The following is a 57,671-nucleotide window of genomic DNA, read 5'->3' on the forward strand; positions in this document are numbered from 1 at the left end:
GGCGTCGGACCAGAACAAGCCCGACGGCGTTTGCGTGGTGCGGCCAAGTGAGGGGCCGGCCTTCATCGCGGCGATGCCGGTGCGGCGCATCCATGGCGTGGGACCGGTGACGGCCAAGCGGATGCAGGCGCTGGGGATCGAAACGGGCGCGGACCTGCGGGCGCGGGACATGCGATTTCTGCAGACGCATTTCGGCAGCGCAGCCGACTATTATTATCGCGCGGCGCGGGCGCAAGACGACCGGCCGGTGCGCGAGCGGGAGGGCCGCAAGTCGGTGAGCGTGGAGGACACTTTCTTCGACGATCTGGTCGAGGAGGCGGCGCTGGTGGCGGAGATCGAGCGGATCGCGGCGAGCCTGTGGACCCGGATCGAAAAGGCGCAGGCCTGGGGCCGGACCGTGGTGTTGAAGGTGAAGTTCGCCGATTTCCGCATCATCACCCGGTCACGGAGTTTTTCGACGCCGGTGCGGTCGCCGGACGTGCTGGCGCAGGCCGGGCGGGAATTGCTGGTCGCGCAACTGCCGCTGCGCATGGGCGCGCGGCTGCTGGGGTTGGGGGTGCATAATCTGGAGGGGGAAGAAGGGGGCGAGGCGCAGGGCGGGCAGTTGGCGCTGGGCTTATAAGGGGTGAGCGGGTGGCGCGCCCCCTGCGCCACCACCTGCGGCGGCGGTCCCCCTCCCCGTACCGGGGAGGATTAGAAGGGTAGCCAAGTGCGCTTTTCGCTGAACTTCATATAGCCCGCATTGACGCCCAAGCGGTAGCCGACGCCCAGGCGGATGGGGATCAGCACGACATTGCCCCAGCGCAGATAGGAGGCGGTGAAGCCGCCGACCAGATAGGCGGTGCCCTCCGCCGCGGGGAAGCGGTGGTAGAGATCCTGGGTATCGTAGAGATTATAGACGAGGACGAAGGTGTTGGCCGCATTGCCGCCGACGTCAAAGCCGATCGACGGGCCGGTCCAATAGACTTCGCGCTTGCCCTCCACCTTATGGTTGAGCGTGCCCGAACCGTAGCGCAGGCCCACGACAAAGGCGCCCGACGCTTCGCGACCGGCGATATAGGCGTTGGGGCGGCCCTGATCCTTCAGCACTTTTTCGATGAGGCCCGCGAGGCCCTCGGCGCCCTTGCCGAACACGCCTTCGGCCGCACCGATCAGGTCGTCTTCCTGATAGGATTCGGCGGGCGAAAGGGCGGCAGGCGGCGAATTGCTCGTCACCGGCGCGCCGGTGGCGGTATTGCCGGCGGCGCTGCCGGCTGGCGCTTCATAGGGGGTGACGCCGGGACTGATGCCCTGATTGACGCTGCTGTCGACGCCGGGATCGGTCGGCACGCTATTGACCGGCGGCGGCGGCGCGAGGTCGGAATCGATCGCCGTATTGGGATCGATCGTCTTGACCTGCGCCGAGGCGGCGATCGGCGTCAGCGCCATGCCCGCGAGCGCCGCGACCAGCGCCGTGGCGCGCGCGATACGGCCCCCTATCTGCCCGTTGATGCCGATCATGCCCGATACTCCCCGAAAAGCCCGCTTAAATGTCATATCATGGCATTGCGACCAGCAAGCTGAAACGACAATGAACGAACGGCGACCTGAGTCGATTCCGCGCCGGAACGAAAGAGGAAAGACGGCGAAAAATTCCGCAAACAGCCCGTTGCCATGCTGCAAAGCCCTCGCTATAGCCCCTGCCAGCCATTGCTCTCCTGTCTGGGTGGGCAAATTTCGTGCGGAGACGTGGGTGAGTGGCTGAAACCAGCGGTTTGCTAAACCGTCGTGGCCTTAAGGGGCCACCGAGGGTTCGAATCCCTCCGTCTCCGCCATTTTTTGTTGATTTTGCTAGATAATTTCCGCTTCGGCGGAGCTATGCCCATTTTTATGCCCACTTTTGGTTTGGCTTTGGGCGATCACTGACGGACGTAGACGCTGATCTGGCTTTCGATCGCTCGAAATTTTAATTCTGCATTGCCAATCTAGAATCTTCTCATATTGACTTCAGCCAGGAGCTTTTGCCTGGAGGGAACTCATGTCGGACGGCGGAGAAAGCAATTCAGTTTGCTTCGACGAAAGTTGGGTTCCTGCATCTAAAGCCCTCAAACTCGTCGAGCGCCAGCTTGGTGGTTCTGTCCAAGCCAAAGATATTCTGGCGGACCAATTGCGAGATGGGCATGTCAGGTCCGCTGCTCGACGAGGCTGGATCTCCGATGAACATACTATCGTTGCTGCATGGAAGGGCCAGCCTGCTGTAGATGACGAAACTTTAGAACATGATGTCGAACTTCCAGCGCTCACATGGCGGTCAAGCAAAAGGTGGGCGAGCGACCAAATGGAATGGCGATGGCCGGTCGACAAATTCTCCATCACTGAAACTTTGAAGCCTCGCTGGATTCATCTTTACGAGGGCGTTCATTTTTTTCTGAATGATGTCATGGCGCTGATCGCGTCCAACGATGATGATTCCCAAATTGCCAGCCGCCGGGGCGCGAAACGGGATGAGTTAAAATGGCGAAGCTTTTGGCATGCGGTGATTGATCTGGAGCGTGAAGATAGGCTGAATCGAGATATATTTTCGAGTCAGGCTGAGCTGTCATTAGAAATTAGAGAAAACATGGGTTTTGCTTTTGGCGAACGGGCTATTCGTACCGATGTTCGCATGATCTGGGACAAATATGTGAAAGACCAACGTCAGCGTTCGAGTGGTTGATCGGATCACCTTCAAAGCCTGAACTGGCAGTGCCAATAACCCCTGCCGTTCACGCGGTGTCCTCCTACTGTAACCATCATATTGGTCTGTGCTTACTGAATTAGTGCCAATTCGTGCCAGAATGGGGTCGTTCTAGGGTCAGCCGAATTCGCTGCGTGTCGCGCACTACCTACCTCGTCCGCAGGGCATTCCGGCCATGCGGGATGGAGGAAAGTATGGAACTGCTACTCAGCAACATAGATGCCCGATCTGCGCTTGGCGGGATTGGCAATACGAGTTTTTTTGCTCTTATAAATCAGGGCAAGCTGAAGCGCGTCAAGATTGGCCGGCGCACATTCGTCACGGTCGAAAGTGTGCGCGAGGTTGCGCAAGGTGCTGCTGATCCTGCTGCGCGGAAGAGCTAATCCTTGACCGGCGGCTAGGCTCTCCTAGCCACCCGTTCCGGCGCGCAACCCGCGCTATTCCCTCACCTTCAATATGCGCCGCTCCGATCCCTCGCCGGGTTCAGGAGATACATTTTTGCGCCCTACGAATGGGTGTGGAGCGGCGACAGGAGCATCTCATGTCTCGAAAATTTGGAAAAATGCGTCGCAGCCTGATGGATGCGCTCGCCGATTATACCCGAGAGTATCAGCACCGGATCGACAATCCGAAAGACCCCCGCTTTCGCGCCCCACAGGAGAAGGCAAACGGATACGCCGATAGGATGATCAACCGCGTCGGGAGGCGAGCAATTCGTCGCCCGGTCGAACTGCAATCCTTCATCACAGATGCCAGCGGAAGAGGCTGGTCGCCGGGGCCTGAGCTTCAAGCAATGGCCTTCGCTTGGTTAGCGACAGCCTTCTTCGGAATGCTGGGCGAGATCACCAAGACGCGTCGCAACCAGATCAGGCACATCGCGCACAAGCTCCAATATTCCTACGACGCCGGTGTGCCCAGTCGCTTCGTGGGTGGCTTTCTCCATCAGATCGGCGGGAGCCAGGAGGTCCAGCGACGCCGTGCTCTCGAGAAGGGACCGCGCGCGTCAGTGCCGGTTGCCAGACCTAAGCCGAAGCTGAGCGATAAGGCACTGGCCGCACGCCGCAGGAAAGTGCGTCGGAACATATCGGTTGCCGCGCGTCGTAAACGGTCACCGGGTGCCCGGATCGGCAAACGCGGCCTGTAAATCAGCATGTGCGCGTCCATGCTCATAGCATCGATGCGTCTATGCCCGCCTGCTTATCCAAGCTGGGTAAGCTCACCATGCACTATCATACCCCCACTAATATATATCCATATACCTACCTTATGATGGGTGTTGGTGGGGTAGATCGAGGAATCTGCCTCATGGGAAAATACGCACCACAGCATGAACGTAGCCATGCTGATACCCCTATCTGTGAATTTGAACCTACCAAGAAGGAGTCATCGCCCGAGCGTAAGCGCAAGCCGCCTGCCATCAAGTATCACCGGCCTCCCCGTGACCGTGCCGAGAGACAGCAGCGGATAGAGGCACTGCAACAATATAGCCAAGAGGCGGGGTTGCCATGGAATGCCCTCACCCCTACCGAGCGGGAGAAGAAAATTCAGTTCGGCACATGCGCCCGTGCTCGCAATCCCGGGAGGGCGAAGCACCTGTGTTCCATCACCGGCAAGATACTGGAGGAGCGGATTGCACGCTACCGGCATGGATTGTCCGCGCAAGCTGCCCGGCAGTTGGATATCCAACCGGGTTTGAGGACCGGCAATTTACGGGGCTGTGACCTGGATGCGCGGGCAACCCTGATGTTTGCTCTCGCCTCGGTGATGCGGCGGTTTTTCCGGCGCAACAAGCACCTCAACTTCTACTTTCTGACCTTCATCCACGATGACTGGCACCGCCTTAGCAGCCACCCTGTCCTGCCCCTAGATGATATCCGATCCCGGTTGCGAAACCTGATGCAGGGCAAAGGCCTGGAGTGGATCGCAACAATCGAAGTCGACGCGCTGAAAAACGTGCCTCGGACGGGTAAGGATCGTTGGCTGATACCCCATGTCCATATGATTGCGTGGACCGAGCAGGATTGGAGGCCATCAGACTTGGCGGATGATCTGGCGGCTTCGGGGCGGTTAGTATGTGCAACAGGCGCAGAGACCGTGGTGGGTCGGCGGATACAGCACCGCCATACGCTCAGCCACCTCTGCTACTACCTCCTGAAGCCGCCATACCAGTGCAAATCCCGTGGCTTCGACACTAAAAAGGGCCGGCACCGCCTCTATCATGTCTTGAAATATGTCCCGGCGCATCTCTCGATCGCCATGTGCCGGATGCTGTCGTCGGTGCATATCAAGCAGTTGATGATGGTCAGCGGACAGGAGGCAAAGGCCGTCCGGCGGCACGTGATGGTGCAGATGAAGCAAATCCCAGCCCGACAAAGACGGTGATCCTCAACACAAACGAGGGCAGCCCAGCGCGCGAATTCGCGCTCAAAGCGGTCGTCTGGTACGAGGATACGCACCCATATTACGCGTTTCGTTTGAGTCATCCGCGGCGCTTGCCGCGCTTTCGATGGTGAGCGGCCAGACCCAGCACAATCTCATGGTCATCGTCTTTGGCGTGGCGGGTGGTGAGGATCGATAAAAGCCGAAAAGTCGCCTCTTCTAACAGCTGCCGTTCAACCTCTCGCTATGGAGACGGCAGGAATGTCCCAAAGTTCGTCGCTCAGCGGACGTTTGCGGCCGAACGCGACATATGGCGAATGTGCAAATTTGCCATATGTCGTTACAGCGGAAACCTGCTTACATTGTCAGCGACAATCGTACTGAATTTCCGGGCCAGGCGGTCCTGCAGTGTAAGCGGGGCCTGGAGACCGCAGATCAGGCGGCTGCGGCGATCGGTTGCTGATCGGGCCGCCAGTTCCACGGCATGAGTTCATCCCAGCGGGTAGCAGGCCAGTTGCCAGCGATCCTGGCGATGACGTCGGCGATATAGGCCTGTGGTTCGATTGAGTTTGGCGCTCTCGATGACGGAATAGATGGCAGCGGCGCGATCGCCGCCTGCTTTTGAACCTGCGAACAACCAGTTTTTGCGACCCAGGGCCACGCAGCGCATGGCGCGCTCGGCTATGTTGTTATCGATTTCCAGACGTCCATCATCGAGAAAGCGCGTCAGAGCGACCCAGCGCTTGCGACCATAGGCAATGGCCTTGGCCATCTCGGATTTGGGCGAAAGGCGGCGCAGGGCATCGTCGAGCGCCTGGCGCAGTTCGTCGATCAGCGGCTTGGTGCGGTCCTGTCGGCTTCGTCGTCGGATATCGGGCTGGTGGCCGCGAACCTCCGCCTCGATCTCATAGAGCTGACCGATGCGTTCAAGCAGATCAGTGGTGAGCGGTGTCGGCTTGGTCGCATGAATGTCGAATATCTTGCGCCGGAAATGCGCCCAGCAGGCGACCTCGGTGACGCGGTTGGTGTCGTAGAGCTTGTCGTATCCGGCATAGCCTTCCGCCTGAAGATAGCCGGTGAAACTGGCCAGCTGCCGTTGGGGATGTGCGCCTGTCCGGTCGGTGGTGAACTCATACCAGACCAGCGGCGGGGTCATGGCACCGCAGCCCCGATCGTCGACGGCATAGGCCCAGAGCCTGCCGGTTGCCGCCTTGCCAAGTCCCGGATCGAGCATAGGGACCGGTGTATCGTCGGTGTGGATCTTTGAAGCGGTCAGTCCGGCCTCGCGGATGCGGTTGATGATCGGATCGAGCAGGACAGATGCCTGGCCGACCCAGCCAGCCAGCGTCGAGCGGTCGATCTCGATGCCCTGCGCGGCCATGATCTCGGCCTGGCGGTATAACGGAAGGTGATGGTCGAACTTGGAGACGACGACATGGGCCAGGGTACCGAAGGTCGCCTTGCCCCGCGCTATCGCCTTCACCGGCGCGGGCGCCTGCACGATCTTCTCGCACGCCCGGCAGCTATATTTGGGGCGGATGGTCCGAACGACGCGCCACTGCACCGGCACGGCATCGAGCATCTCGTCGCTATCCTGCCCTAGCGGCCGCAGCGCGCCGCCGCAGTCGGGACAGGTGCAGTTACCCTGCTCGGGCTCGATCCGCTGCTCCTCGCGCGGCAGATGAGCTGGTAGCGTCCGAACCGGTGGTGGCCGATCGACGGCTACTGGATCGCCTCGACGCGCGGCGGCGACGATGGCCTCGCCTTCGAGTTCTTCGAGCGCCAGCTCAAGCTGAGCAATCTGGGTATCGAGCTTCTCGGACGACTTGCCGAACTGCATCCGCTTGAGGCGCGCAATCTGCACGCGCAGCGTATCGATCAGGATGTCGCGGGCGGAAATATCGGCGTGGGCAGCTGCCAATGCAGCTTCAAGCTCGGCGATCCGAGCGTCTTTATCAGGGGTGGAAAGGCCTGCGTCCGACACCACGATCATATAGCAGATCGATGGTCGAAACGCTAATAAAGCACCAGAAAATGGGCGTTTTACCCCGCCAATGAAGGAGTGAAAGTGCGTTCAGGTCGCCGCCAGTCGATGCCTTCCAAGAGCATCGAAAGCTGCGCCGCCGTCATCACCACCGACCCCGTCTTGGTCGACGGCCACACGAAGCGCCCCCGGTCCATCCGCTTGGAAAACAGACACATGCCCTGGCCGTCGTACCAAAGCAGCTTCACCAGATCGCCGCGCTTGCCCCGGAAAGCGAACAGCGCACCGGAATGGGGGCTCTGCTCCAGAACCTGCTGCGTCATCACCGCCAGGCCGTCGAAACCCTTACCCAGGAAGATCCGCGTCGATGGCGGCAGCGGGATCATCGCGTCAGGATACCGATCACCCGTGACAGGGCATCGGCATCGACCGTGGCATCCACGCTCACCCTGATACCAGACGGCAGTTCGATGCCAATCACGCCGCCGCTGCTCGCTGCAACTGTCGGGACAGGCAAGGCTGGCTGGTGTCAACGGGCACCGAAGATTCCGCAAAAGTGGGCATCTAAAATTCCCTAGTTTGGCGGGAGGGTTTGTGTCGGTGATCAGCCGTGATGGAGATCGGGCTTTTCCTTTGCTGGCGGGCGGCCGCGCCGCTTTGGCAAGGGCGGCGGGTTGTTGGACGGTGCCATGCGCGCATGCTCGGGCAGCAGGTCGGCGTGCTGTCGCATGCGATAGCTGGAGCCCTCGATCTGGATGACCACAGCGTGGTGAAGAAGGCGGTCGAGCAGCGCGGTGGCCACCACCGGATCGCCAAAGACATCACCCCATTCGGCGAAGCCGCGGTTTGACGTCAGGATCATGGCACCCTTTTCATATCGGGCGTTGACGAGCTGGAAGAAGAGATTGCCGCCGCCGGGCGTGACGGGAAGATACCCGATCTCGTCGACGACGAGCAGGGAGGATCGGCATAGGAAGCGGATCTTCTCGCGCAACGTGCCCTCGCGTTCAGCCTTGGTCAGTGAAGCGATCAGATCGGCGAGCGGGATGAAGTAGACGCTCTTGCCCGCCTTCACGGCCTCGACGGCAAGGGCCGTGGCGATATGGCTTTTCCCGGTACCGGGCGGGCCCAGCAGATGCACCACCTCGGCCCGGTTGATGAAGTCCAGGCCAGCGAGCGCCAGGATGCGGTTCCGGTCGAGCGATGGCTGGAAGGAGAAGTCATATCCGTCCAGCGTCTTGATGATCGGCAGCCTTGCCATGCGCAGGGCTGCCTTGATCCTGCGGTTCTCCCGGAGCGACAGTTCTTCGTTCAGCAATATGTCGATGGCCTCGATGCCATCGATTTTGCCCTGCTCTATGCCGCGCAGGGTGGCGTCGAGCATCTCCAGGGCGCGTGGCATTTTGAGATGGGCCAGGCTGCGGCGGATATTATCGACGCGGGATGCGGCACCCCCATGGTTCATGGCCGTTCTCCCCGCGCCAGTTGGCTGCCGATCGCTTGATAGATGGCCAGGGAGCGCACGGTGACATGCTCGCCTACACGACCGATGGCGATTACCTCTTTACCATGGATACGGCGCTTGGCGCCGCTGCTGCCTGTCCGGTGCGCAGGATCGATCCTGCACTGCCGGCGCCCCTCAAGAACCGGGTGCTCGGCAATGACCTGGCCCCGGTCTACGATCCGGATCTTGTCGGGCAACTGCTGGATTTCGACGACGCGCCGGGTGCGATCGGGAACGCTGTAGTAATTGCCGCCGACCGAGACCATCCCATCGTGGCTGACGCGGCGCTCCAGCTTCAGAACAGCGTCAAAGCGGCCCGCCGGAAGCAGCTGCAACTCAGGCTGCTCGGCGGCGAAGGCTTCAGCAATAATCCGCTGCGTCGTGCCGTGGACACGGACGTTGGCGACGGTATCGAGCCAGTCGATCAGCTGGACATTGAGATCGTCCAGATTGCGGAAGCTCCGGCCCAGGAAGAAGTCCTTGCGGATATAGCTGAATGGCCGCTCGACCTTTCCCTTGGTCTTGGCCCGATAGGGACGGCAGGCGCGCGGCACGAAGCGATAATGCCCGGCCAGAGCCAGCAATGATCGATTGTAGATGATGTGGCCCTGATCATCTTCCCCGGTCACAGCGGTTTTCATGCGATCGTAGAGGATCTCGATCGGGACGCCGCCGAGCGCTTCAAAGGCCTGCATATGACAGCGCAATAGGCTTTGGAGATCCTGATGCATGACGTAGCGCGCAAACAGGAAGCGCGAATGTCCCAGCACCAGGCTGAACAGCCAGACGATCCGGCTGACGCCGGGCTCATCGGTAAATTCGACGACGAACCGGGCAAAGTCGACCTGTGCCTGCACGCCAGGCGGCGTCTCGAACCGAACCTCAAAGGGCTTAGGGCCGTTTTCCGCGGCCGGATTGCTGCCAGGAACCGCTTTACTGCGGTATAGGCGCCCATATATCCCAGCTCACGGATTTCCCGCGTCAGGCGCGCCGCCGTCAGATCGGGAAAGGCCGTCACTCGCTCACGCAAAAATTCCAGATAGGGTGCCAGTTTGTTCGGTCGACCCAGCATGCGAGGGCCGTAAACCGGGGCCTCGATGCCCCGTTCGATATATTTTCGGATGGTCTTGGGATCGCGACCAGTGCGTCGGGCAATGGCGGATATCGATACACCCTGCCGATGTAGTTCGAGGATCATCATCAATTCTCCAAGTCGGATCATCGGCCCCGTCTCCGCGTCTGCAAAGGAGATGAGGACAATGTCGGCTCATCTCATTCTGCCGGGGCTAGCCCCGGCAGAATGAGATGAAGGGGCCACCAACTAGGGAATTTTCAAAGCCCACTTTTGCGGAGAATTGCACGACCGATGACAGCTGCTCGCTAATCTGCACCTCCGCAAATGCCGGCTCGGCCAACTTGCGAACCCCGGCAAGCTCACCGGACATCGCCTGGCGCCGCCAAGTGTAGATCGAGCCGCTGCCGACATCATGGCGTTCACAGGCCGTACGCACGCAGCCCTCCGGGCCGAATGCATCCCGCAGCACGGATAGCTTCTGCTCTACCGTCCACCGCCGCGTACGCCTCCGGTAGCGGCCGCATTGTCGGTCGGATGTAGCCGGCGCATTGCGCGGGCATGGATGAGATAATCAGCGATGTGTTTCCGGGCGTTCGTCGCCTGGATGTATTGGAGACGGGCCGGCGTAGGCGTTGGACCGATGACGCAAAGCAACGGATCGTAGAGGAGGCGTTTCAGCGCGGCGTTTCAGTTTTGACGGTAGCGCGGCGCCATGATGTTGATCCATCCCAGATCTATGATTGGCGCAGACGGCTATTTCCGCAGATTTCCAGAGGGATATCCGGCTTTGCGCCGGTGGTTGTGACCCCTGATTGCCCAGTTCCGTCGTCACGCGGCCAGATGGAGATTGTTTGCGGCAATGGCCGCCGGATCATCGTCGACCGCGACGTCGATGTCGCCGCGCTGCTTCGGGTGCTGGCGGGGCTTGAAGGATGATCCCCGTGCCGAGCGATGCGAAGATCTGGATCGCGCTGGGTCACACAGACATGCGACGTGGCATGCGCGGTCTGGCGCTGCAGGTTCAGGAAAGTCTGAAGCGTGATCCTCATCAAGGGGATCTGTACATTTTCCGGGGGCGCAGCGGATCATTGATCAAGATTTTGTGGCACGACGATTTCGGCATGTCGTTATATGCAAAACGGCTCGAGAAGGGGCGTTTTGTTTGGCCTTCTGCGAAGGACGGTACGGTGCCGATTTCGGCCTCGGCACTGGCCTGCCTGCTAAGTCCTGTGGACATTTATCGCATGGCGATCTTCAAAGCTGCGAGGTTGATCATAGCTCGGTAGCTTTGATCGGTTTTCTCGTATCGGGTGGCGATCCGCCGGAATGTTTTGAGGCTGCAGAAGAAGTTCTCGACGAGGTGCCTCCAGCGATAAGCGTGAAAGTCGCATTCGATCTTTTGCTTTCGGTTCGATTTGGGAGGGATCACCGCTACAGCGCCTCGTTCGTTCAACTCGGTTCGCAACCAGTCTGCGTCGAAAGCCTTGTCTCCGAGGAACATATCGAATTCGACGTCCTGGATTAGCGGTTTCACTCCGACGAGGTCGTGGCTCTGGCCAGGCACCAGTACGAAACGGGCTAGGTTTCCCAGCGCATCTACCAACGCCACGATCTTTGTGGTCAGCCCTCCGCGCGACCGTCCGATCGCCTGACGATGAGTCCCCCCCTTGCGCCGGTGCCCTGCTGATGGACCCGGACGATCGTGCCGTCGATCATGGCATATTCAAAGTCGCGGTCGCCGGATAGCTGCTCAAATAGAAGGTCGAAGATCCCTTTCACCGCCCATCTGCGGAAGCGACGGAAATTGGAGTTCCAGTTGCCGAAGCTCTCCGGCAAGTCCCGCCACGGCGCTCCTGTCGCAGCGATCCATAAGACCGCATCGACAAATCTCCGATTGTCTGCGGCAGAACGGCCTCGGTCCCCGATTTTACCGGGAAGCGCAGGACGAACCCGTTCCCACTGCTCGTCGCTTATTCCGTGTCGATCCAAAATGACGCTCCCTTCGCCAGTCTTGAATCCGATCCACGCGAAAAAGGGAATCCCCTAAATGTCCACAGGCCTTAGAGGGCATTGACTGGCGCAACCCGCAGAAAGCCTGGCGTCCGAGCAAAGTTGGGTAGCATTTTTCTGGCGATTTTCCTTCGGGCTCAGGGCCGATTCTGCTAGGGATTCCGGCGATGGAGACGCTCTCGGCCCGCGATATGCAAGACCTGCGCGAGGCCGTTGCCCGCGCGGATCTGCGCGCCGTCGAGGCAGAGGCCAATGCCGCCCGCGTCCTGGCAATCAACGCTGATCTGATCGCCCGCAACGCCCATCTTGAGCTGCAAAACGAGAAGATGCGTCGCGCGCTGCACGGACCATCTTCGGAGCGTTCGCGCCGCCTGATCGACCAGATGGAACTCGAGTTCGAAGAGCTAGAGGCCACTGCAACCGAAGATGAGATCGCTGCGCAGCAGGCAGCTGCAAAAACGACCACTGTCGAAGCCTTCACACGCAAGCGTCAAACGCGCCGGGAGTTTCCGCCAGGTCTTCCCGTCGAGCGGGTCGTTATTCCCGCCGAGAAGAACTGTCCTTGCTGCGGTTCGGATAACCTGAGCAAGCTTGGCGAGAGCGTCATTCGTGCGCTTGAGACTGTGCCTGCCCAGCACAAGATCATCGAGACCGTGCGCGAGCGCTTTTCCTGCAGATCGTGCCAGACCATCACGCAGCCGCCAGCGCCGTTTCACGTCACGCCGCGCGCCATGTTTGGCCCGCATTTCCTCGCATGCCTTGCGTTCAACAAGTTCGGGCTGCACCAGCCACTCAATAGCCAGCGCGATCGCCTCGAGAGCCAGGGCATCCCGCTCAGCCTTTCGACGCTTGCCGATCAGATCGGTGCGATCGCTGCCGCTGTGAAGCCGGTTTTTCTGCTGCTCGAAGCGCACACGCTCGGTGCCGGGCGCCTCCACGGCGACGACACCACCGTGCCGCGCCTGGCAAAGTACAAGACCGACATCGCCCGGATGTGGACTTATGTCTGCGATGATGCGCCGTTTGCAGGTGGGCGGGCACCGGCGGCACTGTTCTACTATTCTAGGGACTGTGGATCGGCGTGCAAAAAGGACCCCGTTAGCGGGGTGATCGGCGTCTAAAAGGGACCCCTCATTTCGATGGTTTAAGCAGCCGGCTGGATTTTCAGGCGGCGAGATCGGGATGTTGGTTTTGGAGACAGTTTTACGGATCCGGCGCGAGTATGCCGGAGGCAAGGCGATCAAGGCGATCGCACGGGATCTGCATGTGTCGCGGAAGGTCATCCGCAAAGCGGTCCGAGCGCCGGAGGGCGCCTTTGATTATCAGCGCAAGGTTCAGCCGCTGCCCAGGATCGGTCCGTTTCAGGAGCGCCTGAACACGCTGCTGGAAGAGAACGAGCTGCGCGGCAGGCGTGACCGGCTGCGGATGACGCGGATCCATGACCTGCTGGTGCGCGAAGGCTTTGAGGGTTCTTACGATGCGGTGCGGCGCTATACGACGCGCTGGAAGATCGAGCGGCGCAAAGATGCCGGCGATGGTGTCACGGCCTTCATCCCGCTGATGTTCAGGCCAGGCGAGGCCTACCAGTTCGACTGGAGCCATGAAGATGTTGAGATCGCCGGGGCACCGATGCGGGTGAAGGTCGCGCATATGCGACTGTGTGCCTCACGCGCGGTCTATGTCCGGGCTTATCCTCGTGAGAGCCAGGAGATGCTGTTCGACGCGCATGCGCGCGGCTTTGCTTTCTTCGGCGGCGTGCCAGGGCGCGGCATCTACGATAATATGAAGACGGCTGTGACGAGCGTGTTCACCGGCAAGGAACGCGTCTTCAACCGGCGGTTCCTGATCATGACCGACCATTATATGGTCGAGCCCACGGCCTGCTCGCCTGCGGCGGGATGGGAGAAGGGTCAGGTCGAGAACCAGGTGCAGACGATCCGGGGTCGCTTCTTCCAGCCCCGGTTGCGGTTCGCCAGTCTCGAAGAGCTCAATGGCTGGCTGGAGGCCGAGTGTCGGCGCTGGGCGGAACGGCAGCCCCATCCCGAACAGGGAGAGCTGACCGTGGCGCAGATGCTGGAGATCGAACGATCTGCGCTGCAGCCGATGCTGGGACCGTTCGACGGCTTCAATGAGAGCGAGCATGCTGTGACCGGCACCTGCCTGATCAGCTTCGACCGCAATCGCTACTCGGTGCTATCGACGGTGGCACGACGCACGGTGCAGGTCCGCGCCTATGCCGATCGCATCGTCGTTCGCTGCGGCGAAGAGGTTGTCGCTGAACATCCTCGCTACTTTGGGCGCAACCGCACGATCTATGACCCCTGGCATTATCTGCCAGTGCTGGCCCGCAAGCCTGGCGCGCTGCGGAACGGTGCCCCCTTCCAGGACTGGGATCTGCCACCGGCGCTTGCCCGCCTGCGCCGCAAGCTGGGTAATGGCGACGATGCCGATCGCCGGTTCGTCCGTGTGTTGTCGGCCGTACTGACCGATGGCCTGGAGCCTGTCGAAGCCGCTGTGCGTGAGGCACTGGCGACGGGCACGGCAAGCGACGACCTGATCCTCAACATCCTGGCACGACGCCGGGAACCGCCGCGTCCTCTGACGATCATCACCTCCGAGGATAGCGCTCTGCGCCATCCCCCGATCGCCGACTGTGCCCGTTACGACCAGCTGAGGACCTTCGATGCAGCGGCATGATATGATCGAGGCCATGCGCGGGCTTGGACTCAAGGGCATGGCGGGCGCGTTCGACGATGCCGTCACCACCGGCCTTCAGCGCCAGCGCACCACCATGGAGATACTGACCGATCTCCTGCGAGCGGAGGCGACGCATCGTCATGCCGCGTCGATCCGATACCGGATGGCCGCTGCCAGGCTGCCAGTCGTAAAGGACATCGATGCCTTCCGGTTCGAGGGTACCCCGATCAACGAGGGGCTTGTGCGTTCATTGCACAGCGGCGCGTTCCTGCCCGCACGGCGCAATATCGTCCTGGTCGGCGGCACAGGCACAGGAAAGACCCATCTGGCCATCGCCATCACCGCCAATGTAGTGCGCTCCGGCGCCCGAGGCCGCTACTTCAACACGGTCGATCTGGTGACCCGCCTCGAAGAGGAGGCCAGGATCGGCAAGAGTGGCGCTCTCGCCGCCCAGCTATCCCGCCTCGATCTGATCGTGCTCGATGAACTGGGCTATCTGCCGTTCGCCCGATCAGGCGGCCAGCTGCTGTTCCACCTGATCAGCAAACTCTATGAGCAGACCAGCGTCATCATCACCACCAACCTCGCCTTTGGCGAGTGGCCCACCGTGTTCGGCGATCCCAAGATGACCACCGCGCTCCTCGACCGCGTCACCCATCATTGCGACATCGTCGAGACCGGCAATGACAGCTGGCGCTTCAAAAACCGCAGCTGATCCCCCCCAGCACCGATCAATTAGAAGATGTTTTGCGCTGCGCGCGCCTCCGGTCGGGCTACGCCCTCCCTACGCCGCGCGCAGCGCAAGGAAGCCCGTCACATCAACGCTCCGCCATCCTGACAGGGGGTCCCTTTTGCGCGCCGATAAGGGGTCCCGTTTGCACGCCGATTGACATTCTAGGGACCGCAAGGGCGAGCACAGCCGGGGGCATCTCACTGGCTATCGGGGCATCCTTCAAGCCGACAATTATGCCGGCTATAACGCGCTTTATGACCCCGGTCGGGCCGAAGGGACGATTACCCACGCTGCCTGTTGGGCCCATGCGAGGCGATACTTCTTCGAACTTGCCGACATCGCCACCCAGTTGAAGCGTAAACCTGGCAAGCGTGTCGTCATCTCGCCACTTGCGATTGAGGCCGTACAGCGCATCGACCGCATCTTCGCTATCGAGCGCGATATCAACGGCAGTCCTGCCGCCGAACGGCATGCCGTGCGCCAAATCCTGTCAGCCCCGCTGGTCGCGGAGCTGGGTGACTGGATGCGTGAACAGCGCGGGCTGCTCTCCTCTAAGGACGCAGTCGGCAAAAAGATGGATTACATGCTCAACGCATGGCCCGCTTTTACCGCATTCCTCGAAGATGGCCGGATATGTCTCACGAACAACGCCGCCGAACGCGCCCTGAGAGCCATTGCAAGAGGAAGAAAAGCTTGGTTGTTCGTCGGTTCTGACCGTGGCGGTGAGCGCGCCGCAATGATGTACACCCTCATCGCCACTTGCAAACTCAACGATGTCGATCCCCTCGTCTGGCTAACCGACGTGCTCACGCGGATCGCTGACATATCCCAGAACCGCCTCCATGAGTTGCTGCCATGGACCTGGAAACACCTGCGCGAAAAGATCGATACCGCTCAGGCGGCCTGATTTGCCAGCAGCGTAAACCCGATCTCACAGGAATATCGGTAGCGATACTCCTATGAGGTCTTACCTCAAAAATGCTGCGCGCCTGCGGTCCACACCGGATGCGTACACCGCCGCCGCCCCGACACCCGGCTAACGACCTCGATCCGACTACTCATACGATTACTCATATGACTACTCGCCCGTTCGCTTGCTGAATCCTCGATCTCGTCCGACACCCGCCACCTCGCTAAAAGAGCGGCAATCATCCCGGCGAATGGGCACCGCGCAAGGCGGCCCTCAGGCCCCGCTTACCTGCAGTGAGCCAGCAAGAACAAGGTCGAGGACATTATATCGACACCGGGAAGCCCCAGCAGAATGGCTTCACCGAGAGCATCAACGCGATGAGCTGCTTAAGAGGAACTGTTCAACAGCTTGGCGGAAGCACGTCGACGCCGGCCATCTGGCGCTACGACTACAACCATGTCCGGCCCCACTCATCTTTGGAAAATGAACGCCTGCGCAAGCGCGCCGGAATATTCAACTGCAAGATCCTCATAATGACCGAGGGGCCACCGGAGGGCGGCTGATAGTCTAACAATTCTCAATATTAAATTGTGAAAATAAATAAAAATGAATTTATGAATTTTCCAAAACAATTAGCTTTAACTTTTTAGAAAAATACCTTTTTTTATCAATCGAATTAACCCTAGAAGCGTGCATTATTACATTATCACACGTTAAAGAATAACCCCTAACTTTTCCGCCAGTTATTTCATTAATGCCGATAACTGCATGAAATGCACAATCATATATTGATCGCAGTTCACGATAAAGATTCAGCGCCTCTTGAGCGAATCGCGAAACAGACAAACTGAACAGCGCATTGCATTCGCGATATATTGCGAGCGCCATTTCATGCTCACTTTTAATCTGGCAGATAAAGCCGAGCAGAAGCATTCCGCGGATGGCGTTGTAAGTCGCCAGCGGCGCAATAGAGAGATCGGAAGCCTGCTCGCGGATTTGCGAAAGGGTGTTAAGCAGCGGCCCTAACTGACCTGCATCCAGTTGATGGTGCCAACAAGCCGTCAGATAAGAAATAAAGCTTTCCTTATCGAGTTCATGCCTGAACGACTCCCGAGCCTCATTCAGCATGATCAGCGCCGTTGCCTTTGTGGAAGCGTCCTCCCGCTCTAGAGACTGATAAGCGACAGGAAGAAGACAGTGCAGTTTCAGCCTACTATCTCTTTGGATGCCAAAACTCTGAATAGCCGAAAACATCAAAGTTTCGTAATCGGCTATTTTGCCGGTCCAGCGGATATTCCGGCGAATTTCCCGCTCGTTAACACATACCAATCGATCGAGAAAATAGGTATCGGTCGTGAAGCGGATGCGATACGTGGCAGCTCCATCCTGCAGCAGCAAATGGACCTTTTCGATGCAGACATCGGGCGTGATAGGCGCCGATATCGTTAAGATATTTCCTTCCTTTTCAATGGAAGCGCGAATATTATTCGATTTACCGTCGACATAGCGCTCAAGAAAAATAAATTCTCCATCCACATGTCTTTTTTGAATTAATTCAACGATATAGCGCCCGCCGCGAACAACGCCATATTTAATTTCCATAGCAGAAGATGGCAGTTTTTTGGTGCCTAATAGCGAAGTCACTTCGAACGTCATGCGAATTCTCTCAGATAATTTGATAGATCGGATGCAATATCAATCCACCCCGGTTCAAATTTGACAATACTGTTCTGGGCTATACGATCCTCGAGCCCGTCCAGAAAATCGCTCACGCTGTTCATGGGCAAATCGCCAAAGTCGGCAAAATTATACTCCCACCATCGACTAGCTTTTATTCGTTCGCACAGTTCCGCGTTGAAGCGCATTCGAATGATTTTAGCAGGAGCTCCTCCGACAATAGCGAAGTCTGGCACAGACTTCGTGACGACAGAACCAGCTGCTACGATCGCACCGCTCCCAATGCGGATGCCGTCGCGGAGAAGAACGCCTTGGCCAATCCAAACGTCATTTCCGATTTCCACGGGGCGAGGCTGCGCTGGAAATGGCGGCAGTACGACCCGCTTTCCAAATTCCGCCATTGCAAATTCCCTTGCATAGGGCCGGAACGCGCACACATTCGACGTAATCCAATCTGTCGGATGATTCAGGCCCATCACGCGCAATCCTTCGGCGAGACTGCAAAAACGACCGATCTTCGTAGCCTGAGGCAAGCCATTGGAACGAGAATATGAATAGGCACCCATACTAATAAATTGCTTGCCAGGCATCGTGGCATAACGCTCAACAACTACGCCGTTCTCTACGCTAAAACGCTGCCCATATTCGTAGACCCCTTCAACTTTATAGGGATGCGCCAAGAATATTTTATTCATGCGAAAATATTCTTCAACAATTTTAGAATATTTAAATCTAGTTGACGCCATCGCTCAATTTTCGCTCCAAAAACATTTATCATGCTCGCTCGACACTAAAACATTGCCTTCGGAGCCGAGAATAAACTCAACCTCTAGAGCGCTAGCAACGTACTCAGCGACAGGATGCAAAGCGTCAGCATCACCCCGTGCGCATTTCTCGCCTTCTGCGGCGGCACAGGTCAAGGAAGCCAAACGAAGCTGCGGAATTTGATCTCCCGGATAGAAGTCCACAGCAGTAATGGAGCTCCCAACCGACTTCCAGATGGCATCGAACCGAGTTTCCTCGGTGTCCGGCAGGAAACGCACGATGAGATGGTGCGCATCAGACAGGATGCTGAATTTGCTAGTCATCTGGCTTCTGATAAGATGATGATTAGGAGTGATGTCAGCAGAATAGCCCTCATGCAAGCTTCTTTGCGCAAAAGTCAGGATGGGCGGTTTACGGCTTATGCCCAGCGCATCCCCCGGCGGGAAACCCTTTACGTTGATCAATCTCTAACCCTCGATCAACCTAAATTTTTCGTTCAGTCGTCAAATGAGGACAGACCATGCACAAATTTCTCACGAAGTATCTGCCGACCTGTGGCGTCGCCCTGGGTCTTTTCATGAGTAGCAATGCGTCGGCCCAGTCGCTGGTGTCTGAGGCACCAATGTGTCGCGGACGTGTATCGCTGAGAAAAAGTTGCGCCAATGGACTATGCTCCGAAGGAGCATCGATCGTCAGCCAGGGTGGGTGGCATGGCTTGGGATTATGTATACGGGATCTACGCGATCTATTGTCTCGAAAGGGGCCGCAGAGCGTTGCGCTAGTCGGCGGGAAATACAAGGTGAGAGCCGATCAGTTAGCGCTCAATGCGATGCTGTCAGGCATTATGGAGGCGAAAATCGGACGATGGTCCGACCGCGAGAAGCGCTACCTGCCACTCGCCAATGGCGATCGCATAAGCGCCGAAGACAAGGTGGCGATACTCAATAGCAAGCGGCACGCTTTCAACGGCATGAGTCAGACCGAATTAGCCGCGTCTCTAGATGGCTTGGCACGGGTATCTGCTCGTGGCGGTGCGGGCGCACGGAAAGCGACGGAATTTTACAAAGCCGTCTCCCAGGCCGCACTAAATGTTGTTATAACTCCCGTGGACAGAGGCGGTCTTGCGACCTTCATCACCTGCACCGACGGAGCGCGCAGATGCGCGTGGTATCATTCTGTGACCAGCCAAGGTGCCAACGTCGCTCGGCGAGGAGCGTTGAACCAGCACCTGCATGTCGTGCGGGATCTGCTAAGGCTAGCAAACGGCAACAAAGATTTCGGGTATCTTACGGACTATGCCTCATACGGCCTCAACCAGCTGTTCATCGGACCGGATGGCGAGCAAGTGTCAAACATTCCCACCTTTGCCACTTTCTTGGGACCTAAGGGGCCGCAGGGCAGAGGGGCTTTTCTGACTTATGGATTCGACGCCAAGCCGAATGGACTGACAACATATTTCCTGAGTCAGGCGCAGAAAAATTGTCATTACGCTATCCATGATCTCGATCTTCTGGCTGCAATTTTAAAGCAGCCCACTATGGCAAGGACCATTGCTGCAGCGAAAGCACTTTCAACTGGATCGGCCGTTTTCAAGGCGGACCAAGCATTGCGGGCGATTGACGATACAGGAAATTCGGGTTCAAGCGAATTTGTTTGCAACCCTAGTTTCAACTATGGAAAATCAGCAACAGGCAGATTTTTTGCAAAACATTTTTAAATTTCGTCCACAAGAATTGCGTTGCTTGAAATCCAGAGCAGACAGTCAATGCTTCGCGTGACGTTGACCCAAATTATGACACATCGGCAGATTTTTCGTTATTTTGACTTAATGATGGACGTAGAATGCTGCGACTACTACTGCGCGGAAAAATTCACAAAATGACGCGGTGTTCCCGGTGATGTATAAATTTATACCTCGCCGGGAACAATCAAACAAATCAAACCGAAAGTGAAAAATTATGGTGGCCGGTGAAGTATGAATTTAGCTCTCCAATGGACTTATCATTATTTCCACCTTTATTGTAATTTAGATAAAGGCTGCTTTCATACTCATTTTCTTCAAGCGCGTTTCGATAATCTGTATTAATAAGGTAAACGGGAATTTGGTTGCGCGCCAGATGCCAACGGAACCAAAGGTCGTCCGCGGTAGGAGCCAAGCGCAGAGCAGCTTCTACGTTCAGTACTTCGATCGGGAAATAGGCCGTATCGTACAACACGCCGTCTTTGCCCGTTGGCAGGATAAGGACGCTGGGGTTTTGCTCGACTTTGCTCTTCATCCATGTGCGATAGGGAGCAATTTCTCCATCGTTCAGGACAATCCGATGCCCGCGGAACGCGACCTGGCACCTGTATTTGTCATGAGCATCCAGCAGGCTGGCAAGCCAATTTGGCGGGTAGACAGTATCGTCATCTACCGTCACGACGGTGCGTGACTGCCCCCAAAATTCGCGCAAATATGGTAACAGCTTACGATACGGGCCGATATTGGGACAATAAGAATAAGAAAAACGACCATCGCTTTCGCGCGCCAACTCAGCGATCGGCGCCGGCACTTCAGGAAATCCTAGATCGAGTAGGAAGGGTTCGCGGGAAATATACAGCCGAATCCTAACATTGTCGTAACTCTGACGCAAAAGCGACTTGATCGTCTGGACAACCGAATCAACACGCGAACTAATAGTCGTGAGGGTGATATCTACGCAGTCCTTCTTCACAGAACTTGCTCCTTGACTGGCATGGCGGCCCGCAGCCGCTTGGGGACCAGAATCTGGTTCGCTGCGCTGAGCGCCTCCTCCTTACGTCGGAACGTGCCCAGAGGGCTCCGGCGCGAAATGTTCGTCCGAAACAACTGCAGATACTCCAGATTGTTCGCTTTCGTCTGTTGTGACAAGGTAGATGTGTCGGCAAAGCAGAGGAGCAGGGGTAGAGGCAGGGTTACAATAGCATGATGGCCATAATAGCTTCTAATCCGCTCACGCATTTCCACGTCGCCTCGCGAACGAACATATGCAAACGGCCCAACCTCGTTGAACACGTCTCGTTTGAACATGGAGGTCATCGGACCGTCGCCAAAGATAGAAAAATCGGCTTCAAACTGCACTTTGCCAGCTCGGTCGATACGAATATGATAGGCTGTTAACAAGCGCGCGTGCGGGTCCTCTTCAAACATAGCCAGCTGCGCCCTCAAACGGTCGGGATGCGCCCAATCATCCGCGTCATGGATCGCGATGTAGTCGCCTGTCGCTTGCTCGATCGCCAAATTGCGACCGATATAGGGACCCGCATTGGTTTCGAGCCGGATCAGCGAGCAGTTATCGAAACGGCCCGCGATGGTGGAAATCTCTGCCGCCAGTTCCGGTGCGCTGGCATCGTCGATGATTATCAACTCCACATTGCGATGCGACTGATTCATGACAGACGCGACGGCCTGCTCCATTAATGGAATGTCCGGGTTAAATGCGGACATGATCACGGTCACTTTTTTGGAACTATCGCCTACCCCCGACACGTTCACTCGGCTTGCCGCCGCGAACACATCGGGCACACTGTCGCCCTCAATTTCGTATGCGGCAACATCATGACCGTCAAAGGCGGTTGCTACAATCCCATTGAGCATGGCGTTATCGCCGGCGATGTTACGGGCAACTGCGTTGATGTCGTTTATCTGATCGACTAAGCCGAGTTCACAAAGGTACCGGATTACTTCAGTATCCGAGAAGACGGCGGCCGCGAGTAATTGCTTAGGCTGGTGGTCAAGTCCATCACAAGCGATGGCGGAGATTGGAATCGCGATCTCGCGTAATTCGTTCGACAATGCCCTCAAGTGATCAAGCAACTTGAAGAAATCGAGTCGAGCGATGCTCAGAGAACTGCCAAGCAATTCCATGGCACCTTGCCGATCCCGAGTCCGCACACGCCTATCGATCCGATCAGATACTTCCACTGTTGCTTCAATGCGTTCGATTAGGGCTGAGCCCAATTGTCTCTCAATAGACGCTCTCAGATCGGATCGGAGCAAAGGCTCGAAGCTTCTAAGCAGTTCCCGCTTTTGCAGCTCAACCTGATCTGCATTGTATAGGTCGACAAGCAGCAGCGCCAGCGCTGTGGAGTCGCCATAGCGACGGAGGCCTTCCGCAACGCGGAAAGTATAACGATCTGATGAGCGAACGCAGCGCGAAGCACAGAAGGCGAGCACAGCCGAAAGCTGGGCTTGATCCAAGCAGGACGCCAATAGTTCGAACAGCGGGAATATCAGATTTACGTCTCGCAGGCAGATCTTGTCTGCATACGTAGACATGTTGATGGCGATTTCGTCCGCATCGGGCGAGCGTCTCGCGTAGCTAATATAAGTTACGAGATGCTCGGGTTTCATCGATAGAGTGAGTGTAGAAGCTGAGCTGGTTTCTCGAATGAAACCGAACAAATCCGATAATATGTAGGCGATATCGACACCTTTGCGGGTTAACGCTGCAAAAAGAGCATTTACGTTGACTTCGGTCGGGTTGCGTCGCGCGATCCGGATCAAATCCTTGAGGTCCCGATGAGCAATCCTGAAATTCAAGACGATCTTGCTGAGCGGCCAATGTACGTTCAGGTCGATCGTGTCCAAATATGCGCCGTCCACGCTGCTGCGCAGCGTCAGCCGCTCAAAATCGCTGCTTGAAATCGACTTCGGTCGATATTCGCGCTCAAGCTTGGCTACGTCGGCGATCGTCAGATTAGCATCTGCATAAGCTATGCAGATACCGTCTTTTGGAAACAGCAGTTGAGAATGTGGATTTAAATCACAAATTTGCGAGGCGGGCAACGATGTCACCGCCCCCGTCAACGTGAAGCGACAAATCATGTCATTTTCAACCAATTCAATCTTTATATCTCCGGTTTCGACCACATAGGAGAAATGAGCAGGCGCAAGGATATAACGGCCACCATAGGACCAATGACGCGCGACCGAGCGCGGAATATAGGTTTCATCATCATGAAGCCCAGGGTGAAGAATTATGACAGGCTTTGCCAACTGCGCAGGCGTCGCTTCAATGAGGGTGGAGCGTAATTCTTCAATATCGTCAAAGACTAGACAATTTTCAATATTGTCCAGCGAAGCGTAATTTTTATCTTTTGCATCTAACTTAAGCACATAAGCATAGCAATTTTCAAACGCAACTTTACTAGCGACACCCGCTGCCGCACTCGAATCTTCCTTCAAATCGGCTATAGGGTCAGTTGGAATGAACCTAGCACCCTTTATCACGCTGGAGACAGTCCCAACGTGGACCTGTTTCCCTTCCTCAGGAAAGCCTACGATTTTTCCGGTCCAGCGCCGTCCAACTGCTTCGCTCGCGCGCGCTTGGATATCGAATCCAGCGGCAGCTTTGTTAATCGTTCGGATAGCTGCGATGGCTAGCGGAGATATGCGCGCGCGCGCCATAATCTCTAGCACCTGCCCGTCGGGCACCTCAACGGCATCCGCGCCTATCAAAAGACCGCTAGACAGATATTCCGTCCAATACGCGTTGTCTGCTTCGGTCGGATTTGCACCCCAAAGTTGCAAGTGAAGCGGCCTGGGTTCGATTAGAGCAAGGACGCCCTTTTCATCAGCCAAGCTGGTGAATAACTTCAGCGCGAGATGATCCCGCTCGATTAAACTCGCACCTGCCCGGCTGCCCATGTGTAAACGCAGTATAGCGCCCAGTAATGCGGCATCAGGCGAATAAGCTCGGGATATGTTGGCGCCAGCGATGGCTACGTTGTAACCCGCCCAGTGCAGATAGGCTTCGATAAGAAGATTCACCCCTGGCTGAGCATTCATAAGTAGCAGTTCAGCCCCGAGTTTAGTCACGTCATGGCTACAAGCCGCCAACGTGTCCGCCAGCCTGGATACGAGCCGATCTGAGCCAGCGGTAATGGCGGTGGGGATACGGCGTGCGGGCAAATCGGTAATATGCAATGAAAAAGGATAAAGTACTTGGGGGCTACCAGTCTTTTCTTGATCACCAGATGTTTCCAGAATGTCGATGTCAACGCGAGAAATGCGCGCCTTGCATCCAGCTGGAAGGTGCAGCAGGAAATCGTAAGCGACGTCCTCAGCCGGAGCAGGCATCAAAAATAAACCACTGACTAGCACCCAACTGCCGATAGGAACAGGCAATCGAGCGCGCGTGTTTTCAAGCCCCTCCTTTCGAGTACCGTTCATTCGACGCGCCATCAACGGCTCTATCCAGCAAGAATCCGGATTCTCGCACCCATCAATCAGAACAAGAGCCTGGACAGCGATCGCGATTTCTCTGCCGTGTACGCCCGTCTTTACAGACAGCCGACTCCACTTCGCGTCCACAGGGGTTTGGATAGAAAGCGCCGACATACCGTCGAGCGAAACAACCTCGGCATTGACGCCGCCTTCCTCATGTTGGTCGGGCAAGCGCCATTCCACGTCCAACGTGGGACTGAAGGATAATTTGTTACGTCCTTTCGAAGGCTGCTCGAACCAAATGGCCTCAGGCTGCTCCCTTTCTGGAACGTTGAAAGATGCGGCGCCTACAACTGCATGCTCGGAGTGGATGACGGAAATCCTTTCAGTCGAATATGTTTCGGAAGCACCATTTTCAGTAGCCGAGAGAGCAATATCGTCGGATGAGGCTTCTTCAAAATCTTGCTCTTGCAAAATATCTGAGACGGAATCTGGACCTGCATCCGCCTCGGTATCAGCCAACACAGGCAGGACGGCTATCGCAGCTGCGATATCGTTTTCATGCTCTGCGCTATCTCGCTGCTTGTCATCCGCCATGGAACCTGACTACCCCCTGAACTCAAATCTAGACACATAACTGCAACATCATGCCTCTGTCTCTTTCAGTGAGGCGCACCTTCGCCCGCAGACTCGATGTTACCGCACCTGCACAGCACAGGAGGGAAGATAGTGCCACTTTTTTTTGGTGACAAAATTCATTTCTCCGCCATCCGGTAATCAATTTAACCCACTTCCGCGGCGAGTTTTTAACGAATAAAAATTTCCACAATGTAATTAATACAACATCTATACATACAAAATGTAATTTTAATTATAGGAATTTTATATACTATAAAGATAATTATCTTTAATATAATGGCACCTCACCCAAATATTGTAATTAAAATATTAACTGCGTGAAATTAGTTCAATTTGAAAATTCGAAATTCACAATTTATTGCAATAAAAATCAAATAAAAATACAAATCCGTAACCCATTACCTACTTAATTATAATATAGTGATAGTATTTTACTTCGATTTTTTTAAACGCGGGACCGGCACTCTCGCAATCGGCTCGACAAAAACAGTCGAATCCACCTTTTTCTTCCGCCCTAATCCAATCTTGACAGCCAACTCCTTACGATGTTGTGCGTAATTGGGCGCGGTCATGGGATAGTCTGCGGAAAGGCCCCACTTGGTTCGGTAATCGTCCGGCGTCATATTGTAGGTAATCGTTAGATGCCGCTTCAACATCTTCACTTTCTTTCCGTCTTCCAAACAGATGATGTAGTCTGGCTTGACCGATGCGCGGATAGACACGGCCGGCACCTGCTTCGGCGCTTCAGGCTTAATGGGCACCCCTAATTTAGATAACGCAACGTGTACGCTAGTGATGAGTTCTCCGATGCTATTGATACTCACAGAGTTGTTGGACACATGTGCGGCAACAATATCTGCGGTAAAGGCAATGATTGCATCTTTTCCTAAAGTTTCTAAAGGCATGTGATATACCTTTCTGTTTTTCTGACGTTTTTATCAATTTTGATTTACTAAGAGCCTTCTCTGATTGGGGCTTCCTAGGTCAAGCTGCTTCCTCGATTTCTTGATCGTTCCCATGGATCACTCGCTTCTCTCCGCGGTCGGCGCGTGGCCGCCGCATAATGGGGTCAGGAGAGCGGGACGCCTCAAGCTGTTTCGCGACCTTCAGGGTATCTGAGGATCCGGACTCTCAACGAGGTCATTCCGCCCATCGTCCCCATGGGAACGATCGCTACCCGTCTTTTCAGACGGGAACTGGTTCGCGTCTCCTCATACTGCGGCGAGCGCTGGCGACTTGCCCCAGCGGAACTCGGCTTGGTCGCTCCGCATACGGTGCAGGATGACGGCAAGCTTGCGAGCCACGGCGACGCGGGCTTTGGCCATGCCGCGCCGCTGGGCAACGCGCATGCCCCACGCTTTTAGCGTTGACCATTTCTGGCAGCGCGTCAGCAGAGTATGCGCCGCCTCGTACAATGCGGTACGGGCAAGCTCGTCGCCACATCGGCTGATGCGGCCCTGGACGTCGGTTTCGCCAGACTGGTAGCGGCGGGGCGTGAGCCCAAGATGAGCGCCGACGTCGCGGGATCGTCGAAAGCGCTCGGGCTGATCAATCGTCGCCCTGAAGGTGAGCGCGGTCAGCGGCCCCACACCTGGCACCGTCATCAGCCGCCGGCATATCGGCTCAACTCTGACCGCTTCCAGTACGCGCTTCGTCAAATGGTCGATCTGGCGCACCATCGCGTCGAGCACTGCTAGCAGCGGTTCGACGATATCGGAGATGGCATCATCGACTGACGCAAGTTCGCGGACCCGGCCGGGGAAGAGCTTGCGCGGTGGTGTTCCCAGCTTGAGCCCGACCTCACGGAGCACGGCCCGCACCGCGTTCTCGATGTCGCGCTGCTTGTTCAACATAGTGCGGCGTGCGCCGAGCAGCGCGCGGGCCGATCGGCACGGCATGCTCTTCACGTGGACCGCTCTATACCACCCTGTCCGGATAATCTGAGCCAGGCCACGAGCGTCGTTACGGTCAGTTTTGTTTGGCATCGCGCCCATTGCCGCCTTGGCTGCTCGCGTTTCGATGCACAGTGCTGGCAAGCCAGCGCGCGTCAGACCCTGATGCAGCCACGACGACAGCGAGCATGCCTCCAGCCCAACGCGCTCGAAGCTCAGGCCGGTAGCGGCCAGCGTCTCGACCACCGCATCGGGCTCACTGGTAGCACGAAGCTCGCGGATCACTTTGCCCGCGTTATCGACAATGCAGATCGCCGTCTCTTCCAACGATACATCCAATCCGGCATAATAGCTCATGGTTGCTTCTCCTCATGGTTGTGGCCGCACACACGGACCACGTTCTACCATTTGCGAGGAGCAGCCACCTCACCGACTCGGTGAGGTGCCCCAATCACCCCATCTGTCTTGAATCTCATGCGTAACGAGCGATACGCCTGATGAGGATGATTGCAGCGGCGGCATAAAGCAGGGCATTTGCGGATTTGATGGTTCGCTCGAAGTCCTTGGCCAAGCGGCGGTTCCGGTTGAGCCATGCGAAGGTGCGTTCGACCACCCATCGTCTGGGATGGACGACGAACCCGGTCTGATCGGCGAATTTGCGGACGATCTCTATAGTGATGGCGGTAGCATCCCGGACGCGATCGCTGTTGTAGGCGCTGTCTGCATAGGCGTGCTCGACCAAGGGGTGTCGCTGGCGTGACTGCCTGAGCAAAGGCACTGCGCCGTCACGGTCCTGCACATCTGCGCCATGGACCAGCAGTTCAAGCGCGCGGCCATCGGTATCGACCATGGCATGGCGCTTGCGGCCCATGATTTTCTTGCCTGCGTCATAGCCGCGCGGTCCACCTGCTTCGGTGGTCTTCACGCTCTGGCTGTCGATGGCCGCCGCCGATGGCATCGGTTCTCGCCCTGATCGGACGCGGTCCATCTGAACGAGATGGTGGTTGAGACTTTCGAATATCCCATCGTCACGTAGAGTGCAGAACCACCGGTAAACTGTGCGCCATGGCGGAAAGCTGTCAGGCAAAAGCCGCCACGGACATCCTGCCCGCAGCAAATAGAAAATGGCCTCGATGATCTCCCGCATCGGCCAACGCCGTCGCCGCCCACGTTGGCATGGTGCTGGCAAATACGGCTCGATCAAATGCCATTCCGCGTCTGTAAGATCGCTTCCATAACGAAGCTGCGCGCGACTATGATGCGCGCGGGCGGTCGGGTTCCACATGATGGCTTCCAAGGTTGGTGTCGCAACCCCTCGGAATCATATCGAAACTCGGCCGTCCACCGTTGCGTTAGCGTTCCGACACAGCCTCTAAGCACAATTTGCAGAACATACCTGATTCGGAATTGTTTGTCATCGGCGTCTGATGGCTGTTCCGGCGACATGAAAGCGCGCCGTACATCGCTAAAGCTCCAGCAGGGCTACAGGTCGCCCGTATCTGGTTCATTCGTTATGGCCGCCGGCATGTAGTGGAAGGAACTTGCGCAGCAGGCTGTTCGTGTTCGCAGTCGGGGAAGTCGCCCCGATGCTCGCCACTTCTTTGCCGCCGACCTTGATCTGCGACAATATCAGCGCGGGGTCTGCTGGGTAGTTGCGCACGAATTCCAGCGTCATGGCCGTCCAGCCATTCCACCGCCCTGCCGGGTCTTTCACCTCCAACGATGCACCGCCGCTATCGTCGGCATAGATTTGATAGGATGCGCCGTTGGCAGAAAAATAGCGCATGATGTCGGCAAGGCGGAGGCAGCAGGCATAGCTGCTGCCGTCGTCGGTGATGACGATGGGCTGCCGGGCGACGATATCAGCCTGTTCGGCATAATATTTTCCTTCGGCCTCTGCTTCTGCATCCTCATCGTTCAGTTCGCCAACTGGCTCCATCTGTGTGGTTTCGTTGGGAATGGCCTGCGCCGGGCTGCCCACTGGCCGCTTTCTGGCGCGTTGCTCGGCCCCCTCCTTACTGTCGGACGCGGCATAGGCTTCGCAGTTAAAGCCCTCTTCGGTCGGCCAGAAATTGTCGAAATGCCAACTCTGCGATTTGAAGATGTACCAGGCGCTGACCCGCGTGATCGGCATCGGCTCACCCCATTGATTATAGTCGGTGACAGTCAGGCAGGCCATGCGCGCATCATTCTTGTCACGGTAGATAAGGGCGTCGCTGATCTCGACTTTTGCGGGATTCACTGCCCGAGCGCGAATGATATTTTCCAGGGCCCGCTGATCGCCGGAAGAGCAGGCCGTCGCTGCTAACAAAAGAATATGCGGAATCCGAGCCACGCAATCACGAAAGGCACCACCAACCGAAAGCAGCGTAAGCCGCTGGCGAAAGATGGAAAGCATGAGGATGTCCTCTCAATAATGAAAGCTGGATCAAAGACGGGACGCAGGGCGCGCTACAGCTTCGGTTCGCTCTTGATAGGATCGCTAGAGAACAGCCGGATCAGCGCTTGATTGATCAACTGGCTGGACTCGGTGTTGCGGGTGGCGCCGTCGCCGGCGATCGGCGGAGGGCCAAATTCATTGGCTGCGGGGTCGCCTTCGCGGCAGAGGTGCAGGAGCAACCAGATAACGAAACCGATCGTCAAAAAGGCATTGGCGTAGCCGAGTAGCGCCAGGAGCGTATCCGCTGCGGTGCCAAGCGCACTCTGGCGCAAATTTTGGAGGGTGTAGCCAACCCCGTTCAATACCCAGATCGCCGCCAGCCACAGGGCTGAAATGCCACGATCATGGAGGCGCCGGATGGTCGCGCAGTAAAGCGGCGGCGTGAAGAACAACATGGTGAAGATGAGGCTTGGCGGCAGCAGCCCGACCTGCATGTAGGCGATGCCGTTCCCGACGATAATGCTCACCGCATAGGCGACGGCCACGATGCCGATGAACTGCCAATATTCCTTGCGGTCGGCGCGGCCGAGGAATTGGATATAGCGTTTGAGTGCAAGAAGCCCCTGCATGGAAAATCCTTTACGATGATGTGGAGGATTGCACGCCCGGTCGTTGCCGGACGCGCGCAGTGTATCGGTGCGCGGTGAAGCGCTGCGACCCGATGGGCTGTTATGCTGTTGGAAGGACCGGGCGATGCCGCCAAGGGATCGCCATTATCGAGCATGTTCGTCATCCACCCCGGCGCCGCCCCCTCTTGCGATTGGGGCGACGGCCGAAGCCGGTTGTGATTTAGCTGAGGTCTTTTCTCTCCTGCAAACGGGCGCACGATAATGCTGCGATGGAAGGGAGATGACACGATGACGAAGAAGATCACGAACCCCGAGATTCTGGCGATCCGGGCGGCGGCGGAAGTGGACCCGGCATGTGGCCGCGTCTGGGTCGGCCTCGATGTTGGCCTCAAGTCGACATCGGTATGTGTGCTGGATCGCGACGGCAAGGTCGTCCACCAGGTTTCGATGAAGACGCATCCGACCGAGATCGGGCGCTACTTGGCGAAGAACTTCACCTCCAACGTCGTGGTCATCGGCATGGAGACGGGCGCAATGTCAGCGCATCTCGCCGGCGGGCTGCGCAAGCAGGGCTACCAGGTCGCCGTGATGGACGCATTGCAGGTCCATCGCGTGCTGTCCCTCAAGCGCAACAAGACCGACACCAACGATTCGCGCGGCATCGCCGAGATCACGCGCACCGGCCGCGATTATCTGACCGAGGTCTATGTGAAGAGCGCGGCCTGCTTCGAGGTGCGCGCCCAGCTCATCATGCGCCACCGCCTGGTCCAGCAACGCCTGGCCAACGAGAACATGATCCGCGGCCTGTTGCGTGTCTATGGCGGGCGGGTCGAGCCTGGCGCCAAGTCGTCGGCCACCTATCGCGACCGTGTCGTCGAGCAGCTGCTGATCATCCATGATCGCGAGGGCATCAACCTGCGGCCGCGCATCCTGCCGGTGCTCGACCTGTGCGAGCGTCTCCAGACAGATGCCGTGCGGATCGAGACCGAGCTGGAAGCGCTCGCCGCCGCCAACCCGGTGTGTCGGCGGTTCATGGCGGTTCCGGGCATCGGCGCCATCACCGCGCTGTCATTCTTCACCGCGATCGAGGAGCCGTCCCGCTTCCGGCGGGCCGACGATGTCGCCGCCTATCTCGGACTCACGCCGCGCGTGTATCAGTCCGGTGAGAGCCTGACCCACGGCAAGATCAGCAAGATGCGCAACCGACTGACCCGCACCCACATGGTCAATGCCGCAACGGTGCTGCTGTCGGCGACCAAGACCTTCTCGTCATTGAAGGACTGGGGCGTCAGGCTCGCGAAGAAGGTCGGGTTCAACAAGGCGAAGGTGGCCGTCGCCCGCAAGCTCGCCGTCATTCTGTTTGGCATGTGGCGCGACGGCACCCACTTCCAGTTCAAGGCAGAGACGGTCGAGCCGCATCGCCAGATGATGCAGACCGCTCGCGCCTGACACGCTTTACGCCATCCGTCCGTCGGACGGTACGATCCTCCCGGGAGGCGGAGGGACCGGTGACTTCGATTCTAACGTTGGGGCAGCGATGACCCCGAGCAACGGTTGTTGAAGCGCCACCCTTCGATACGAACCGACCCCATTGCGGCATGCGACACTGATGAAGGCTGCATCAAGACGGCCGTCGTATGACCCCGGAGAGACTGTTGCACCCCGGGTCGATCGACAAGCCGACGTGACTATTGTCAGAAAAGGCAAAGCATGATGAAGTAGCTAATACCAACGTCCCGCCCAGCCGCAGGGACCTCAGCTAGAGAATGTTGGAAACCCTGGCAATGCACAAGGCGCGTGCGCCTTTACCGTTGCCGGCTGGACATGCGCGCACGCCACCCGGCCCCAAGAATCCTTGCGACCGAGATGCATTGCAGAGAGGTTTCCACGCCCCGCCCCCGAATATCGCGGAGGCAAAGCCGTGTTAGGCGGTAGGCCGTTGCTTTGGCAAGCGCGCTATTCCGTCCAATCGGAAAGCCGCTCAAAGGCCCAACATGCTTCAGGCATAAGCTGATGAGGGCGATTGCTGAGGTGCATGTCAAGCGTCAGGGACCGCGTGTTGATCCAGCAGTAACCGTCAGAGTCGAACAGGTGCAGCCGGTTGCCGCTATAGCCGGCTATCACTGTCCAATGGTCGTAGGCGGCCCCCAGGATCAGTACGATGGGACGCCCAAAGTTGATATGATACCGGATGGGGCCCACAACCTTGGATGGTTTCAATCTGAGCTTCTTATCGAAAACCCTGTGACGCTTGACCCGAAAGCCCACCACATCCTCGATCTCCGGTACAAGACGGTCAAGGAAGCGGTTCCATGGATCGGGGTCCAGACCCCATGACACCGTGAATTTCAGATGTCGTTGTTGGGAGAGGATGGCGATCCCGCGCCGGAATAGCTCTTTGAAATCGCGCGGATGCACATGTTTGTCGGGATAGGCGAGCAACCGCACCGCGTTGAGAATCGCGTAGAAGCCGCATAAGCTATCGACTGCGCCCTGCCTGAGCGGCTTCATCTCCAGTCTGGCTTCCATCAGCGCCAGTGCTGCCTCCTCGCTCAATATTCCGACGCCAGCATGATGGTCAGCACCCGCCCGGTGACATTGGGGTCGGCGGGGTCGGGCGAGCCATGTTCCAACGCTTTGTCATAATAGTCGATCTTCCAGAATATCCGCTGGCCCTCATGCTCCAGCGCGCCGAAATCATGTTCGCCATGCGGGTCATTGCCCTGATCGAAGGCATCGAACGCGGCCACTCTCAGCAGCACCGCCTGCAACTCCGCTTGACCAAGAGCCTGGACGCCCGATGTGATGGTGACATAGCCGCCCCGGCGAAAGCCGCGCAGTTCATCGTTGAGAACGCGGATGCGAGCGACGCGCGCCTCCAACTCAATCGTTCGTGATTTGTTCTTTTCATAGGCAGCATCGTCCTGTGGGTGCATGTCATTCTCCTTTCGTGGACGTGGAAATGGGCGCTCCAGGACGTGCCGGAGCGGAAGAAGAGAATAATGATGGAATGGATTGCCGACGCAGCAGCTTGGCGTCCTGCACGCCAAGGGGCAGCGTTGGCGGCTAGATCAGTCGGATCAGCTTATGCTGGGCATCACGATCGCCCTGGATGTAACGCTCGGTCGTGGTGATGGCCCGATGCCCGGCCAATTCCTGCACATCGCGCAGGGAGCCGCCGGTCTTGGGCAGCAACCGCGCGGCGCGGGTGATGAAGGTGCGCCGCCCTGAGTGGGAGGAGCAGCCCGTCAGCCCCATGCTGCGATAGGTGGCGCTGAACCAGTTGACGATGGCACCGGGCAACATGGCCGCGCCACGCTCGGAGCGGATGACCGGGCCTTGGTCGGGATAGTCCTCGACCTTATGCAAGGCGATCAGCGCAGCGCGCAGCAGGCGATTGACCGGGATTTGCCGTCCTGATCCATATTTGGCGATCGAGCCGGTGACGCTGATATGAGTGGCAATGCTGCCATCGGTGGCCAGCACCATGGGCCAGGTAAGCCCCGCTATCTCGCAGGCCCGGAGACCGGCTTTGAAGCTGAACAGTATGATGGTTCGATTTCGTTCGGGATGACGCTGGAAGCGGACATGCGCCAGCGCAAGGCGCACGTCATCAGCTTCCAGCACCTTGGCAGGCTGTCTGGACATAAGGTTGATCCGCTTGTTGGGAAATGCTGGCGCTGGGCAATCCAGCAGCAAGCCATGCCAGTATAGCAGATCAACACGAAAATGTCAATTTATCATGTAAATTCAGTTATTTATGAATATTTGATCGGATGTGGATACCGGCGATTACCTCTGGTGAAGGTAATTGGCCCACTCCTGCATAAGCAAGCGGCGGCGCTCGATGGCTGTGCCACGGCGATAGGCCGCTTCGGCCTTGTTCTGGATGGTATGAGCCAAGGCCGCTTCGATAATCTCGCGGGGATAGTTGGTGCAGTCGCCGGCCCAATCGCAGAAGGTCGAGCGGAAGCCGTGCGTGGTCACATTGTTCACATTCATCCGGCGAAGAAGCATGGCCATGGCCATGTTACTGCGGGTTGCGCCGTTGATGGAGAAGATACGATCGGTCGGCTTGACGTTATCCGGGCGCAGCGCATCCAGCACGGCCAAGGCAGCGTCGGACAGCGGCACGATATGTTCCACGCCAGCTTTCATCCGATCGGCAGGAACACGCCATAATTTATCGGCAACATTGATCTCACCCCAGGTGGCCTCCAGCGCCTCCCCAGAGCGGGCTGCGGTCAGGATGGTGAACTCCAGGCATCGTGCCGACAGTGCCGAACGCGCACGTAAGGCAGTCATGAAGGCAGCAACGTCCTTGTAAGGCAGCGCCGCATGATGCCCGCGCGCCATGCCGCCCTGCTTGGGCAGCAGGAAATCGAGATAGCCTTTGAAGCGAGCAGGGTTGGCCATATCGCGGGGGATCAGCCCCCTCGCCCGCGCAGCGTCCAATATCCGTTCGATCCGTCCCCTGACCCGCCCCGCCGTCTCTGCCTTGGTCAACCAGATCGGCTGCAGAACCGCCAATATGTCATCGGTCGTGATCTGATCCAGCGCCTTGTCGGTAAGCGCCGCCGCGTGATCGCGCAGGCTATTACGCCATTGCTGCCTGTGCGTCGGATTCTTCCAACCATCCTCGACGCTGGCGATATATTCGTCAGCAAACTGCCCGAAGGTTTTAACCGGCACAGCCTCGATTGCCTGCTTGGGTGCCAGCACGGTGCGGGGATCTTTGCCCAGCGCCACAGCCTCCCGCATGTCGGTTGCTAAGGCCCGTGCCGCTGCCAATCCCACCGACGATGCAGCCCCCAGGCCAATTTCGACCCGCTTGCCGCCAACCGCTGTCATGAACACCCAGGAGCGCGCGCCGCCTGTCGTTATCCGCAGATATAGCCCTCCGCCATCGGAGTGTCGGCCCGGCTCCTTTAGCGCCGCCGCAGCCCTTACCGTCAATATGTTGATCGCTCGTGCCATATGGTATCACGCCCTCAATGCCGTGCCCACTTATGCCCACTTTGATGCCCACTTTCAACTTGGCATGAAGCGGTCATAGACGCACTATGGCGAACGAAACGACCATATAGAGCTGAAAATAATGGCTAAAATTCGCGGTTCAGTCGCAGAAACTCATAAGAGTAAGATTCCCTCCGTCTCCGCCAATTTTTACAGGGTCCGCGCGTTGATCCGATCCCGCTTCGGCACCTTTCGCGGGCTTGTCCGCCTCGCTTTGTCCTATCCGCAGCTCCTGCTCGGCCGGTCGGCCAGCCGCGCACCCAATCCGACGCAGGTGCGGCGGCTGGTGTTCGTGTGCCAGGGCAATATCTGTCGCAGCGCCTTTGCCGATGTCGCGGGCCGGCAGGCCGGGTTGAACACGGCGTCCGTCGGCCTGTCCACCACCACCGGGCGGGCCGCGCATGACGCCGCGATCGTGGCGGCGCGAGCGTTGGGCCATGACCTGTCGGACCATAAGGCGATCGACCTGAAGGATTATGTGCCGCAAGCAGGCGACCTGTTGCTGGCGATGGAGGTGCGGCAACTGCATCGGCTGGCCGCCGATCCGCGCCTGGCCGATCTGCCGCGCCTGTTGCTGGGGTGCTGGACCCGGCCGATGCTGCCGCATCTGCATGACCCCTACGGGCTGGACGACCGCTATATGGCGACCTGCTTGGCGCGGATCGATCGGGCGATCGGCGCGCTGGTCAGCGCCTTTCCCGGCGCACGGCTTTCCTGACGATCTGTCCCATGTCGCGCAGCCAAGGCCCCACGTCGGAACCGCTGAAGACATAGTAGCGAGCACGCGGGTCGAAAAAGGCGAGCAGATAGCTGGCGAGGTCGAATAGCGGGCGACGGCGGAAGAAGGGATCGCCGATGCGGCCGGGCGCCAGCAGGACGCGCGCCAGCCGCTTGGTTTCCGGCACCATGTAGCGCGCGCACATCGTCGCGCGGCGGGGGGGCGACATCGGTCCGGCCCAGCACCTTGCGGCGATAGGCTTCCCAGGCGAAATCGGCGCCGCAATGGCGCGCGAGCGGCAGGCTGCCCCAGAAGCGGCCATTGACTTCCATCAGCCAGTAGCGGCCGCTGTCGGGCTCGTAGCGATATTCGACCATCGCCTGCCCTTCCCAATCGAGCGCGCGCAGCAGCTTTTCCGAGAGCGCCATCTGCGCGCCATGCGCATCCGCAGGCTCGGCGCGGCACAGGGTCGATACGCCGCCTTCGGGCGGCCATTCGTGCAGGCGGCGATGCTGGAAGCGTAGCGTCGCCTGTCCGTCCTGCATGTAGAGCATCTGGCCAAGGCCGACGCCGCGGCAATATTGCTGGATCAGCGGCCAGCGGCCGACCGGGGCATAGCGGTGCAATAGCGCGACCAGTTCGTCAGGCGTGCGGACATAGTCGGTCTTGATCCACTCCAGCCCCGCCTGCGCCAGCACCGCCATGATGTCCGGCGGATTGGCCCATTTGGCGACGAGCGGATAGCGCATCTGGGCGGCGCGGGCGGCGAAATCCTCGCCCGCGCGCGGTTGCCAGGTCTGCGGCACGCGCAGCCCGGCGACCGCGGCGGCATGGAGCGTCTGCAGCTTGTCAAGCACCCGGCCAAGCGGTTCGGGTCGGGGGACGAGGAGATGGCAGTCGCCGATCATCGGCGGCAGGGCGGCCAGTTCGATCAGGTCGGATTCGGAAATCGCCAGCACCGCTCGCGCGCCGGTGCGGGCGATCAGGCCGGGCAGCCAGTCGGCGATCGGGCCAGCCGGGCGCATCGTCCAGTCGGCGCAATGGCGCGATGCCGCCCCGATCGACGTCGCGCTGCGGGCGATGCCATGGACCGGCACGCCATGGCCGCCCAGTTCGCGCACGACCGTCAGGGCGATCGCATTTTCCATACCCAGAAGCAGAACGCCCGGAAACGCGGTCACGCAGGCACCAGCCGGTGTTCGTAGCGCCAGGTCGCCCAGGCCTGCTCCGCCATGCGCAGGCCAGTGCGCCACTGGCTGGGCGCGGCCCGGCTGAGGCTGCGCGCCGGGCGGTCGGCGAGGTCGGCGGGGAGGTCGTTGAAGCCCGCGCCGTGCATGTCGGGCAGGTGGGCGGCTTGCCGGCACAGCGCCTCGAACCGGGCCATGACGGCGCGGTTGGGGCGCTGGCGGTCGCGTGAGAGCATTTCGAAACTATGGGTGACGACGACGAAGGCGTCATGCCTTTCGCCCACGGCGTGGCGCATCCCGGCGCGCATTTCGGCGGCTGACATGGCGCAGATTTGGGCCGGGCGGAAACCGCCAGGGCGGTCGGCGATGCCGGATACGGGCAGTTCGGCGACGCCCTGCGATCGTGTCGCGCCGATCTGCGCGGGATCGGCGGTGATGCCGCATTCGCGGCCGAGATAGGCGGGATTGACGCTGCTGTCCCAAGCGAGGCCGAGCGTCGCCAGCGCGCGCAACGTATCGTCATTGGCGCCGAAATTGCCGGCGCGAAAAGCGGTGATGGCGGGCGCCCCCGCCTGTTCCAGCCATTGTTTGGCGAGGCCCAGCAGGACGATCTGGTCGGCGAGCGAAAAATCGCCGATATTACGGCCCTGCCGACCGCCGACGGGCGAGTCCTTCGCCCAGGCGAGCCATTCGCTGTGGATGTGCATCTGCACTTCATGTCCGCGCCCGACGATCGCGCCCACGATCGGCGCCAGAAAAGCGGCGCCATGGACAAGCGCGGGCATTGGATCGAGGAAGAAGACGCCCTTGAGGCCATGGCGTTCGAGCAGGTCCATCTGCCAGCCGATGCCATAGGGCCTGCCCTGCGCCAGTCCCCAGATCGAGCGATCCACATTGTCCGCCAGGCTGACGCCCCGATGGTGCAGCGCAGAAGACAGTTCGGTGTCGATGGTGATGAGCAGCGCGGTCATGGGGGCGGTCCGGTCAGGGGGCGACAAGCCTGCAATAGATGAGCGGGGTTAAGGAGGCGTAATGTTTCCCCGATATGTCCGAACGGACATTATCGGAAAAAACGGGCCGCCCCCTGTCATCCACCATGCCCCCTGAGACGGCGCGGCGCGCGCCCTTCCTTCATTCGAGCAGGGAAAATTCGCCGTAATTGCCCTGGAAGAAGAGCAGCGGGCTGCCGGGACGGTCCACTTCCAGCGCGACGACGCGGCCGAGCGCGATGTCATGGTCGCCCGCTTCATGCACCGCATCGAGCGTGCAGTCGATCCAGGCGACGACATCGTCGAGGATCGGCGAGCCGTTGGCCGAGACGCGATGGGCGATGCCGGCGAACTTGTCGGGACCGGGACCGGCGATCTGGCGACAGAGCGGCTTCTGGTCGCTGGCGAGGACATTGACGCAGAATTTGCCGACCGCCTGGATGCGCGGCCAGCTGGTCGAGCTTTTGGCGGGGAAGAAGGCCACCAGCGGCGGTTCGAGCGAGACGGAGGTGAAGGAACCGACCACCATGGCGGCGGGCGTGCCGTCCGCCTCGACCGCGGTGACGACGCACACGCCGGTCGGATAATGGCCCAGCACTCGCCGGAAGGTCGCACTGTCGAAACTGGCTACGCTCATATCTTGCTCCCGAAAGGGTCATCAATCTTTTCGCGCGCGCAACATGCACCATGCAAGTGCAAAGCACACATATCCGACGGGAGGTAAGCCGCGAACGGTGCGCGCCCGATCAGAGCGCGACGCCGCCCGCCGCCAGCACCGCCAAGGTCAGCAGTTCGGATGCATTGGACGACATGGTGGCGATCTGCACCGATTTTTCCATCCCGACCAGCACCGGCCCGATCATCGACGTGCCCCCCAGTTCGCGCAGCAGCTTGGCCGAGATATTGGCCGATTGCAGCCCCGGCATGACCAGGATGTTGGCCGGGCCGGACAGGCGGCTGAACGGATAATTTTTCATGACGGCGGGGTTGAGCGCGACGTCGGCGGTCATTTCGCCTTCATATTCGAAATCGACAGCGCGTTCGTCGAGCAGCTTCACCGCGCCGCGCACATTTTCCAGGAAGGCGCCGGGCGGATTGCCGAAATTGGAATAGGAGAGGAAGGCGACGCGCGGGTCGACCCCCATGCGGCGGGCGACCGCCACGGTGCCTTCCGCGATGTCGGCCAGTTCGCTGGCGGTAGGGCGTTCGTTGACCGTCGTGTCGGCCAGGAACACGGTCTTGTCCTTGGCCACCATGACATGGATGCCGAAGGGGGTGCGGCCGGCCGCCGGGTCCATCACCCGCTTCACTTCGCGCAGCGTCTGCGCATAGGGGCGGGTCATGCCGGTGATCATCGCATCGGCCACGCCCATCTTGACCAGCAAAGTGCCGAAGATGTTGCGATCGCGATTGACCATCCGTTCGCAATCGCGGCGCAGATAGCCGCGGCGCTGGAGCCGGGCGTAGAGCAGGTCGACCATGTCGGGCACCAGCGGCGAATTGACGCTGTTGTGCAGTTCGAAGCTTTCGGGGTCGCGGACGCCCAGTTCCTTGAGCTTTTCGACCACGTCGCCGCGGCCGACCAGCACCGGTATGCCATAGCCCAGCTCGCGGAACTGGATCGCCGCGCGCAGCACCACTTCCTCTTCCGCTTCGGCGAAGACGACGCGCTTGGGATTGGCCTTGGCCACTTCATAGGCGGTGGTGAGGACGGTGGTGGTCGGGTTGAGCCGGGCCTTCAAGGACTGGCGATAGGCAGCCATGTCCGCGATCGGCTTTTGCGCGACGCCGGTTTCCATCGCCGCCTGGGCGACGGCTGCGGGCACCACCTCCATCAGGCGCGGGTCGAAGGGCGCGGGGATGATATAGTCCGGGCCGAAGCTGTGCGATCGGCCATAGGCCTTGGCCACTTCCTCCGGCACCTGTTCGCGCGCCAGATTGGCGATGGCGTGGGCGGCGGCCAGCTTCATCGCTTCGTTGATGCCGGTCGCCCGCACGTCGAGCGCGCCGCGGAAGATGAACGGGAAGCCCAGGACGTTGTTGACCTGGTTGGGAAAGTCCGACCGGCCGGTGGCGACGATCACGTCGGGGCGGACGGCATGGGCGTCGGGCGGCAGAATTTCGGGATCGGGATTGGCCATGGCGAAGATGATCGGCTTTGGCCCCATCGACTTCACCATATCCTGCGTCATCGCGCCTGCGACCGAAAGGCCCAGGAACACGTCCGCGCCCCTGACCGCTTCCGCCAGCGTCCGCGCGTCGGTGCGGACGGCATGGGCCGACTTCCACTGGTTCATGCCCTCGGTGCGGCCCTGATAGATCACGCCCTTGCTGTCGCACATGATGACGTTTTCATGGGGGACGCCGAGCGCCTTGATCAGTTCGGTGCAGGAGATGGAGGCGGCGCCCGCGCCGTTCACCACCACCTTCATGTCCTTCATCTCGCGCCCGGTCAGCAGCGCGGCGTTGATGACGCCGGCGGCCGCGATGATCGCGGTGCCATGCTGGTCGTCATGAAACACCGGGATGTTCATCCGCTCCTTGAGCGTCTGTTCGATGATGAAACATTCGGGGGCCTTGATATCCTCAAGGTTGATGCCGCCGAAGGTCGGCTCCATCAGTTCGACCGCCTCGATGAAGCGATCGACGTCTTCGGTCTTCAACTCGATATCGATGCTGTCGACGTCGGCGAAGCGTTTGAAGAGGACCGCCTTGCCCTCCATCACCGGCTTCGACGCCAGCGCGCCGAGATTGCCCAGGCCCAGGATCGCCGTGCCGTTGGTGATGACCGCGACCAGATTGCCCTTGGCGGTATAATCATAGGCGCAGGCCGGGTCTTTCGCGATCGCCAGCACCGGCACCGCGACGCCCGGCGAATAGGCCAGGGACAGGTCGCGCTGGGTCGCCATCGGTTTCGACGCGATGATCTCGATCTTGCCGGGGCGTCCGGTCGAGTGGAAGAACAGCGCCTCGCGCTCGGAAAATTCCACATTCGATCTGTCGGACATCGCGGCACCCATATATTGGAACAACAGGGCGGCCCTAGCGGTAACATTATCCTGTGGGCAAGTGCGAGACGCGCAATTTTCTGGCCGCTTGGGCGAAGCGCTGGTTTCGGGGGGAGGATCAGGCTATCGGCTTTGGCCATGGCCCTTTCGACCGATACAGCCGCCCCGACGCCGATGATGGCGCAATATCTGACGCTCAAGGCACAGGCGCAGGACTGCCTGCTCTTTTACCGGATGGGCGATTTTTTCGAGCTGTTCTTCGACGACGCCAAGATGGCGGCAGCAACCCTCGACATCGCACTGACCAGCCGGGGGGAACATGGCGGCGCGCCGATCCCGATGTGCGGCGTGCCGGTGCATAGCGCGGAAGGCTATCTGGCGCGGCTCATCAAGGGCGGGCATCGCGTCGCCATCGCCGAACAGACCGAAACGCCGGCGCAGGCCAAAGCGCGCGGGGGCAAGACGCTCGTGGCGCGGGCGATCGTGCGCTACGTCACCGCCGGCACCCTGACCGAGGAGACTTTGCTCGACAGCCGGCGCGACAATATGCTGGTCGCGCTGGCGCAGGTCGGCGGCGACGTATCTAGCGAGATCGGCATCGCCGCCGCCGATATTTCCACCGGCCGGTTCGAAACGATGACCTGCCCGATCGGCGACCTGCCCGCCGAACTGGCGCGGCTGCGGCCGAGCGAGACGGTGGTGGCGGAGGGATCGAGCCTGGGCGTGGCCGATGGCCATCCTTTCGATCGCGCCGCCTTTTCGAGCGCGCGAGCGGACGAGGCGTTGAAGCGCCTGTTCGGGGTCGCGACCCTGGACGGGTTCGGCCAGTTCGGCCGCGCCGAGCTGGCGGCGATGGGCGGGCTGATCGCCTATCTCGATCATGCGGGCAAGGGCACCCTGCCCTTCCTGGCCCCACCATTGCGCAAGACCAGCGGCGGCCATGTGGCGATCGACGCGGCGACGCGCGAGAGCCTGGAGATCGTGGCGACCATGGCGGGCGCGCGGGCGGGCAGCCTGCTGGGCGCGATCGACCGGACGGTGACGGGCGCGGGCGCGCGGCTGCTGGGACAGGATCTGTCCGCGCCGCTGATGGACCTGGCGACGATCGAGGCGCGGCTGGGGCTGGTGCAGCTCTTCCACGACGATGCGACCTTGCGCGACCAGATGCGCGGCGCGCTGCGGGCGTTGCCGGACATCGGTCGGGCGTTGGGGCGCGTGGCGGTGGGGCGCGGCAGCCCGCGCGATCTGGGGCAGCTCCGCGATGGGTTGGGTGAGGCCCGGTTGTTGCGCGAGCGGTTGGGGCGGATCGCCGAGCCGCCGCTGTTGCTGGCGCGGATATTGCCGGCGCTGGACGGCCATGGCGCGCTGGTCGATGCGCTGGCGCGCGCGCTGGTGCCCGCGCCGCCGACCGAAACGGCGAGCGGCGGCTATATCGCCGACGGCTATGATCCCGCGCTGGACGAACTGCGCCGGATGGCGGGCGATGGCCGCCGCGCGATCGCCGCGCTGGAGGCGAAATATCGGGCGCAGACCGGAATTTCCGCGCTCAAGATCCGGCATAATGGGGTGCTGGGCTATCATGTCGAGGTGCCCGCGCGCGCCGCCGACACGCTGATGGCGCCCGACAGCGGCTTTACCCATCGCCAGACGCTGGCGGGCGTGGTGCGGTTCAATTCGATCGACCTGCATGAAGAGGCCGGGCGCGTGGCGCAGGCGGGCGCCCATGCGCTGGTCGCCGAAGCCGCGCATCTGGAGGAGTTGATCGCCGCCGTGCTGGACCGCAAGGCCGACATCGCCCGCGCGGCCGAGGCGCTGGCGCGGCTGGACGTCGCCGCGTCGCTCGCCGAACGGGCGGTCGAAGGCGGATGGCAGCGGCCGCATTTCGTGGTTGAAGACGGCGCCGGTCCGTGCCTGGACATCGTGGGCGGGCGGCATCCGGTGGTCGAGGATGCGTTGCGGCGTGAAGGCCAGCCCTTCGTCGCCAATGATTGCCGTTTGAGCGAGAGCGACCGGCTGTGGCTGGTCACCGGCCCGAATATGGGCGGCAAATCGACCTTCCTGCGGCAAAATGCGCTGATCGTCATATTGGCGCAGGCGGGCGGTTACGTCCCCGCGCAGTCCGCTACGCTGACTTTGGTCGATCGGCTGTTCAGCCGCGTCGGCGCGTCGGACAATCTGGCCAAGGGGCGATCGACCTTCATGGTCGAGATGGTCGAGACGGCCGCAATCCTGAGCCAGGCGACCGAACGGAGTTTCGTCATCCTGGACGAAGTGGGGCGCGGCACGTCCACCTATGACGGGCTGGCGCTGGCCTGGGCGGTGGTGGAGGCGGTGCATGAGGTCAATCGCTGCCGATGCCTGTTCGCGACGCACTATCACGAGCTGACCCGGCTGGCCGAGACGCTGCCGTCGCTGTCGCTGCACCATGTCCGGGCGCGCGAGTGGAAGGGCGATCTGGTGCTGCTGCACGAACTGGCGCAGGGTCCGGCGGATCGCAGCTATGGCCTGGCGGTGGCGCGGCTGGCGGGCTTGCCGCAGCCGGTGTTGAAGCGCGCCAAGGACGTGCTGGCGCGGCTGGAGGCGGGCAAGGCGAAAACCGGCGGGATCGCGGCGGGGCTGGACGACCTGCCGCTGTTCGCGGCGGCGGCGGTGCAGGAAGAGGCCGCGCCCGACCCGCTGCTGACGGCGATCGACGCGATCGACGCCGATGCGCTGTCTCCGCGCGCGGCGCTCGATCACATATATCGATTGAAACAACTGGCCGCTGAGCGGCGGTCCGACTAGAGACAGCAAATGGTCATGCAGTTCCCCGCGCTGGGATCGCGCCGCGCGATCATCGACCGGCGCGCAATTTCCGACACGATCAATGCCCTGGCGATGGAGCATCGGGGCGATAGCGCGCGGCTGCGCGCCGCTATCGTCCAGGAATTGAAGGCGGCGCTGGACGAGGGCCGGGCCGAGGTGGCGCGACGGCTGGAAGCCAAGCCGACGCGCGGGCGCGAATCCGTGACCGCCTTCGCCTTCCTGATCGACCAGATATTGCGCCTGCTCTACGACGCGACGACGCATCACCTCTATCCGGCGGGCAATCGCAGCACCGGCGAACGGATCGCCCTGATCGCGGTCGGGGGATACGGCCGGGGCGAAATGGCGCCGCACAGCGACGTCGATATCGGCTTCATCACCCCGTGGAAGCCGACCGGATGGACCGAGCAGGTCATCGAATCCATGCTCTATTCGCTGTGGGATCTGGGGCTGAAGGTCGGGCATAGCAGCCGGTCGATCGATGAGACGATGCGGATGGCCAAGGCCGACCTGACCGTGCGTACCGCATTGCTGGAGGCGCGCTACGTCTGGGGCGACCGGGCGCTGTATGAGGAGACGTCGGTCCGGTTCGACGCCGAAGTGATGCAGGGCAACGCCCGCGCCTTCGTCACCGAAAAGCTGGAGGAGCGCGAGGAACGGCACAAGCGGATGGGTGACAGCCGCTATGTCGTGGAACCCAATGTGAAGGAAGGCAAAGGCGGTCTGCGCGACCTGCACACGCTCTTCTGGATCGGCAAATATGTGAACCGGGTGCGTTCAGTCGCCGAGCTGGTCGATGTCGGCTTGTTGACCCAACTGGAACTGCGCCAGTTCCAGAAGGCCGAGGATTTCCTGTGGGCGGTGCGATGCCACCTGCACACCATCACCGGGCGCGCCGAGGACCGGCTGACCTTCGACCTGCAACTGGAGACCGCGACGCGGATGCGCTTCACCGGGCGCGCCGGCCGGTCCGGGGTCGAGCGCTTCATGCGCTATTATTTCCTGAACGCGAAGATCGTGGGCGACCTGACCGCCGTGTTCCTGGCGCATCTGGACGATCAGATGGCGGAGAAGGGCCGGCGCTACATTCCGTCCATCTTCCGCCGGCCCAAGAAGCTGGACGGGTTCGTGCTGGAACGCGGGCGCCTCAGCCTGCCGAGCGACGATTTTTTCCAGGCGGACCCGGTGCGGTTGCTGGAAATATTCGCCGTGGCGGACAAGCACGGGTTGCAGATCCACCCCAGCGCGATCCGCGCGGCAAGCCGCGACGCGGGCCTGATCACCGCCAAAATCCGCAAGGATGCGCGCGCCAATGCGGCTTTTCTGCAAGTGCTGACCAGCCCGCGCGATCCCGAAACGGTGCTGCGCTGGATGAACGAATCGACCGTGTTCGGCCGGTTCGTGCCCGATTTTCGCCGCGTCGTCGCGCAGATGCAGTTCGACATGTATCATCATTATACGGTCGATGAGCATACCATCCGCGCCGTCGGTCTGCTGTCGCGGATCGAGAAGGGCGAGTTGCCGCAGGATCATCCGCTGGCGACCGACCTGATGGGCAAGATCCTGTCGCGGCGCGTCCTCTACGTTTCCGTCCTGCTGCACGATATCGCCAAGGGGCGCGGCGGCGACCATAGCCTGCTGGGCGCAGAAGTGGCCGAGCATCTGTGCCCACGCTTGGGGCTGACTCCAGCTGAAACGGAGACGGTCGCCTGGCTGGTGCGCTATCATCTGCTGATGTCGGCCACCGCCTTCAAGCGCGATCTGTCGGACTATAAGACGATCCTCGACTTCGTCGATGTGGTGCAAAGCCCGGAACGACTGCGGCTGCTCCTGTGCCTGACGGTGGTGGACATCCGCGCGGTGGGACCGGGGGTGTGGAATAGCTGGAAGCGCCAGTTGCTGGGCGACCTGTATGAATCCGCCGAAGAGGTGCTGCGGCTGGGCCATAAGCAGAAGGGGCGTGGCGAAAGAGTGATCGTGAAGCAGGAAACGCTGCAACGGGCGCTTGGCATTGACGACGACGCCTTCGCCGCGTTCAGCAAGCGGCTGCCCGAATCCTATTGGATCGCCGAACCTGACGACATATTGTTCCACAATGCGCAGCATATATTGGCGGCGGGCGAATCCCCGCTATCGATCGCCGCGCAATATTATCCGCAGCGCGGGGCGACCTTGGTGACGGTCTATGCCGCTGACCATCCGGGTCTCTTCTATCGCGTCGCTGGCGCCATCCATCTGGCCGGCGGCAATATCATCGACGCGCGCATCCACACGACGCGCGATGGCGTGGCGATCGACAATTTCCTGGTCCAGGACCCGCTGGGCGGCGCATTCCACAGCCCCGACCAGTTGAAGCGCATCCGCAATGCGATCGAGGATTCGCTGTCCAACCGGCACCGGATGATCACCAAACTGGCGGCGCGCCCGCTTCCCCGGACCCGCGCCGAAGCCTTCCGCATCGAACCCAATGTGCTGATCGACAACAAGGCGTCGAACCGCTTCACCGTGGTCGAGGTCAATGCGCGCGACCGGCCCGCGCTGCTGTTCAGCCTGGCCAATGCGCTGTTCCAGTCGAAGGTCACTGTCCACAGCGCCCATGTCGCCACCTATGGCGAGCGGGCGGTCGACACCTTCTACGTCACCGACCTTTTCGGCGGAAAGATTGAGAGCAAGGCGCGGTTGCAGACGCTGGAGCGGCGCTTGCTGGAGGCCGCCGGCGGCGAAGTGGGCGAGGCGCTGGAGCGAGCGTGATGCGCGTCACCCGCTAAAGATCGCCCAGTTCCGTTCGGGCTGAGCCTGTCGACGCCTTGTTCTTCTTTTCCGAGGTCGAAACAAAGGCCCTTCGACCGGCTCAGGGCGAACAGCGTTTTCATGATACCGCGCTTTAGGGGACGATCTCCATCGCATCGCCCGGCGCGAGCAGCGGGAGCAGGCGCAGCATGTCCGCCCGGTCCACCGCGACGCAGCCGGCGGTGGGGCGGCTTTCGGACAGATGGAGGAAGATGGCGCTCCCCTGCCCCGGCACCGGCGGCGCGTCATTATGGCCCAACACGACGATGACGTCATAGGCGTCGTCGCTGCGGATCAGGCTTTCGGCGGAGAAAGGGCGCGGCAGGCGGACCGGGCGGTTATAGGCGGGGTCTTCGGGATCGTCCGACCAGCCGTCGTTCGCGCGGACCCAGCGCCAGGGAAGGCGTATATCCGTCGCCTCGACCTTGCCGGGGCGCAGCAGCACACCATGGATCGGCCATAGGCCCAAAGGCGTGCACCCGTCCCCTTCCCGCTTGTCCGCCGCCGGGCAGGCGCCGTTGCGGCCAACGGCGCAATCCATCGCCAGATCGCGCAAGGTCAGGCGACCCGCGCCGCAATCGACGCGGATGACGGTCATAATTGATGGCCGGTGCGGTCGCGCTTTGTGGCGAGATAGCGTTCATTATGCGGGTTGGTGGGCAGGATGATCGGCAGGCGCTCCGTCACCGCGATACCCGCCGCTTCAAGCCCCGCAACCTTGTTGGGATTGTTGGTGAGCAAGCGCACCGCGTCCACGCCGAGCAGGTCGAGCATCCGCGCCGCGACCGAGAAATCGCGGGCGTCGATGGCGAATCCCAGCCGGACATTGGCATCCACCGTGTCGAACCCCTGATCCTGCATCGCGTAGGCGCGCAATTTGTTGACCAGGCCGATGCCGCGCCCTTCCTGACGGAGATAGAGGAGGATGCCCCAGGGCGCATCGGCGATCCGGTGCAGCGCCTCATGCAGTTGCGGGCCGCAATCGCATTTCAGGCTGCCCAGCACGTCGCCGGTTAGGCATTCGCTGTGCAGGCGGATGACCGGCGGCGAGCTATCGCGCTTGCCCACCACCAGCGCGATATGTTCGCGCGGTTCGTCCGGGCTGCGGAAGGCGATGATTTCGCCGCTCTCGCTGGCCGACACCGGCAGGCGCGCGTGGGTGGCGATGGCGAGGCGGGTGGCGTCGTCATAGGCGGCGATCGCGTCGGCGCTCACTGTCGCTTCGACCGGGGCGTCGCCGTTCGACAGGAAATAGGCGGGCAAGATGCCGGCCAGCCGGGCGAGGCGGAGCGCCGCCTTGGCGGCCTGGGGCGCGGGTAGCGACCGGGCGCGAAACGGTCCTTTCAGCGGCGAGGCGAGATCGAGCACCGGGTCGGAAATGGCGGTGGCGACATCGGCGTCGATCCAGGGCGCGCGTTCGACCAGCACCGGCAGGTCGGGGTCGGCCGCCGCCAACTGGTTGGCCAGCTTCAAGGTTTCGGCGCGAGCGGCGGATATGAGGATATCGGCCTGGCCGCGCGGGTCGAAGTCCGCCAGCGTGACCGCATCCGCGCCCTCGATCGCCATCAGCCGAATCGCGCCATCGGGCGCAGACAGGCGCACGGCCCAGCCGCGACGCAGCGCGTCTATGGCGCGCGCAGCATCGCGCCCGTTGGCGACGCTAGGCATCAGAAAGCGAATTCGGTGATGATGGGGATATGGTCGGACGGCTTGATCCAGCTGCGCGCGGGTTCGACCACGCGATGGCTGGTCGCCTTGTTCGCCACGTCCTTCGTCATCCACATATGGTCCAGGCGCCGGCCGCGATCCGATTCCGCCCAATCCTTCGCGCGGTAGCTCCACCAGGTATAGAGGCGCGCCGGCGCGGGATGGAAATGGCGGCCGATATCGACCCAGTCGTTCGACGCCTGCAACCGGGCGAGGATTTCACATTCCCCCGGCGTGTGACTGACGACGTTGAGCAATTGCTTGTGGCTCCAGACGTCGCATTCCAGCGGGGCGATGTTGAAGTCGCCGGTCAGGATGGCGGGTTGGCTGCCTAGCGCGGACGACCATTGGATCATCCGTTCGAGGAAATCCATCTTCTGGCCGAATTTGGGATTGAGATCACGGTCGGGAATGTCGCCGCCAGCGGGGACATAAACATTCTCGATCCGCACGCCATTGTCGAGCCGCACGCCGACATGGCGCGCTTCGCCATTGGCCTGCCAGTCGAACCGGTCATCCTCATGCACCGGCACCTTGCTCATGATCGCGACGCCATGGTGCATACGCTGGCCATTCAGCACCTGATGAACATAGCCCATGCGGCGGAACATTTCGGTGGGGAAAGTCTCGTTCACCACCTTGGTTTCCTGCAGGCACAATATGTCCGGCGCTTCGAGCCGCAGCAGTTGTTCGACGATGTCGATACGCGCGCGGACGGAATTGATGTTCCAGGAGCAGATGGAGAGGGTGTCGGCCATGCCCTCCACCTAGGAGGCCGCAGGCGGACACGCAAGCGGCTGAGAGAAGGCCGCACAAAGTAAGACCCCCGCTCCGGGGGCGTGGAACGGGGGTCTCGATCGCGCCCTTGAAGCGCTTCGCGGCGAGAGGGGGGACCGGGTAACAGGGGGGAAATCCCGGTTGTCTCTCGCCTTGGGTCTTGATTAGCGCCCGCCATATGAGCGGCAGATGAACGAAGCGCCAAGTTTTTCCATCCGTCCTGCAAGGCGCTCCGGTCAGCCGCCCGCCGCCCGTCCCCTGGGTCGCGGATCGGTCCAGCGGAAGGCGGAATCGGCCACCGGCGCGCCATAGACATGGTTGCTCAGCCGCACCGCCGTCCGGTTATTCTGCGAATCGAGCGCCACCCAACCGTAAAGCTGCAAGCCCGCGGGCCCGGAGGCGTTGCGTTTGAAGATCATGGTGATGGTGCCATATTCGGGCCGCTTGGGATCGCGCGCCTCGACGCTCAGGATCGACGGATCGCCGGTCGGCACGAGCTTGCCATATTTCGACAGATCCTTGTTCGGATCAAGCAGCGCGCCCAGCGGCGAGTTGCCGATCGGCCAGCGCTGCACCTGGCGTACTTCATAATCGATCATGGTCAGCGCCCTGCCATCGCCCACGATCAGCAGCGGCACGCCCTTTTGATATTGGAAGCGGATCTTACCCGGCTGCTTGAGGGTCAGCTTGCCGGTCAGGGTCTGACCGCTACGGTCGGTCTGGGTGAAATCGGCGGTGAGGGTGGTGACGCCGCGAATATAGGCATTGACCTGGGTCAGGTCGGGCGAGGCCTGCTGCGCGGCGACGGGCGCGGTCGGCACGACGACCGACAGGGCCGCCGGCGCGGCGGCGAGGGCCAGGATCAGGGGCGCAAGGCTGCGCTGCATGGCGTTCAACTCCAGTTGTTCAGGAAAGTGTGGATATGCGGTCGGGCTTGAACCCGTTGTGAACCCGGCTGTTCCGAAATAGCAAGCTTTGGGCTTGATGGGGGAGAGCATCCGCAGACGGTCGCGACAGCTCGATCCCCCATGCTCCCGCCTCGCCCTGCCGGTCTGACCGGCGGCACCGCTCCAATTATGTTATCGGCGCGGCAGCAGCGGGATTCGCCTAGTCCTAATCGCGGATAAAAAAAAGGGCCGATCCGAAGATCAGCCCGAAAAGTTTTAGGAGAGGATGCCTGAAAGGCCTGATCCTATTGCCCGGTTCCGCTTCATGCTGCAAATGCGAAGGCCGCTGGAGCGATTGCACGATACGCAATCGTAACCAATTTTGGCCAGATCATCTGGCCAGTATCAGAGCGGATTGCCATTTTCGTCGCGCAGCACTTCACGGCGGCCAACATGGTTGGGCGGGCCGACCAGCCCTTCCTCCTCCATCCGTTCGATCAGGCGCGCTGCCGAATTATAACCGACGCGCAATTGGCGTTGCAGCCAGCTTGTCGAGGCCTTCTGATTTTCGAAGACGAGCTGGCACGCCTTGCGGAACAGTTGCGCGTCGGGGCTGTCGTCGCCCAGGTCCACGCCGTCGAGCGCGAAGCTGCCCTCCTCCGGCTCCTCGGTGACGGCCTGGATATAGTCGGGCTGGCCCTGCGCGCGCCAATGGTCGGCGACCACGCGGACTTCATCGTCCGATACGAAGGGACCATGGACGCGGGTCAGGCCCTTGCCACCATGCATGTAGAGCATGTCGCCCTTGCCCAGCAACTGTTCGGCGCCCTGTTCGCCCAATATGGTGCGGCTGTCGATCTTGCTGGTGACGAAGAAGCTGATGCGGGTCGGCAGGTTCGCCTTGATGACGCCGGTGATGACGTCGACCGAGGGACGCTGGGTCGCGAGGATCAGGTGGATGCCCGCGGCGCGCGCCTTCTGCGCGAGCCGCTGGATCAGGAATTCGACTTCCTTGCCCGCGGTCATCATCAGGTCGGCCAGCTCGTCCACCACCACCACAATCTGTGGCAGCGGCTGGAAATCCAGCTGTTCCTCTTCATAAATGGGCTTGCCGGTTTCGGGGTCGTAGCCGGTCTGGACCCGCCGGCCGAGCGGCTTGCCCTTGGCCTTCGCAGCGCGAACCTTTTCGTTGTAATTGGCCAGGTTGCGCACCGATATGGACGCCATCATGCGATAGCGATCCTCCATCTGCTCCACCGCCCATTTGAGCGCGCGGATCGCCTTGGCCGGTTCGGTGACGACCGGAGAGAGCAGGTGCGGGATGTCGTCATAGGTCGACAGTTCCAGCATCTTGGGATCGATCATGATCAGGCGCAACTGGTCCGGCGTCATGCGGTAGAGCAGCGACAGGATCATGGCGTTGAGGCCCACCGACTTACCCGACCCGGTGGTGCCCGCGATCAGCAGGTGCGGCATGGGCGCCAGGTCGGCGATGATCGGTTCGCCGGAGATATTCTTGCCCAGGATGATCGGCAGGGTCGCTTCCTGCATGAACTGTTCGCTGGTGATGAGTTCGCGGAAGGACACGCCTTCGCGATGAGCGTTGGGCAGTTCGATGCCGATGACCGTGCGGCCGGGGATCGTCGCGACGCGGGCGGACAGCGCCGACATGTTGCGGGCGATATCGTCCGCCAGCGCGATCACGCGGCTCGCCTTGATGCCGGGCGCGGGTTCCAGTTCATACATGGTGACGACCGGGCCGGGGCGGACTTCGGTGATGTTGCCCTTCACATGGAAATCGTCGAGCACCGATTCGAGCAGACGGGCGTTGCGTTCCAGCGCGGCCTTGTCGATCTTGCCGCCCTGGTTGGCGGGGACAGGGTTGAGCAGGTCGGGCGAGGGCAGCGAGCTGTGGCCGAACAGGTCGTCCTGGCTGACTGGCGCCATCGCGCGCTGCACCGGCGCGGGCTTGGGCGACTGGATGGTGATCGGCGGCTTGGTCTCGTGCGAGACCTGCTTGCGCGGGGCGATGACGCGCCCGGCCAGCTCATCCTCTGCGTCGTCGTCATCATCGACCGCAGCGGCGGGGCCGGCAAAACCGAGCGTCGGACGCGGCAGGTTGAGTTTGGGCAAGGAGGGCCGACGCAGCGCGATGATCGGCTTTTCCAGCGCCAGGCTGCGATAACAGGCGAACAGGCCCGTAATCAGCGCGCCGACGATAAGAATGCCCGTGATCCAGGGCGCGGCGGCCGGCGCCTGCGCGGTCAGGCTGGCGATCCCCTTGGCGACGACCAAGCCGATCACCCCGCCCCAACCCGCGGGCAGGCCGACCAGCGGCGCGCTCTGGAACAAGGCGAGCGCGATGCCGATCAGGGCGATGCCGAACAGGCATTGCCCGAACTGCCCCTTCCACCCGCTCATATCCTGGTCGCCCCACATGCGGCGGGCGGTGACCGTCATCAACGGCAGGATCAGGGCGACGGGGACGCCCAGCAGCCAGAGCAGGAAATCGGCCGTCCAGGCGCCGGGCGCCTGCATGATATTGGCGACATGATCGCCCGCGACGGTGTTCATCGACGGATCGCTCGGCGCGTAGCTGAGCAACGCCAGGGCCAGGAACAGGGTCGCCAGCATGAGCGTGATCGCGCCGATCAGCGCGCCGCTGCGGATGACGCTGCGCTTTAGCATTTCGCGCCATTCCGGCGTGCGTTTCACGGTGCGGCCGACGGCCATAATCCTGCTTGTCCCCCAAATGTTCCGTTTCGGCACAATGAACCCGACGGCGAGTCCGCGTCAAGGGTGCGGCCGATCGGCTCGTCGCGCTGGCTCGATCAGAGCGCGGCGAGCGCCGCCAGCGTGTCGCCATCGACCCGCTGCACCGTCCATTCATCCATCGCCGTCGCGCCGAGCGACCGATAGAAGGCGATGGCGGGTTCGTTCCAGTCGAGCACCGACCATTCGAGCCGGGCGCAATCGCGTTCGATCGCCAGCGCGGCGAGGCGCGCGAGCAGCGCCTTGCCCGCGCCCAGGCCGCGCGCATCCGGCAGGACGAACAGATCCTCCAGATAGACGCCCGGCCGTGCTTCGAAGGTCGAGAAATTGTGGAAGAAGAGGGCGAAACCGACCGCCCGGCCTTCATGTTCGGCGATCAGCACCTCCGCCATCGGCCGCGGGCCGAACAGATAGCGGGCGAGCGTGGCGCGGTCCGCCTTCACCGCATGGGCAAGCCGTTCATAATCGGCCAGCGCCAGGATGAAGGCATGAATGGTGCCGATATCGTCGGCCTGCGCGTCGCGAATGATGATGTCGGTCATGCCGTTCCTGCTTCCACATGGGCGACATTGGCCCCTTTGCTGCGGGCGGCGATAAGGCAGCCCGCGACGATCAGCAATGCGCCGGCCACCGTGGTCAGGGTCAATCGCTCGCCAAACGCCAGCCAGCCCATCAGCGCCGCCCAGAGAAAGGCGCTATATTCGATCGGGATCAGTCGCTGCGCTTCCGCCCGCGCATAGGCCCAGGCGAGCGCGGCGAGGGAAGTGAAGGCGAGGCCGGCCGCGAGCAGCACCAGCGGAATCGCAGAACGGTCGGGCAGCACAGCCCAGGCCGGCGCGCCCAGCACAAAGACGCCCAGCATGACGATATGCTGGAAGAAGGCGACCTCGATCGGCGAAGCGCGCTGCGCCTGTTGCCGTTGAAGGATGAGGTTCCAGGCGAAAAGGACGGCCGATGCCAGCACCGCGCCTGCCCCCAAAAGCGCGTCGGCGTCATAACGCCCCTGCAATTTGCCCGACAGGATCACCCCCACGCCGACCAGTCCCAGCAGCGACGCGGCGATCGCCTGCCGTCCGATCGTTTCACCCAGCAGCAACGCGGCGAGATAGAGGGCGATCAGCGGCGCGATGAAGGAGAGCGCGATCGCTTCGGCGAGCGGCATCCGCATCAGCGCCCAGAAGAAGAGCGCCGCCATCAGCGCCACGACCGCGCCGCGCAGCAGGTGCAGGCGCAGCACGGCGCGGTCCGGCCAGCGCTGCCGGGTGAGCAGCATCAGCGCAAGGCCTAACAAGCTGCCCGCCGCGGCGCGCCAGAGCAGCGCATTATAGAGGCCGATGGAAAGGCTGAGCCCCTTCATCGCCGCGTCCATCACAGAGAATAGCGCGACGCCGATGCAGCATATGGCGAAGGGAATGGCGAACCCGCCGGGCGTGGGGCGCACCGCGTCGCTCCGCTTATTCCGCCGCCTCGGCCTTGCCCGCGTCGGTCATGTCGGCTTCCGCCTTGGCCGCCTCGACCTCCGCCGCCTTGGCTTCGACCAGGCGGACGATATGATCGACCATGCCTTCGTCCTGCACGGTGTGGTCGGTGATGCCCGACAGATAGACCATATGCTTGCCGGCCCCGCCGCCGGTCAGGCCGATGTCCGTCTCGCGCGCTTCGCCTGGACCATTGACGACGCAGCCCAGCACCGACAGCGAGAGCGGCGTGTGGATATGCTGGAGCCGTTCCTCCAGCGCCTGCACGGTGCGGATGACGTCAAAGCCCTGGCGCGCGCAGGACGGGCAGGAAATGACCTTGACCCCGCGGGTGCGGATGCCGAGCGACTTCAAGATTTCATAGCCGACCCGGACTTCCTCTTCGGGTTCGGCCGACAGGGACACGCGGATCGTGTCGCCGATGCCGGCCCAGAGCAGGTTGCCAATGCCGATCGCGCTTTTCACGGTGCCGCCGATCAGGCCGCCGGCTTCGGTGATGCCCAGATGCAGCGGGCAATCGACCGCGTCGGCGAGTTGCATATAGGCGGCCACGGCGAGGAAGACGTCGCTGGCCTTCACCGCGACCTTATATGCGTGGAAATCCTGGTCCTGGAGCAGCCTGATATGGTCGAGCGCGGATTCGACCAGCGCTTCGGGGCAGGGTTCGCCGTATTTTTCGAGCAAATCCTTCTCCAGCGACCCGGCATTGACGCCGATGCGGATCGAACAGCCATTGGCCTTGGCCGCATCGACCACTTCCTTCACCCGCTTTTCCGACCCGATATTGCCCGGATTGATGCGCAGGCAGGCCGCGCCCGCGTCGGCCGCTTCCAGTGCGCGCTTATAGTGGAAATGGATGTCGGCGACGATCGGCACGCGGGACGCGCGGACGATCTGTTTCAAGGCGGCCGTCGATTCCTCGTCGGGGCAGGAGACGCGGATGATATCGACGCCCGCTTCCTCGCAGCGACGGATCTGGTCGATCGTGCCCTTGACGTCATGGGTCAGCGTGTTCGTCATGGTCTGGACCGTGACAGGCGCGCCGCCGCCGACCGGCACATTGCCGACCATGATCTGGCGCGACTGCCGCCGCGCTATGTCGCGCCAGGGGCGCAGGCCGGGATTATGATCGGACATGAAAAGAGGCTCCGTAAGCTACGGAGCCTCTATAGGGATGTTTGGTGACGGTTAGAAGCGGGAGATCCTTGCGTTTCGGCTTCGCTGAAACAGGCCGCACCGCGAGAATCAGAAGCGCAGCGTCGCGGATGCGGCGACCTGATCCGCATTGCCGCTGGTTTGCGACAAGGTGGTGGCGGTCACGGTTGCTGGCGATGGGAAATAGCTGTCGGGACGGATGATGTTCGCCTTTTCCACGAAGGTATGGGCGTAGCTGAGGTTCAGCGCGAAGGCATCCGACATGTTCCAGGTCGCGCCGCCGGTCAGCCAGACGCGGTCGCCATCGGGGACGCGGGTGGTCAGATGCTGCGGATTGGTCGGCGAACGATCGAACATCGTGCCGGCGCGCAGGGTGAAGGCCGGGCTGACATCATATTCGCCGCCGACGCTGACCGAATAGCTGTCCTTGTAATCCAGTTCCTTGTTGGTGGTGCCCGCGGCCGAGGTGACGGCGATGCCCTTGAACTTCGACCAATTATACCATTTGCCGGTGACCATCGCGCGCAACTGAGGCGTCAGCTTATGCATCATCGAGACGGTGACGATGTCGGGCAGTTCCAGCGGCGCGGTGGCGGCGAATTCGCCATTGCCCGCGGCGACCGGCCCGACGAGGCCCGATACGATCTGCGTGCCGGCCAGTTTGTGGCTGACGCCCGACCGATAATGGACGCCCCAATTGGTATCGCCGGTGGTGTAGAACAGGCCCGCATTCCAGCCGATCGACCAGTCGTCGCCTTTCAGGCTGGCGAAACCATCCGTGGTGACCAGGGGCGAGAGCTGCGGCAGCGCGTTGGTCAGCGTCGCCTTGACATATTGCACGTCGACGCCGCCGCCGATCGACAGATTGTCGCTCAGCTTATAGGCGGCCGAAGGCTGGATATTATAGGTTTTAAGGTCGGTGTAGAGCGAGTCATAGCGACCGAAGAAGCCGTCATCATATTCCAGTTTCAGGCCGAAAGGCGCGTTGACGCCCAGGCCGACCCAGAGTCGGTCGCTGACCTGCGCGCTGGCATAGAAGCTCGGAATCGGGATGACGCTTTCGAAAGGATTGCCGCCGTCATTGCCGCCGACCGGGACCGACAGGGTCGATCCGGGGATGGTGCGGCGCGAACCGCGATTGGTCTGGTGCGCCGACGCCATCAGCGCGACGCCGCCGACCGAGGTCTGGATGCCCGACAGCTGCGTCATCGCGGCCGGATTGAAATAGATGGTGGATGGATCGTCCCCGGCCGCCGCGCCGCCGGACAGGGCGCGTCCGGTTTCCTTGGGCGATTGTTCCTGCAGGTAGAATCCGCCGGCAAAGGCCGGGGTCGCGGACGCCAGCATGACGCCGGTCAGGAGAAGAGCAGAAAAAGGGCGACCGCGAAGCAACATGACAGATCCTCTACTGGGCATGATATTGGCCTTGATCGGTGGCGTTCGAACGCCCGACCGGCTGTTTGGACGCAGCCCGATTATCAGGATTGTGGTTAAATTCCAGTGAGCGGATCGCCCGATCCATCCCATTTTCGCGGCTATAGGCGCATGTGGCAGGGCGAAACGCTACGGCAACAGGGCAGGACGGCAAACGGATCGAGACGAAAAAAAAGCCGCCCCGAAGGACGGCCTTGAGATTTTAGGAGAGGATGCCTGAAAGGCGAGTTCCTTTTGCGGTGCAGCGCGGATTGTCGCAAATGCGAAACATGGAGGGACGATTGCGTTTCCTGCAATCATTATCTCAGGCCATGCTTTCCGTAAGGGAAGATAGCGGGAGAAAACGGATTAACGATACCAAAATATGAGAGCGGCGCAGGCGCTTTTCAGGTCGATTCTGCCCGGATGACGCCCGAATCGGCCAGTTGCGCATCCATTTGCGCGATCAGCCGCGCCAGTCCCGCCTCGTCGGCCGATTCGGCGCGCGCCACCAACGCAGCCTCGGTATTGGACGCCCGCAGCAGCCACCAGCCATCGACGGTGCGGACTCGCGCGCCGTCGATCGCGCAGATATCAGCGCCCGCGGCCTTCAGCCGGGCGAGGATATCGGCGATCACCGCGAACTTGCGCGCGTCGGCCACCGGGAAACGCCATTCGGGTGTGATGATGCTGGTCGGCATCGCGTCATGCAGGGCAGTCAGGCTTTGTCCCAGCGATCCGACGGCGCGGATCAGGCGGACGGCGGCGTAAAGACCGTCGTCATAGCCGGGA

General features: G+C 60.8%; 46 protein-coding genes, 1 tRNA gene and 7 pseudogenes (2 of these 54 running past the window's edge). 18 read left to right on the top strand and 36 right to left on the bottom strand.

The annotated features are described in order from the left end of the window. A protein-coding gene (dinB, locus tag sphantq_RS09865) for a DNA polymerase IV (RefSeq protein WP_272798395.1) crosses the window boundary here: on the top strand, positions 1–622 show its 3' portion. The gene continues 470 nt to the left of window position 1, outside the view; the window shows 622 of its 1,092 coding nt (coding positions 471–1,092); its start codon lies off the left edge, out of view; it ends in the stop codon at positions 620–622. 71 nt (positions 623–693) lie between these two features. Here the strand turns inward: dinB and sphantq_RS09870 are convergent, their stop codons facing one another. Next, positions 694–1,500, bottom strand: a complete 807-nt coding sequence (locus sphantq_RS09870; protein ID WP_272798396.1) for a DUF1134 domain-containing protein — start codon at positions 1,498–1,500, stop codon at positions 694–696. A gap of 222 nt (positions 1,501–1,722) precedes the next feature. Between sphantq_RS09870 and sphantq_RS09875 the strand changes: the two genes are divergently transcribed. From sphantq_RS09875 to sphantq_RS09895, 5 genes are all read left to right on the top strand, one after another. Continuing rightward, positions 1,723–1,814: transfer RNA gene (locus tag sphantq_RS09875), tRNA-Ser, on the top strand. A 203-nt stretch (positions 1,815–2,017) separates the two neighbouring features. Beyond that, on the top strand, positions 2,018–2,695 hold the full coding sequence (locus sphantq_RS09880) for a hypothetical protein (protein ID WP_272798397.1): 678 nt from the start codon (positions 2,018–2,020) through the stop codon (positions 2,693–2,695). Between the two features lie 215 nt (positions 2,696–2,910). Then, on the top strand, positions 2,911–3,099 hold the full coding sequence (locus sphantq_RS09885; RefSeq protein ID WP_272798398.1) for an excisionase: 189 nt from the start codon (positions 2,911–2,913) through the stop codon (positions 3,097–3,099). A 158-nt stretch (positions 3,100–3,257) separates the two neighbouring features. Then, a complete protein-coding gene (locus tag sphantq_RS09890; protein WP_272798399.1) occupies positions 3,258–3,860 on the top strand; it encodes a hypothetical protein in 603 nt (200 codons plus the stop codon). A gap of 161 nt (positions 3,861–4,021) precedes the next feature. Continuing rightward, entirely contained in the window at positions 4,022–5,098 is a 1,077-nt protein-coding gene (locus sphantq_RS09895) for a hypothetical protein (RefSeq protein ID WP_272798400.1), read from the top strand. A 432-nt stretch (positions 5,099–5,530) separates the two neighbouring features. Here sphantq_RS09895 and tnpC (sphantq_RS09900) read toward each other — a convergent pair. The 6 genes and pseudogenes from tnpC (sphantq_RS09900) to sphantq_RS09920 form a co-directional block, all read right to left on the bottom strand. Next, positions 5,531–7,088 (bottom strand): annotated as a pseudogene (tnpC, locus tag sphantq_RS09900) (IS66 family transposase). 50 nt (positions 7,089–7,138) lie between these two features. Beyond that, a complete protein-coding gene (gene tnpB, locus sphantq_RS09905; RefSeq protein ID WP_272798402.1) occupies positions 7,139–7,465 on the bottom strand; it encodes an IS66 family insertion sequence element accessory protein TnpB in 327 nt (108 codons plus the stop codon). Further along, positions 7,462–7,605 (bottom strand): annotated as a pseudogene (locus sphantq_RS24305) (transposase); the annotation flags it as partial. The pseudogene sphantq_RS24305 and the gene tnpB (sphantq_RS09905), both read right to left, overlap by 4 nt. A 78-nt stretch (positions 7,606–7,683) precedes the next feature. After that, on the bottom strand, positions 7,684–8,544 hold the full coding sequence (gene istB / locus sphantq_RS09910) for an IS21-like element helper ATPase IstB (RefSeq protein WP_336314422.1): 861 nt from the start codon (positions 8,542–8,544) through the stop codon (positions 7,684–7,686). Further along, positions 8,541–9,805: pseudogene (gene istA, locus sphantq_RS09915) on the bottom strand (IS21 family transposase). Before istA (sphantq_RS09915) ends, istB (sphantq_RS09910) begins: the two are co-directional and overlap by 4 nt. Positions 9,806–9,956: 151 nt before the next feature. Beyond that, positions 9,957–10,127: pseudogene (locus sphantq_RS09920) on the bottom strand (IS66 family insertion sequence element accessory protein TnpB); the annotation flags it as partial. Positions 10,128–10,216: 89 nt separating this feature from the next. On the opposite strand from sphantq_RS09920, the gene tnpA reads away from it, so the two are divergent. After that, positions 10,217–10,594: an IS66-like element accessory protein TnpA gene (gene tnpA, locus sphantq_RS09925; RefSeq protein WP_043152377.1), complete on the top strand. Its 378-nt coding sequence runs from the start codon at positions 10,217–10,219 to the stop codon at positions 10,592–10,594. Positions 10,595–10,599: 5 nt separating this feature from the next. After that, positions 10,600–10,944: an IS66 family insertion sequence element accessory protein TnpB gene (gene tnpB / locus sphantq_RS09930; RefSeq protein WP_443021473.1), complete on the top strand. Its 345-nt coding sequence runs from the start codon at positions 10,600–10,602 to the stop codon at positions 10,942–10,944. Here tnpB (sphantq_RS09930) and sphantq_RS09935 read toward each other — a convergent pair. Beyond that, positions 10,896–11,647, bottom strand: a protein-coding gene (locus sphantq_RS09935; protein WP_272798406.1) for an IS5 family transposase whose coding sequence is annotated in 2 segments (ribosomal slippage) — positions 10,896–11,326 and positions 11,326–11,647 — 753 coding nt in all. Because the reading frame shifts where the segments join, the coding sequence is not laid out codon by codon here. The two genes, tnpB (sphantq_RS09930) and sphantq_RS09935, sit on opposite strands and share 49 nt — an antisense overlap. A gap of 188 nt (positions 11,648–11,835) precedes the next feature. Here sphantq_RS09935 and sphantq_RS09940 point away from each other — a divergent pair. The 5 genes and pseudogenes from sphantq_RS09940 to sphantq_RS09960 form a co-directional block, all read left to right on the top strand. Next, positions 11,836–12,738, top strand: a pseudogene (locus tag sphantq_RS09940) (IS66 family transposase); the annotation flags it as partial. Positions 12,739–12,850: 112 nt separating this feature from the next. Then, positions 12,851–14,365, top strand: a complete 1,515-nt coding sequence (istA, locus tag sphantq_RS09945) for an IS21 family transposase (protein WP_125999130.1) — start codon at positions 12,851–12,853, stop codon at positions 14,363–14,365. Then, complete coding sequence (gene istB, locus sphantq_RS09950) at positions 14,352–15,080, top strand: IS21-like element helper ATPase IstB (protein ID WP_272798407.1); 729 nt, start codon at positions 14,352–14,354, stop codon at positions 15,078–15,080. The genes istA (sphantq_RS09945) and istB (sphantq_RS09950) overlap by 14 nt, the downstream gene beginning before the upstream one ends. 175 nt (positions 15,081–15,255) lie before the next feature. Beyond that, a pseudogene (tnpC, locus tag sphantq_RS09955) lies at positions 15,256–16,005 on the top strand (IS66 family transposase); the annotation flags it as partial. Positions 16,006–16,301: 296 nt separating this feature from the next. Next, positions 16,302–16,571: an integrase core domain-containing protein gene (locus tag sphantq_RS09960; RefSeq protein ID WP_272798408.1), complete on the top strand. Its 270-nt coding sequence runs from the start codon at positions 16,302–16,304 to the stop codon at positions 16,569–16,571. 49 nt (positions 16,572–16,620) lie between these two features. Here sphantq_RS09960 and sphantq_RS09965 read toward each other — a convergent pair whose 3' ends face one another. Genes sphantq_RS09965 through sphantq_RS09975 form a run of 3 tightly spaced genes read right to left on the bottom strand, consistent with a single transcriptional unit; the run spans position 16,621 to position 18,914 of the window. Further along, positions 16,621–17,664 (bottom strand): hypothetical protein, encoded by a 1,044-nt coding sequence (locus sphantq_RS09965; RefSeq protein ID WP_272798409.1) that lies wholly within the window; start codon positions 17,662–17,664, stop codon positions 16,621–16,623. After that, entirely contained in the window at positions 17,661–18,380 is a 720-nt protein-coding gene (locus sphantq_RS09970; protein WP_272798410.1) for a CatB-related O-acetyltransferase, read from the bottom strand. Before sphantq_RS09970 ends, sphantq_RS09965 begins: the two co-directional genes overlap by 4 nt. Before the next feature lie 54 nt (positions 18,381–18,434). Continuing rightward, complete coding sequence (locus sphantq_RS09975; protein WP_272798411.1) at positions 18,435–18,914, bottom strand: hypothetical protein; 480 nt, start codon at positions 18,912–18,914, stop codon at positions 18,435–18,437. Positions 18,915–19,249: 335 nt separating this feature from the next. On the opposite strand from sphantq_RS09975, the gene sphantq_RS09980 reads away from it, so the two are divergent. Further along, positions 19,250–20,167, top strand: coding sequence for a hypothetical protein (locus tag sphantq_RS09980; protein WP_272798412.1), 918 nt, complete (start codon positions 19,250–19,252; stop codon positions 20,165–20,167). Positions 20,168–20,387: 220 nt separating this feature from the next. Here the strand turns inward: sphantq_RS09980 and sphantq_RS09985 are convergent, their stop codons facing one another. From sphantq_RS09985 to sphantq_RS10015, 7 genes are all read right to left on the bottom strand, one after another. Beyond that, a complete protein-coding gene (locus sphantq_RS09985) occupies positions 20,388–21,164 on the bottom strand; it encodes a hypothetical protein (RefSeq protein ID WP_272798413.1) in 777 nt (258 codons plus the stop codon). Further along, positions 21,161–25,234 (bottom strand): glycosyltransferase family 2 protein, encoded by a 4,074-nt coding sequence (locus sphantq_RS09990; RefSeq protein ID WP_272798414.1) that lies wholly within the window; start codon positions 25,232–25,234, stop codon positions 21,161–21,163. The genes sphantq_RS09985 and sphantq_RS09990 overlap by 4 nt, the downstream gene beginning before the upstream one ends. A 473-nt stretch (positions 25,235–25,707) precedes the next feature. Then, positions 25,708–26,181, bottom strand: coding sequence for a MucR family transcriptional regulator (locus sphantq_RS09995; protein WP_272798415.1), 474 nt, complete (start codon positions 26,179–26,181; stop codon positions 25,708–25,710). 306 nt (positions 26,182–26,487) lie between these two features. Beyond that, positions 26,488–27,525 carry an IS110 family transposase gene (locus tag sphantq_RS10000; RefSeq protein ID WP_272798416.1) on the bottom strand — a complete coding sequence of 346 codons (1,038 nt, stop codon included), beginning with the start codon at positions 27,523–27,525 and terminating at the stop codon, positions 26,488–26,490. A gap of 115 nt (positions 27,526–27,640) precedes the next feature. Beyond that, entirely contained in the window at positions 27,641–28,453 is an 813-nt protein-coding gene (locus tag sphantq_RS10005; protein WP_093085202.1) for an IS5 family transposase, read from the bottom strand. Positions 28,454–28,672: 219 nt separating this feature from the next. After that, on the bottom strand, positions 28,673–29,566 hold the full coding sequence (locus sphantq_RS10010; protein WP_272798417.1) for a hypothetical protein: 894 nt from the start codon (positions 29,564–29,566) through the stop codon (positions 28,673–28,675). Between the two features lie 53 nt (positions 29,567–29,619). Further along, positions 29,620–30,177: a DUF805 domain-containing protein gene (locus sphantq_RS10015; protein WP_272798418.1), complete on the bottom strand. Its 558-nt coding sequence runs from the start codon at positions 30,175–30,177 to the stop codon at positions 29,620–29,622. A gap of 288 nt (positions 30,178–30,465) precedes the next feature. On the opposite strand from sphantq_RS10015, the gene sphantq_RS10020 reads away from it, so the two are divergent. Further along, entirely contained in the window at positions 30,466–31,626 is a 1,161-nt protein-coding gene (locus sphantq_RS10020) for an IS110 family transposase (protein WP_272798419.1), read from the top strand. 507 nt (positions 31,627–32,133) lie between these two features. Here the strand turns inward: sphantq_RS10020 and sphantq_RS10025 are convergent. The 4 genes from sphantq_RS10025 to sphantq_RS10040 all read right to left on the bottom strand — a co-directional run bounded on the left by sphantq_RS10025 (position 32,134) and on the right by sphantq_RS10040 (position 35,154). Beyond that, positions 32,134–32,733: a hypothetical protein gene (locus sphantq_RS10025; protein ID WP_272798420.1), complete on the bottom strand. Its 600-nt coding sequence runs from the start codon at positions 32,731–32,733 to the stop codon at positions 32,134–32,136. Next, positions 32,730–33,113, bottom strand: coding sequence for a DUF3768 domain-containing protein (locus sphantq_RS10030; protein WP_272798421.1), 384 nt, complete (start codon positions 33,111–33,113; stop codon positions 32,730–32,732). Before sphantq_RS10030 ends, sphantq_RS10025 begins: the two co-directional genes overlap by 4 nt. Before the next feature lie 130 nt (positions 33,114–33,243). After that, entirely contained in the window at positions 33,244–33,825 is a 582-nt protein-coding gene (locus sphantq_RS10035) for a tyrosine-type recombinase/integrase (RefSeq protein ID WP_272798422.1), read from the bottom strand. A 144-nt stretch (positions 33,826–33,969) separates the two neighbouring features. Continuing rightward, positions 33,970–35,154, bottom strand: a complete 1,185-nt coding sequence (locus tag sphantq_RS10040; RefSeq protein ID WP_272798423.1) for a tyrosine-type recombinase/integrase — start codon at positions 35,152–35,154, stop codon at positions 33,970–33,972. A 205-nt stretch (positions 35,155–35,359) separates the two neighbouring features. Here sphantq_RS10040 and sphantq_RS10045 point away from each other — a divergent pair, with 205 nt between their 5' ends. Continuing rightward, on the top strand, positions 35,360–35,911 hold the full coding sequence (locus sphantq_RS10045) for an arsenate reductase/protein-tyrosine-phosphatase family protein (RefSeq protein WP_129925504.1): 552 nt from the start codon (positions 35,360–35,362) through the stop codon (positions 35,909–35,911). Here the strand turns inward: sphantq_RS10045 and sphantq_RS10050 are convergent. From sphantq_RS10050 to sphantq_RS10065, 4 genes and pseudogenes are all read right to left on the bottom strand, one after another. After that, a pseudogene (locus tag sphantq_RS10050) lies at positions 35,880–37,092 on the bottom strand (carboxylate--amine ligase). The gene sphantq_RS10045 and the pseudogene sphantq_RS10050 overlap by 32 nt on opposite strands. Continuing rightward, on the bottom strand, positions 37,089–38,069 hold the full coding sequence (locus tag sphantq_RS10055) for a polysaccharide deacetylase family protein (RefSeq protein ID WP_129925502.1): 981 nt from the start codon (positions 38,067–38,069) through the stop codon (positions 37,089–37,091). Before sphantq_RS10055 ends, sphantq_RS10050 begins: the two are co-directional and overlap by 4 nt. A gap of 160 nt (positions 38,070–38,229) precedes the next feature. Further along, entirely contained in the window at positions 38,230–38,724 is a 495-nt protein-coding gene (locus sphantq_RS10060) for a flavin reductase family protein (protein ID WP_066607163.1), read from the bottom strand. A gap of 109 nt (positions 38,725–38,833) precedes the next feature. After that, the gene (locus sphantq_RS10065; RefSeq protein ID WP_272798424.1) at positions 38,834–41,095 is read right to left on the bottom strand and encodes an NADP-dependent malic enzyme; all 2,262 of its coding nucleotides are present in this window, start codon (positions 41,093–41,095) and stop codon (positions 38,834–38,836) included. Between the two features lie 138 nt (positions 41,096–41,233). Between sphantq_RS10065 and mutS the strand changes: the two genes are divergently transcribed. Together mutS and sphantq_RS10075 are read left to right on the top strand one after the other, a co-directional pair. Beyond that, a complete protein-coding gene (gene mutS, locus sphantq_RS10070) occupies positions 41,234–43,879 on the top strand; it encodes a DNA mismatch repair protein MutS (RefSeq protein WP_272798425.1) in 2,646 nt (881 codons plus the stop codon). Between the two features lie 9 nt (positions 43,880–43,888). Next, positions 43,889–46,651: a [protein-PII] uridylyltransferase gene (locus sphantq_RS10075; RefSeq protein ID WP_066607171.1), complete on the top strand. Its 2,763-nt coding sequence runs from the start codon at positions 43,889–43,891 to the stop codon at positions 46,649–46,651. Positions 46,652–46,784: 133 nt separating this feature from the next. Here sphantq_RS10075 and sphantq_RS10080 read toward each other — a convergent pair whose 3' ends face one another. The 10 genes from sphantq_RS10080 to pgmG all read right to left on the bottom strand — a co-directional run. Further along, positions 46,785–47,288 carry a L,D-transpeptidase family protein gene (locus tag sphantq_RS10080; RefSeq protein ID WP_129925499.1) on the bottom strand — a complete coding sequence of 168 codons (504 nt, stop codon included), beginning with the start codon at positions 47,286–47,288 and terminating at the stop codon, positions 46,785–46,787. Further along, on the bottom strand, positions 47,285–48,358 hold the full coding sequence (ribA, locus tag sphantq_RS10085; RefSeq protein ID WP_272798426.1) for a GTP cyclohydrolase II: 1,074 nt from the start codon (positions 48,356–48,358) through the stop codon (positions 47,285–47,287). Before ribA ends, sphantq_RS10080 begins: the two co-directional genes overlap by 4 nt. Further along, positions 48,358–49,155: an exodeoxyribonuclease III gene (locus sphantq_RS10090; RefSeq protein ID WP_066607182.1), complete on the bottom strand. Its 798-nt coding sequence runs from the start codon at positions 49,153–49,155 to the stop codon at positions 48,358–48,360. The genes ribA and sphantq_RS10090 overlap by 1 nt, the downstream gene beginning before the upstream one ends. A 255-nt stretch (positions 49,156–49,410) precedes the next feature. Then, positions 49,411–50,061 carry a LolA family protein gene (locus sphantq_RS10095; protein ID WP_272798427.1) on the bottom strand — a complete coding sequence of 217 codons (651 nt, stop codon included), beginning with the start codon at positions 50,059–50,061 and terminating at the stop codon, positions 49,411–49,413. A gap of 405 nt (positions 50,062–50,466) precedes the next feature. Then, entirely contained in the window at positions 50,467–52,794 is a 2,328-nt protein-coding gene (locus tag sphantq_RS10100) for an FtsK/SpoIIIE family DNA translocase (protein WP_272798428.1), read from the bottom strand. Between the two features lie 98 nt (positions 52,795–52,892). Continuing rightward, entirely contained in the window at positions 52,893–53,375 is a 483-nt protein-coding gene (locus sphantq_RS10105) for a GNAT family N-acetyltransferase (protein ID WP_272798429.1), read from the bottom strand. Next, positions 53,372–54,202, bottom strand: coding sequence for a DMT family transporter (locus sphantq_RS10110; RefSeq protein ID WP_272800215.1), 831 nt, complete (start codon positions 54,200–54,202; stop codon positions 53,372–53,374). Before sphantq_RS10110 ends, sphantq_RS10105 begins: the two co-directional genes overlap by 4 nt. A gap of 85 nt (positions 54,203–54,287) precedes the next feature. Next, entirely contained in the window at positions 54,288–55,448 is a 1,161-nt protein-coding gene (gene ispG / locus sphantq_RS10115) for a flavodoxin-dependent (E)-4-hydroxy-3-methylbut-2-enyl-diphosphate synthase (protein WP_066607193.1), read from the bottom strand. 108 nt (positions 55,449–55,556) lie between these two features. Further along, on the bottom strand, positions 55,557–56,861 hold the full coding sequence (locus sphantq_RS10120; protein ID WP_272798430.1) for an OmpP1/FadL family transporter: 1,305 nt from the start codon (positions 56,859–56,861) through the stop codon (positions 55,557–55,559). A 425-nt stretch (positions 56,862–57,286) separates the two neighbouring features. Next, on the bottom strand, positions 57,287–57,671 hold the 3' end of the coding sequence (pgmG, locus tag sphantq_RS10125) for a phosphoglucomutase/phosphomannomutase PgmG (RefSeq protein WP_272798431.1). 992 nt of this gene lie beyond the right edge of the window; only the last 385 of its 1,377 coding nucleotides appear in the window; its start codon lies beyond the right edge, outside the window; its stop codon occupies positions 57,287–57,289.

The organism is Sphingobium sp. AntQ-1 (genome assembly GCF_028538045.1).
In the GTDB taxonomy this organism is placed as follows: Bacteria; Pseudomonadota; Alphaproteobacteria; order Sphingomonadales; family Sphingomonadaceae; genus Sphingobium; species Sphingobium cupriresistens.

Excerpts from the sequence above, each read along its gene's own strand:
- sphantq_RS09895 (WP_272798400.1), top strand. The coding sequence starts at position 4,022 with ATGGGAAAATACGCACCACAGCATGAACGTAGCCATGCTGATACCCCT.
- sphantq_RS10080 (WP_129925499.1), bottom strand. The coding sequence starts at position 47,288 with ATGACCGTCATCCGCGTCGATTGCGGCGCGGGTCGCCTGACCTTGCGC.
- sphantq_RS10060 (WP_066607163.1), bottom strand. The coding sequence starts at position 38,724 with ATGAGCGTAGCCAGTTTCGACAGTGCGACCTTCCGGCGAGTGCTGGGC.
- sphantq_RS10010 (WP_272798417.1), bottom strand. The coding sequence starts at position 29,566 with ATGCTTTCCATCTTTCGCCAGCGGCTTACGCTGCTTTCGGTTGGTGGT.
- sphantq_RS10090 (WP_066607182.1), bottom strand. The coding sequence starts at position 49,155 with ATGGCCGACACCCTCTCCATCTGCTCCTGGAACATCAATTCCGTCCGC.
- mutS (WP_272798425.1), top strand. The coding sequence starts at position 41,234 with ATGGCCCTTTCGACCGATACAGCCGCCCCGACGCCGATGATGGCGCAA.
- sphantq_RS10040 (WP_272798423.1), bottom strand. The coding sequence starts at position 35,154 with ATGGCACGAGCGATCAACATATTGACGGTAAGGGCTGCGGCGGCGCTA.
- sphantq_RS09885 (WP_272798398.1), top strand. The coding sequence starts at position 2,911 with ATGGAACTGCTACTCAGCAACATAGATGCCCGATCTGCGCTTGGCGGG.
- sphantq_RS10015 (WP_272798418.1), bottom strand. The coding sequence starts at position 30,177 with ATGCAGGGGCTTCTTGCACTCAAACGCTATATCCAATTCCTCGGCCGC.
- sphantq_RS10000 (WP_272798416.1), bottom strand. The coding sequence starts at position 27,525 with ATGAGCTATTATGCCGGATTGGATGTATCGTTGGAAGAGACGGCGATC.
- ribA (WP_272798426.1), bottom strand. The coding sequence starts at position 48,358 with ATGCCTAGCGTCGCCAACGGGCGCGATGCTGCGCGCGCCATAGACGCG.
- sphantq_RS10055 (WP_129925502.1), bottom strand. The coding sequence starts at position 38,069 with ATGACCGCGCTGCTCATCACCATCGACACCGAACTGTCTTCTGCGCTG.
- istA (WP_125999130.1), top strand. The coding sequence starts at position 12,851 with ATGTTGGTTTTGGAGACAGTTTTACGGATCCGGCGCGAGTATGCCGGA.
- sphantq_RS10020 (WP_272798419.1), top strand. The coding sequence starts at position 30,466 with ATGACGAAGAAGATCACGAACCCCGAGATTCTGGCGATCCGGGCGGCG.
- sphantq_RS09995 (WP_272798415.1), bottom strand. The coding sequence starts at position 26,181 with ATGCCTTTAGAAACTTTAGGAAAAGATGCAATCATTGCCTTTACCGCA.
- sphantq_RS09965 (WP_272798409.1), bottom strand. The coding sequence starts at position 17,664 with ATGACGTTCGAAGTGACTTCGCTATTAGGCACCAAAAAACTGCCATCT.
- sphantq_RS10075 (WP_066607171.1), top strand. The coding sequence starts at position 43,889 with ATGGTCATGCAGTTCCCCGCGCTGGGATCGCGCCGCGCGATCATCGAC.
- tnpA (WP_043152377.1), top strand. The coding sequence starts at position 10,217 with ATGGATGAGATAATCAGCGATGTGTTTCCGGGCGTTCGTCGCCTGGAT.
- sphantq_RS10030 (WP_272798421.1), bottom strand. The coding sequence starts at position 33,113 with ATGCACCCACAGGACGATGCTGCCTATGAAAAGAACAAATCACGAACG.
- sphantq_RS09970 (WP_272798410.1), bottom strand. The coding sequence starts at position 18,380 with ATGAATAAAATATTCTTGGCGCATCCCTATAAAGTTGAAGGGGTCTAC.
- sphantq_RS10110 (WP_272800215.1), bottom strand. The coding sequence starts at position 54,202 with ATGGACGCGGCGATGAAGGGGCTCAGCCTTTCCATCGGCCTCTATAAT.
- sphantq_RS10100 (WP_272798428.1), bottom strand. The coding sequence starts at position 52,794 with ATGGCCGTCGGCCGCACCGTGAAACGCACGCCGGAATGGCGCGAAATG.
- sphantq_RS10065 (WP_272798424.1), bottom strand. The coding sequence starts at position 41,095 with ATGTCCGACAGATCGAATGTGGAATTTTCCGAGCGCGAGGCGCTGTTC.
- sphantq_RS10035 (WP_272798422.1), bottom strand. The coding sequence starts at position 33,825 with ATGTCCAGACAGCCTGCCAAGGTGCTGGAAGCTGATGACGTGCGCCTT.
- sphantq_RS09990 (WP_272798414.1), bottom strand. The coding sequence starts at position 25,234 with ATGGCGGATGACAAGCAGCGAGATAGCGCAGAGCATGAAAACGATATC.
- sphantq_RS09870 (WP_272798396.1), bottom strand. The coding sequence starts at position 1,500 with ATGATCGGCATCAACGGGCAGATAGGGGGCCGTATCGCGCGCGCCACG.
- sphantq_RS09890 (WP_272798399.1), top strand. The coding sequence starts at position 3,258 with ATGTCTCGAAAATTTGGAAAAATGCGTCGCAGCCTGATGGATGCGCTC.
- istB (WP_272798407.1), top strand. The coding sequence starts at position 14,352 with ATGCAGCGGCATGATATGATCGAGGCCATGCGCGGGCTTGGACTCAAG.
- sphantq_RS10005 (WP_093085202.1), bottom strand. The coding sequence starts at position 28,453 with ATGTGGAACCCGACCGCCCGCGCGCATCATAGTCGCGCGCAGCTTCGT.
- ispG (WP_066607193.1), bottom strand. The coding sequence starts at position 55,448 with ATGTCCGATCATAATCCCGGCCTGCGCCCCTGGCGCGACATAGCGCGG.
- sphantq_RS09880 (WP_272798397.1), top strand. The coding sequence starts at position 2,018 with ATGTCGGACGGCGGAGAAAGCAATTCAGTTTGCTTCGACGAAAGTTGG.
- sphantq_RS10105 (WP_272798429.1), bottom strand. The coding sequence starts at position 53,375 with ATGACCGACATCATCATTCGCGACGCGCAGGCCGACGATATCGGCACC.
- sphantq_RS10120 (WP_272798430.1), bottom strand. The coding sequence starts at position 56,861 with ATGTTGCTTCGCGGTCGCCCTTTTTCTGCTCTTCTCCTGACCGGCGTC.
- tnpB (WP_272798402.1), bottom strand. The coding sequence starts at position 7,465 with ATGATCCCGCTGCCGCCATCGACGCGGATCTTCCTGGGTAAGGGTTTC.
- istB (WP_336314422.1), bottom strand. The coding sequence starts at position 8,544 with ATGAACCATGGGGGTGCCGCATCCCGCGTCGATAATATCCGCCGCAGC.
- sphantq_RS10095 (WP_272798427.1), bottom strand. The coding sequence starts at position 50,061 with ATGCAGCGCAGCCTTGCGCCCCTGATCCTGGCCCTCGCCGCCGCGCCG.